This window comes from Inhella proteolytica, from assembly GCF_016093275.1.
GTDB lineage: Bacteria > Pseudomonadota > Gammaproteobacteria > Burkholderiales > Burkholderiaceae_C > Inhella > Inhella proteolytica.
The window spans coordinates 1-54,685 of the sequence record NZ_JAEDAK010000021.1; the positions used below are offsets into that span (position 1 = coordinate 1).

The following is a 54,685-nucleotide window of genomic DNA, read 5'->3' on the forward strand; positions in this document are numbered from 1 at the left end:
GGGCACCAGGGTGGCCAGCGCGGGCAGGCCCTTGGCCACGGGCGCCACCAGCGCGGCGGGGGGGGCGCTGGCGGCCCGGGCCGCGGGGACCGTGAGCGGGCCGCTGCGGCGGGCCGAGAGCGCCGGGCGGGGTCCGGACTCGCTGGGCATCTGCAGGGTGCGCAGTGCCGGCGTCACCGGCTCTGCTTCCGCTTCTGCTTCGGGCTCGGCGCTGGGCGTGGGCAGTTCCACGGCGGCGGGGCGGGCCTGCAGCTCGGCGCTGGGGCTCGGCGCCGGCGCGGCGATCCGTTCGCTCAGCGGTGCGGCGCGGTTGGCACGGGGCGCGGGCAAGGCCTCCTGCGGCAGCGCCAGCACGGGGGCCGGTGCCGGGGCCTCGGGGGGGCTGGGCGTGGGCGGTGCCGGTGCCGCGATGGGCGCGGGTGCCGTGGGCGCAGGGGGTGGCGCGGGCAGGTCGCGGTCGCCATCGCCGCGGGTGCCGGCGCTGTCGGTGTCGGGGCGGCTCGGGTCGGGCGGCAGTTCCTGCGGCTTCCAGGTGCCCAGCTGGGCCGCGCCAGGGCCGTTCGGGGTGCTGGGGTCGGGCGCGCGCAGGCGGCCGCCGTGGCGGGTGGTCTTGGCGTCGCCCGGCGGGCCGGCCTGTGGGGCGGGCGGCGTCGGGGTCGTCTGGCCGGGGCCGGGCTCGCCACGGCCCAGGGTCACCACCTCCAGATCTCCCCAGCCGCCTTGCCCGGTCTCGTTGGGCCCGGGCTGGGTGCCGATGCTCAGCACCAGCCACAGATGCAGCAGCGCCGACAGCACCAGGAAGCGCGGCAGCTTGCCGTCATCCAGCAGGAAGGCAGAGCGATGGGGCAGGGCGGGCGACAGGGGCACGGGCGAAGCGGAGCGGCGAGGGCCCATTGTGCTCACCCCACCGCGGCTGTGCCCGCGCAGGGGCAGGGCCCGGGCGGCCCGCAAGCCCGGCCGTGGTGTGCGGTTTGGCGCAGCCGGCGCGTGCGGCGCCGCGGCGCTGCGGCCGGGCTTGGGGATGATCCGCGCCCCACCACCTCGGCGCCCCGTCGCCCGGCGTTCCACGTCCCGCCATGAAGACTTCCTATCTGCTTGCCGCCATCCTGACCCTCAGCGTCATCGCCGCCCTGATGGCCTCCCGCGCTCTGAAGACCGGCGCCCTGCTGGCGGTGGCCGCGCTGGCGCTGCTGGGCCTGCTGAACCTGCACGGGCTGCTGCGCTGAGGCGTGCGGCCAAGCCATGAAAAAGGGCGCCCGGGGGCGCCCTTCACGGGGTCAAGGCAGGGGGGCTTACTCCACCGCCTTCACCATGTCTTCGACGACCTTCTTCGCGTCGCCGAACACCATCATGGTCTTGTCCATGTAGAACAGCTCGTTGTCCAGGCCGGCGTAGCCGGCCGCCATCGAGCGCTTGTTGACGATGATGGTCTTGGCCTTGTAGGCCTCCAGGATCGGCATGCCGTAGATGGGCGAGCCCTTGACCATGGCGGCGGGGTTCACGACGTCGTTGGCGCCCAGCACGATGGCCACGTCGACCTGGCCAAACTCGCCGTTGATGTCCTCCATCTCGAACACCTGGTCGTAGGGCACCTCGGCCTCGGCCAGCAGCACGTTCATGTGGCCGGGCATGCGGCCGGCCACCGGGTGGATGGCGTACTTCACCGTGATGCCCTTGTGCGTGAGCTTCTCGGCCAGCTCCTTGACCGCATGCTGCGCACGCGCCACCGCCAGGCCGTAGCCGGGCACGATGACGACGGTCTCGGCGTTGCCCAAGATGAAGGCGGCGTCGTCGGCGCTGCCGCTCTTCACATTGCGCTGCTGCTGCGCGCCCTGGGCCGTGGCGGTCTCGCCGCCGAAGCCACCCAGGATGACGCTGAAGAAGCTGCGGTTCATGGCCTTGCACATGATGTAGCTCAGGATCGCGCCCGAACTGCCCACCAGCGAGCCGGCAATGATCAGCATGCTGTTGCCCAGGCTGAAGCCGATGCCCGCTGCGGCCCAGCCGGAGTAGCTGTTCAGCATCGAGACCACCACCGGCATGTCGGCGCCGCCGATGGGGATGATGATCAGCACGCCCAGCACGAAGGCCAGCACGCACACCGCCATGAAGGCGTTCCAGTTCTCGCTGGCCATGAAGTAGCCGATCAGGCCCAACATGGCCAGGCCCAGCACGGCATTGAGCGCGTGCTGGCCGCTGAACTGCACCGGCGCGCCCTGGAACAGGCGGAACTTGTACTTGCCGCTGAGCTTGCCGAAGGCGATCACCGAACCGCTGAAGGTGATGGCACCGATGGCTGCGCCCAGGCAGAGCTCCAGCCGGTTGCCCATCGGGATGGCGGCGCCCTTGGCCAGGCCGGGGATCAGCGCATAGGGCTCGGCCACCGCGGCCACGGCGATGGCCACCGCCGCCAGGCCGATCATGCTGTGCATGAAGGCCACGAGCTCGGGCATCTTGGTCATCTCGACCTTGTTCGCCATGTAGGCGCCCAGGCCGCCGCCAATCAGCAGACCCACCAGCACATAGCTCAGGCCGAACCATTCATTGGCCGCGCCGAGCTGCTTGGCCAGGGTGCCGATCAGCGCCGCCGTGGTGACCGAAGCGATGGCCATGCCGACCATGCCGAACAGATTGCCGCGGATCGAGGTGGTGGGGTGGCTCAGGCCCTTGAGCGCCTGGATGAAGCAGACCGAGGCGACGAGGTAGAGCAGGGTGACGAGGTTCATCGACATCTCAATGACCCTCCTTCGCGGCCGCGGGCTTCTTGTCCTTCTTCTTGAACATCTCCAGCATCCGGCGCGTCACCAGAAAGCCGCCGAACACGTTCACCGCGGCCAGCGCCACGGCCAGGGTGCCCATGAACTTGCCGAGGTTCGTCTCGGTCAGCGCCGCGGCCAGCATGGCGCCGACGATGACGATGGCCGAGATCGCGTTCGTCACCGCCATCAGCGGCGTGTGCAGCGCGGGCGTGACGTTCCAGACCACGTGGTAGCCCACGTAGATGGCGAGCACGAAGATGATCAGGTTGATCAGGGTGGGGGATACGGCGTCCATGGCCTCTCTCCTTACTTGCGCTTCACTTCACCGCCCTGGGCCATCAGGCAGGCGGTGACGATGTCGTCGTCCGTGGGCAGGGTGAACTTGGCTTCCTTGTCGATGACGAGCTTGAGGAAGTCCAGCACGTTGCGGGCGTAGAGCGCCGAGCTGTCGGCGGCCACGGTGGCGGGGATGTTGGTTTCGCCAATGATCGTGACGCCATGCACCTGCACGGTCTGGTTGGCGACCGTGAGCGGACAGTTGCCGCCCACGCCACCGGGGCCGCGGCCGGCGGCGATGTCGACGATCACCGAGCCAGGCTTCATGCTCTTGACCATCTCCTCGCTCACCAGCGTGGGTGCCGGGCGGCCGGGGATCAGCGCGGTGCTGATCACCACATCGGCCGCGGCCACGCGCTTGGCCACCTCCACCGCCTGGCGCGCCAGCCAGCTCGGCGGCATGGGCTTGGCGTAGCCGCCCACACCCTCGGCGGCTTCCTTCTCTTCCGCCGTCTCGTAGGGCACCTCGATGAACTTGGCGCCGAGTGATTCGACCTGCTCCTTCACCGAAGGACGCACGTCCGAAGCCTCGATCACCGCGCCCAGGCGCTTGGCGGTGGCGATGGCCTGCAGGCCGGCCACGCCCACGCCCAGGATGACGACGCGTGCGGCCTTGATGGTGCCGGCCGCCGTCATGAGCATCGGGAACAGCTTGGGGTAATGGTTGGCCGCCATCAGCACGGCCTTGTAGCCGGCCAGGTTGGCCTGAGAGCTCAGCACGTCCATGCTCTGCGCGCGCGTGGTGCGCGGCGCGGCTTCGAGCGCGAAGGCGGTCAGGCCGGCCTGGGCCATGGCCTGCAGGCCCTCGGCGTCGAAGGGGTTGAGCATGCCCACCAGCACGCTGCCGCTCTTCATCAGCGCCAGCTCAGCCGCGTTCGGGCGCTGCACCTTCAGCACCAGCTCGGCCGCAAAAGCGCCAGCGGCATCGGTGAGCTCGCAGCCCACGGCCTCGTAGGCGGCATCGGTGCAGGCGGCGGCCAGGCCGGCGCCGCGCTCCACCCGCACCGTATGACCTTGGGCCTTGTACTTCTTGGCGGTTTCCGGGGTCACAGCCACCCGGGTCTCTCCCGCCGCGCTTTCACGCGGGACTCCAATCAGCATGCGCTTCTCCTCGCAAGGGGCGCCGCAGCTTACACGCGCCGTTTGACGAGTCTTCGTGGGGATTCCAGCCTGCTGTCGCGTCGGCGTGCCAGGGGCCCGCCCTCTGGCGCGGCTGGGTGCGGAGCGCTAGGCTGGCGCGGCGGCTCGCCGCCGCAGGGGAGACCAAAATGAACCTGAACCGCATGCGCGTGGGCCAGCGTCTGGGCCTGGGCTTTGGTTTGATGGCGCTGCTGCTGGCGCTCAGCCTCGGGGTGGCGATCCAGCGCCTGAACCGCATGGAGGCCGCCAAGGTCGAGGTGCTGGAGCTGGAGCGCCGGGCCGCCCTGGCCGAGGCCTGGATGAAGAACACCGAGCTGAACGCCAACCGCGCGCTGGCGATCGCCAAATCGGGCTACCACGAGGCGGTGGTCAAGCACTTCGATCCGCTGGTCAAGGCCACCACGGCCACCATCAGCGAGATCCAGAAGCGCATCGAAGCCGCGGTGAGCAGCGAGCGCGGCAAGGCCCTGATGGGCGAGATCGCCGAGCGCCGCAAGGACTACATCGCCAAGCGCAACCAGATCTTCGACCAGCTCAAGGGCGGCGACCTGGAGGGTGGGCAGCAGAAGGTCGACACCGACATGCTGCCCGCCGTGCAGGCCTATGTGAAGGCGCTGGAGAACTTCGTCGGCTTCCAGCGCGAGCTGGCCCAGGCGGCCACCGCACGCGCCGCCGCCGACAAGGCCTTTGCCCAGACCGTGCTGGTGCTGATGCTGGTGGTCTGCCTGGCCGTGGCTTTCGGTGCGGGCTGGCTCATCACCCGCTCCGTCACCGGCCCGCTGCAGGCTGCGCGACGCCGCACCGAGGCGATCGCCAACGGCGATCTCACCGTGGACGTGGTGGCCGAAGGCGCCGACGAACTGGCCGAGATGCTGCGCAGCCTGGAACAGATGCAGCAGCGCCTGCGCAGCCTGGTGGGCGAGATCCGCTCCGGCACCGAGGGCATCAACACCGCCTCGCACGAGATCGCCAGCGGCAGCCAGGACCTTTCCCAGCGCACCGAGCAGGCCGCCAGCAATCTGCAGCAGACCGCCAGCTCGCTCGAACAGATCACCACCACCGCCCGCCACGCGGCCGATTCCGCCGCCCAGGCCAACCAGCTGGCCGGCAGCGCCGCCCAGGTGGCGCGCCGCGGCGGCGCGGTGGTGCACCAGGTGGTCGAGACCATGGGCGCCATCAACGACAGCTCACGCCGCATTGCCGACATCATCGGCACCATCGACGGCATCGCCTTCCAGACCAACATCCTGGCGCTGAACGCCGCCGTGGAGGCCGCGCGCGCCGGCGAGCAGGGCCGCGGCTTCGCGGTGGTCGCCGGCGAAGTCCGCCTGCTGGCCCAGCGCAGCGCCGAGGCCGCCAAGGAGATCAAGACCCTGATCGGCAACAGCGTCGAGCGCGTGGAGGCCGGCAGCAAGCTCGTCGGCGAGGCCGGCGCCACCATGCAGGAGATCGTCGACAGCGTGCAGCGCGTCACCGACATCATTGGCGAAATCAGCGCCGCCACGCAGGAGCAAAGCTCGGGCATCGGCCATGTGAACGAGGCGGTGACGCAGCTCGATCAGGTGACGCAGCAGAATGCCGCGCTGGTCGAGCAGTCGGCCGCTGCGGCCGAAAGCCTCAGCGAGCAGGCCACTCGGGTCGCCGCCTCCGTCGCCGTCTTCAGAACTTGATATGTCCGCACGCTGGAAGCCCAATGTCACTGTCGCCGCCTACATCGAACACGAGGGCAAGCTGCTCTGGGTGCGCGAGCTGACCTCGCGCGACGGCATCCGCATCAACAACGCCGCCGGCCATCTGGAAGCCGATGAAGACCCGCTGCAGGCGGTCTGCCGCGAGGTGCTCGAAGAGACCGGTCGGCCCTTCCGGCCCGAAGCCATCCTGGGCTTCTACCTGAGCGACACCCGCTTCACCGACGGCGAACCGGTGCGCTTCCTGCGCATCGCCTTCGTCGGCACCGTGGGCGCGGTGGAACGCGAGCAGCTCGATGAGCCCATCATCGAAACCCTGCTGCTCAGCGCCGCCGAGATCCGCGCGCGCCCGCACGAGCTGCGCTCGCCGCTGATGCTGCGCGGGCTCGATGACTACGAAGCGGGGCGGCGCTTTCCGCTCGATCTGATCCGCGTGCAACCCGAACCCGGCCGCCCATGAGCTACGCCCTCGTCATCCTCGAAGCACATGGCCAGCGCGCCGAACGCGGCCTGGAGGGCGGCCAGGCCGCCTATGCGGCCATGCTGGCCTTTGCCGAACAACTGAAGGCGCGCGGCCAGCTCGTCATGACCCAGGCGCTCAGCACCGAGCAGACGCGGGTGCGCCGCAGCGCTGGCGGTGTGGAGGTGCTGGACGGCCCCTTCATCGAGGCCAAGGAACTGGTGGGCGGCATCTTCCTGCTGCAGAACGTCAGCCGCGAGCAGGCGCTGCAGATCGCCGCCGAATGCCCGGCCGCCGCTTGGGCCACCGTGGAAGTGCGCGCCCTCGGCCCCTGTTTCACCTGAGTGTGTCGAAACCGGCGGGCCTGCTTCGTCGTACCCGAACCGGAGCCCCGCCATGCACCCCGACATCGCCCAGTACCACGCCCAGCTTCCCGAAGGCCAGCGCGCCCTCTGCGAAGGCCTGGCCCAGGCCATCGATGCGCAGCTGCACGGCGCCGAGAGCAAGGTCTGGCATGCCCATCCGGTCTGGTTCCTGGCCGGCAACCCCATCGTCGGCTACAGCCTGCAGAAGCCCGGCATCCGCCTGATGTTCTGGAGCGGCGCCGGTTTCGACGAGCCGGCGCTGAACGTTCTGGGCGCCAAGTTCAAGGATGCCTCGGTGTTCTTCAACACCTGGGGCGAGGTGGACCCCGAGGCCTTGCGGCGCTGGCTGGACAAGGCCGCGCGCATCCAGTGGGACTACCAGAACCTGGTGCGCCGCAAGGGCCGGCTGGAACGCCTGCCCACCCCTGCTGAAACCGGACTTTCGCCATGACACAGATCCGCGTCGACTGCTATTCCATTTCCGCCGATGGCTTCGGTGCGGGCCCGGCGCAAAGCCTGGAGCACCCGCTCGGCCGCGGGGGCACGCAGCTGCATGAATGGGTGTTCCCCACGCGCGCCTTTCGCACCCGGGTGCTGGGACTGGCAGGCGGCGAAACCGGCGTGGACGACGGCTTCGCCGCGCGTGGCTTCGAGAACCTGGGTGCCTGGATCCTCGGCCGCAATATGTTCGGCCCGCTGCGCGGACCCTGGCCGGATGAAAGCTGGCGCGGCTGGTGGGGCGACAGCCCGCCCTATGGCGTGCCGGTGTTCGTGCTGACCCACCACGCGCGGCCCAGCCTGGAGATGCAGGGCGGCACCGTCTTCCACTTCGTCACCGCTGGCTTCGAGGCCGCGCTGCAGCAGGCCCGTGCCGCCGCCGCGGGGCGCGACGTGCGCATCGGCGGCGGTGCGGCCACCTTGCGCCAGGCCCTGCAGGCGGGTTCGATCGACCGCCTGCACATCGCCCAGTCCCCCGTGCTGGTGGGGCAGGGCGAGCCGCTGTGGGCCGGGCTGGACCTGCCGGCGCTGGGCTATCGAATGACCGAGGTGGTGCCCGGCGAGCGCGCCACGCATCTGCGCATCGAACGCGGCTGAATCTGGCTGAAAGCGCTTGACCCTCACGCAGCGTGAGGCTCCATGATCCGGGCTCGCTCACCGCCCCGCTCATGGACTACACCGTCGGCGAACTCGCCAAGAAGGCCGGACTGACCGTCCGCACCCTGCACCACTATGAACAGCTCGGCCTGCTCGTGCCCTCGGGGCGCAGCGAGGCCGGCTACCGCCTCTACAGCGCGGCCGACGTGCGCCGCCTGCACCGCGTGCTGGCCTACCGACAGTCCGGCCTGGCGCTGAAGGACATCGCCGCCCTGCTGCAGACCGACAGCCCGCCGCTGCGCGAGCTGCTGGAGCGCCAGATCGCGCAGGTGGAGGGCGAGATCGAGCGCCGCCAGCGCCTGCTGCGCGCGCTGCGCCATGTGGCCAAGCAGGCGCATGAAGGCGAGGAGGGCCTGAGCGAGCACCTGCTCAGCGCCATGAGCCTGATGCGCCTGATGGAGCAGCACTTCAGCCCGGCGGAGCTGACCGTGCTGGCGCGCCGCCGGGCCCAGTTGGGCGAGCAGAAGATCGAGGCGCTGGAGGCCGAATGGCCGGCGCTGATCCGCCGCGCGCAGGCGCTGCTGGACGGCGGCACGCCGCCCAGCGACCCCGAGGTGGCCGGCATCGCCAGGCGCTGGCGCGAACTGGCCCAGCTCTTCATCGGCGACCAGCCGCAATTCCGAGCCAAGGTCCAGGCCATGTACGCCCAGGACGGCGACCTGCAGCGCAAGACCGGCGTGACCCCGCAGCTGATTGCCTACCTCCGGCAGTCCCTTCCCCAAGAGAAACCGACGCCATGAACCCCGAAGTCCTGTTATCCGGCCCCGCGCCGGAGGCCCCGCCACGTCTGCTTGCGAACCGCAACTTCCGCTGGCTGCTCGGCGGCGGCCTGCTCTCCATGCTGGGCGACCAGTTCACGCTGATCGCCTTGCCCTGGCTGGTGCTGCGGCTGACCGGCGACCCCGTCACCCTGGGCCTGGTGCTGGCCGTGATGGGCCTGCCGCGCGCCGCCTTCATCCTGGTGGGCGGCGCGCTGGTGGACCGCCATTCGCCGCAGCACGTGCTGCTGCTCACCAAGCTGCTCAATGCCCTGTGGGTGGGCCTGCTGGCGGTGCTGGTGCTCAGCGGGGCGCTGCAGCTGGGGGTGGTCTACGCGCTGGCGCTGGCCATCGGCCTCACCACCGCCTTCAGCTACCCCGCAGGCAGCTCCATCCTGCCGCTGAGCCTGCCGGCGCCGCTGCTGCGCGCCGCCAATTGCAGCTTCATGGCGCTGCGCCAGTTCAGTGTGCTCATCGGCCCGCTGCTGGCCGGCGGGCTGATTGCGCTGCTGGCCGAGCCCGGCGCCCGCGGCCTGCAGGACGCGCGCGGCCTGGGCCTGGCCTTCGGCTTCGATGCACTGAGCTTTCTGGTCTCCAGCTGGACCCTGAAGCAGGTGCGCCTGCTGCAACGCCCCGCGCCGGCCCACGCCCCGGTGGGGGCGGCCATTGCCGAGGCCCTGCGCCACTGCTGGCAGGACGTCGAGCTGCGCACCCTCTGCCTCTACTTCGCCGCCATCGGCTTCTTCGTCGGCGGGCCCATCCAGGTGGCGCTGCCGGTGCTGGCGCAGCAGCAGCTACCGGGCGGCGCCGCGGCCCTGGGCCTGCTGCTGGCCGGGCATGGCGGCGGCGTGCTGGTGGGCATGGCGCTCTCGGGCCTGCGGCGCCGGTTCGGCCTCGGCAATCTGGGGGCCACCGTGCTGCTGATTGACGCCATCGCTGGCTGTGTGTTCCTGCCCTTCGGCCATATCCACGCGGCCTGGCAGGGCGTATTGCTGCTGGCGCCGCTGGGGGCCATGGCCGGCTTCGTGCAGGTGGCCGTCTACACCTGGATGCAGCAGCGCGTGCCGCCGGCCATGCTGGGCCGCGCCATGGGCCTGTTCATGTTCCTGTTCATGGGCGTCGCGCCGCTGGCCGCCGCCGCCGCGGGGGCCGGCCTGGCGCTGTGGGGGCCGCAGGTGCTGTTCACCTTCAGCGGCCTGGCCCTGCTCGGGCTGGTGGCACTGGGGCTGCTGTTCACGCCGCTGCGGCGGCTGCGGGACGCGCCGGCCTGAGCCGGGGCGGCGCGCTCATTGCCGTTCCCCTCCGCGCGGTGATCCGAAGCGCGCCGCCGAGCGCTCCCGCGCCTTGGCGGCCTCTTCCTCGCGGTTCTTCGGCGTGGCCGTGGTGTGCAGGGCCGCAATCAACTCCCGCGTGCTTGCCGCCACCTGCTCCACCGCGCGCTCGAACGCAGCCTCATTGGCCTTGCTGGGCACGTTGAAGCCGCTGAGCTTGCGCACGAACTGCAGCGCCGCGTCGCGGATCTCCAGCTCGGTGGCCGGGGGCTCGAAGTTGAAGAGGGTGCGGATGTTGCGGCACATGGGGGCGGTCTTGCGAAGGGGTTTGGGCATTCTGCGCAGAACGGCGGCGTCGCCGCGGAGCGAGAACTGGACAGCGTAGGACTTTCCAGAGCGGCAGTTCGAAGCGCCTTCTGACTCTGAGCCTGCGGTACAACACGTCAGCGGCGGTTCGGCCAATTGGGCTGCAACGTCAAATCCAGAACTACGGGAGAGAACGATGGGAATGGTGGGTTGTTTTGCTGCCCTGCCAGCCGCGCAATTGGCGCAGCTGCAATCTGGTGAGCGATCGATTGAAGACTTCCTGTATCCAGATGACGGCGATGGGGAACCCGAGCACAGCATCGATGTGGATAAGGCATGGCACGGCCTGCACTACCTACTGACCGGCACCGCCTGGGGGGGCGACGCGCCTCTGTGTTTGGCCGTGCTGGGAGGCGAGGAGTTCGGTCCTGATGTGGGCTATGGCCCAGCTCGCGCGCTCACGGCTACGCAGGTGGCCAGCGTGGCTGCCGCACTGGCCGGATTGCCGGCCGACAAGCTGGCGAGTCGCTACCAGCCTGCCGATATGGCAAAGCTGGAGATTTATCCCGACGTCATCTGGGTGCGCGACGGAGCCGAGGCGTTGGACTACCTGCTGGAGAACTACCAGCAGTTGGTTGAGTTCTATCGTGACGCGGCGGCGCGGGGGGATGCGGTCATTCAATGGCTGAGCTGAACGCGTGCTGTTCGACACTGTCCTCAGAGCACTGCAGCAGTCAACAAAGATTTGCCGGTGATTGAACATGCAGCAGCCCATTCAAGAGGCTTCTTCACCTGATTCAAAGGTGTGGGCCGGCGACTTGTTTCAACGTCAGGACTTCGCAGATTTCCTGACGGGATACCTTGTGGCGAAGTCATGCCCGCCTGATGAAAAAGGGCATCGGCCGTTCTCTTTGGCCCTGAATGCAGGCTGGGGCAGGGGAAAGACCTTCTTTGTGAGTCGGTGGGCTGAACACCTATCGATCCAGTCTCCCCGCCACCCGGTGATGCACTTCAATGCTTGGGCCTCCGACGTAGCTGCCGACCCACTTGTTGCCTTCATGGCGGCCTTCAAGGTCGCGCTCGACCGGGAAGTCGACAAACTTGAATCGACGGCAGAAGCCAAGTTCGCGATTCAGGCGGGTGTGGAGAAGGTTGTTTCTGGTGTTCGACGAGCCTACCTGCCGGCCGCAAAAGTGGCCTTGAAGGGGGTTGTGAAGAAGCTAAGCGGCGTCGCACTTGATGAAGTCAGCGAGGCCTTGACCACAGGCGATGTGAACGTCGACGCTGGGCGGATTGAAGAGCTAAAGGCCGAAGGGCGCGATGCGGCCGAGAAGGGATTGGACGAGTTTTTCAAGAAGGCCTTGGCCGAGCAAAGTGATTTGCCACAGGTCATTTCAAGCCTCCGCATCGCGATTGAATCGACCCTTGCCCGCCTCGCTCAGGAAGGCAATCTGAAGCTCCCGATGTTCGTGTTTGTCGACGAGCTGGATCGCTGTCGGCCACCTTTCGCCATCGCACTGCTTGAAGGCATCAAGCATCTATTTGGGGTCAGAGGTGTTTGCTACGTCATTTCGACAAACCTCGATCAACTTGCGAAGGCAACCGGGGCGGTTTACGGATCGGGGTTCGACGGCGGCGGATACCTGAAGCGGTTCTTTGACGTGCAGTGCGAGTTGCCAACGCCGTCATCCTTGAGGTTCGCGCAGTTCCTGTTTTCCACCAGCCCAGTGATTGCTGCCGCAAGTGCAAACCTCGGCCATGGGCTGCCTGAAGGCGGGTTCACAGATTGCGACTGGGGTTCAGCTGAGCACTCGGCCCTTTGCTGGGTGGCCGATGAGTTCGGGCTCGATCTGCGTTCTCAAGAGCAAGTTTTTGGAGCTATTGAGGCGAGTGTCAGCACGCTCCGCGATGGCCGCATCCATTTGATTTGGTTGGCCACGTTGTGTGCGATTCGGCACAAGCACCCAGCGGTATTCGACGACATCACACGTCCGAACGGGTCGAACCTTACAAATGCGTGGGGTGTGATGGGTATTGCTGGCAGGCCACATTCCTACATGTCGTACGACTCACAAGCTGGGCGCCACGTACAGCGCACTGTGACCTTGCTAGAAGTGGCAGAGAGGTACTACAGGAATGCATTTAAGTGCGAGAAGCTAGAGAAGCGCACCCCTGCGCATGGGCTGGACTATCCGAATCACTGGCTTCAGCATCTTTCGTCGCTTGGTAGTCACTCCGAATTGTTCCGCTACTTCGCTGCCGTAAGTAGCGCAGGCTACCTGTCCAGGAGCGGAGCAGGCTAGCAGTTGGGTATTCGAGGTCTGGCCAATGCAGACAGCTTCTAGCGCGGGAGTGCCCCCAGTACGGGCTACTTTTTCTCAAGGGCCTCGCCGCGGTGTGTGCTGGTCTGACTTGTCGAAACGCGCCCGCCCCATCCGTCGTACCCCACACACCCTCACGACAGGAGCCCCCCATGCCCCGCTACATGATCCAAGTCCGCGCCACCCCCAGCAGCGAGGCCGGCGAGTTTCCCGATGACCCGACGCTGGTCACGCGCATGCTGGCCTTCCATGACGAGATGGCCAAGGCCGGGGTGCTGCTGGATGGTGCCGGCCTGCAGCCCTCCAGCCAGGGTTTCCGGGTGCGCTACACGGCGCAGGGCGAACCCGCGGTGATCGATGGCCCCTTTGCCGAGGCCAAGGAGCTGATCGCGGGCTACACGCTCATCGAAGTGCGCTCGCGCGAGGAGGCGCTGGCCTGGGCGCGGCGCTTCCCCTCGCCCTTTCCGGGCCAGGAATGCGCGATCGAGGTGCGGCCGCTGTTCTGCGAGACGCTGGACTGCCCGCCCGAGGAGGCCGAGCGCCAGCTGCGTGAGCAACTGGCCCAGATCCGCCAGGGCGGATGAGTGCTGCAGAGACGGTCCAGGCGGTCTGGCGGCTCGAAGCCGCCAAGATCGTCGGCGCGCTGACGCGCCTGACGCACGACCTGGCCCTGGCCGAGGACTGCGCGCAGGACGCCTTGCTGGCGGCGCTGGAGCATTGGCCGCGTGACGGCCTGCCACGCAACCCGGCCGCCTGGCTGATGACCACCGCCAAGCACCGCGCGCTCGACCGCCTGCGCCATGGCCAGATGGCCGCGCGTGAGCAGGGCGCGCTCGGGCAGGACCTGGATGCGAGGCGCGACATGATGGCCCCCGACACGCTCGAAATCATGCTGGCCGACGAGGCCGATCCGCTCGGTGATGACGTGCTCAAGCTGCTCTTCATCGCCTGCCACCCGGGCCTGGCGCGCGAGGCGCAATGGGCGTTGACGCTGCGCCTGGTCTGCGGCCTCACCACGGCAGAGATCGGCCGCGCGCTGCGTGCCAAGGAGGCCACGGTGGCGCAGCGCATCAGCCGCGCCAAGGCGCAGCTGGAGAAGCTCGATGCCCGCTTCGAGCTGCCGGATGCGGCCGAGCGCCAGGCCCGCCTGGCCCAGGTGCTGACCGTGCTCTACCTGATGTTCAACGAGGGCTACACGGCCACCGCCGGGCCGGACTGGATGCGCCCCGAGCTGTGCCTGGAAGCGCTGCGCCTGACGCGCATGCTGGCCGCACTCTGCCCGGGCGAGGCCGAGGCCTGCGGGCTGCAGGCGCTGATGGAGATCCAGGCCTCGCGCCTGCCGGCGCGCCTGGACGCGGCCGGCAAGCCCGTGCTGCTGCTGGACCAGGATCGCCGCCGCTGGGACCCGCTGCTGATCCGCCGCGGCCTGGCCGCACTGGCGCGCGCCCAGGGCCTGACGGCGCCGGGTTCGTTCACGCTGCAGGCCGCCATTGCCGCCTGCCATGCACGCGCCGCGCGGGCGGTGGACACGGACTGGGCCGCCATCGTGGCCGGCTACGACGAGCTGTTGGCCCTGCAGCCCGGCAACCCGGTGGTGGCGCTGAACCGCGCCGTGGCCGTGGGCATGGCCTTCGGGCCCGGCGCGGCGCTGCCCCTGGTGGAAGACTTGAGCGCCCAGGCCGCGCTGCAGGGCTACCCCTGGCTGCCCAGCGTGCACGCCGACCTGCTGATCAAGCTGGAGCGCCCGGCCGAGGCGGCCGCCGCGCTGCGGCAGGCGATTGCCTGGACCGACAACGAGGCCGAGCGCCAGCTGCTGGCCGAACGCCTGCAATCCCTGGAAGGGCGGCCCTGAATGCAACTCGACCACCTGACCGTGCCCGCCGCCGATGCGCGCACCGCCGCCACCCGCCTGGCCGAGCTGCTGGGCCTGCCCCATGGGCCAGCGGCGGTCGGGCCCTTCCATGCCGTCTATGTCAGCGACAGCCTGACGCTGGACTTCGACACCTGGCCCGAGCCCGTGCCGGCGCTGCATTACGCGCTGCGCGTCTCCGAGGCGGAGTTCGATGCCCTGGTGGCGCGCCTGCGTGCCGCCGGCGTGGGCTTGCGCAGCCGCCCGCATGGCCCCGAGGATGGGCAGGTCGGCGAACACGGCGGCGGCCGGCTGGTGTACTGGAACGATCCGGCTCCGCATGTCTGGGAGCTGCTAACCGTTTCTTACGCACGGGCGCCCGCGTCCGATTGATGCGGCTGTCGAAACCGGGCAGGCTCGAACGTCGTCCCACACCACCACCCCTCAGGAGAGAGCCATGTCCCGCGTCAGCACCTATCTGAACTACCCCGGCACCACCGAGGCCGCCTTCGCGCTCTACAAGCAGGTGTTCGGCACCGACTACGAGGTGCCCCCGGTGCGCTTCGGCAGCATGCCGGCCCAGCCGGGCCAGCCCGAGATGTCGGCCGCCGACCAGCAGAAGATCCTGCATGTGGCGCTGCCCATCCTGGGTGGCCACGTCATCATGGGCACCGATGTCATCGAAGGCCCGGGCTGCGGCAAGTACGAGCCGGGCAACCACATCACCCTGAACCTGGAACCCGACAGCCGCGCCGAGGCCGACCGCCTGTATGCCGCGCTGAGCGAAGGCGGCAGCGCCGACGCCCCGATGGCCGACATGTTCTGGGGCGCCTACTGGGGCGTGCTGGTGGACCGCTTCGGCCTGCGCTGGATGATCAACGTCGATCACGCCAAGGATCCGGCGAAGTAATCCGCATCAGGAGACCGTCATGGCCATCAAGCTGGACTATGTGATCGAGATCCGCGCGCCGCGCGCGCGGGTGTGGACGCAGATGCTGGGTGACGCCGGCTACCGCGACTGGACCGCCGCCTTCTGCGAGGGCTCGTACTACGAGGGCCGCTGGGAGACCGGTGCCGACATGCGCTTTCTCGGCCCCTCGGGCGACGGCATGCGCGCGCGCATCGAGGTCGCGCGGGAGCCCGAGTACGTCAGCATCGAGCACCTGGGCGAACTGGTGGGCGGCGCGCCCAAGGAATGTGCCGACTGGCAGGGCGTGTTCGAGCGCTACTGGCTCAAGGACCAGGGCGGCGCCACGCGCATCGAGGTCGAGCTGAACCAGGTGCCGGAGGCCTACGTCGAGATGATGAACACGATGTGGCCGGCCGCGCTGCAGCGGCTCAAGAAGGCGTGTGAGACATGACGATGGAACTGTTCGCCCACCCCTTCTCGTCCTACTGCCAGAAGGTGCTGATCGCGCTGCGCGAGAAAGGCCTGGACTTCGAGCTGCGCCTGCTCGAACCCGACCAGACCGTCACCCAGGCCGAGTTCGCGCGCCTGTGGCCGCTGCAGCGCATGCCGCTGCTGCGCGCGGGCGAGACGGTGCTGATGGAGTCCACCCTCATCATCGAATGGCTGGACCTGCAGCATCCGGATGCGCCGCGCCTGCTGCCGGCCGACCCGCAGGCCGCACTGCAGGTGCGTCTGTTCGATCGCCTGTTCGACCAGTACGTGATGACGCCGATGCAGAAGCTGGTGTTCGACTGCATCCGCCCGGCCGAGAAGCGCGACCCCCACGGCGTGGCCGAGGCCCATGCGCTGCTGGAAAAGGCCTATGCCTGGCTGGACGGCCAACTGCCCGCGGCCGGCTGGGCGGTGGGCCAGTGCTTCAGCCTGGCCGACTGCGCCGCCGCGCCTTCACTGTTCTACGCCGACTGGGTGCACGAGATCCCGCCCGAGCTGCACCGCCTGCGCGCCTACCGCCAGCGCCTGCTGGCCCACCCTTCGGTCGCCCGCGCGGTGGACGAAGGCCGCCCCTACCGCAGCTGGTTTCCACCGGGTGCCCCTGACCGAGACTGACCATGCCCAACACCCTGCAGATGCAACGCGTGCTGCGCGCCCCGCCCGAGCGCGTCTACAAGGCCTTCATCACGCCAAAAGCGATGGAGAAATTCCTGCCGCCCTATGGCTTCACGGCCGAGGTGCACGAACTCGACGCCCGCGTGGGCGGTCGCCACCGCGCCAGCTTCACGAACTTCGGCACCGGCAGCAGCCACTCCTTCGGCGGCGAGTTCCTGGAGCTGGTGCCGGGCGAGCGTCTGCGCTATACGGACCGCTTCGACGACCCGAACCTGCCCGGCGAGATGCAGGTGACGCTGGAGTTCCGCAAGGTGCTCTGCGGCACCGAGCTGCGTGTGACCCAGGCCGGCATCCCCGACAGCATCCCGCTCGAGTTCTGCCACCTGGGCTGGCAGGAGACGCTGGACCAGCTGGCCCGGCTGGTGGAGCCGGAAATCCCGGACGGCGCCTGAGCGCGCCTTGCCGCCGCAGCGCGCGTGCCAAGCGCGCCGCCGCGGCGCAGAATCGATCGGGCCATGGTGTCCGACCCCGCGCTTCCCACGGCTCCGGCCGAACTGCCTGCCTGGCTGGCCGCGCAGCGCAGCGCCTACCGCCAGGCGCCGGAGCGGGCCGCCGAGCTGCTGACGCAGGCGTTGGCCCTGGCCCAGGGCGCGCTGGCCGGCCCTGCGCTGGCGGTTTGGGCCGGCACCCTGGCTCTGGAACTGCGCAGCCCGCTGCGCGCTGAAGCCCTGCTGGGGGCGGCCCTGGCGCAACCCGGGCTGGCAGATCAGGAACGGGCTTCGCTCGAATCCCTGGCCGCGCGCGCCGACATCCAGGCGCAGCGCCTGGATGCCGCACGCGAGCGCCTGCAGCGCGCCCTGCTGGCCGCTGAGCCGGGCAGCCTGGCCCAGGGCCTGGCGCTGGGTGGCAGTGCCCAGCTGGCCTACCGCGAAGGCGCGGCGGCGGCGGCCGTGGTGCAGGCGCGCCAGGCCCTGGCCCTGCTGGCCGGCCTGGAATGGGAAGGGCCCTGGGTGCAGCTGCATGCCTTGCTGGCCCTGGCGCAGCGCGAGCTGGGCGATGCCGAGGGCCGGCAGGCCAGCCTGCAGCGTGGCTGCGCACTGGCCCTGGCGCAGCAGCGCTGGGGCGAGGCGGCGCTGCTCACCACCGGTCTCTTCGATCTGGCGCTCGAACAAGGCCAGCCGCAGCAGGCCGAGCAGGCCCTGCAGCAGGCCAGCGCCTACGCGGCCCGCGAGCCCGGCGGCGCCGAGGCCCCGGGGCATGCGATGGTGGTGTTCAGCCGCGCGCGCTGGCTGGCGGCCCAAGGCGATTACGCCGCCGCCTGCGCGGGCCTGCGCGAGGCCCTGAGCCAGCAGCGCCACCGGCTCGCCGCCCATGATCTGGCGGACCGGCTCAACCAGCTGGCCGATTGGCTGGTGCTGGCGGAACAGCCGACCGAGGCCCTGGCGGCGGCACGCGAGGCCCAGCAGCTCCAGCTCCTGCACGACGCACGCGCCGGGCGCCGCCATCTGGACCTGCTGCGCCAGCAATCGGACATCGAGCGCGCCGAGCAGGAGCGCGCCGCCAGCGAAACCCGCGTGCTGGCCCTGGAGCGCCACCACGCCGAGCTGGCCGCCACCCTGGCGCGCCAGCGCGCGCTGCACGACGAGCTGGTGGAGGCGCGCAAGCTGGCCGGCCTGGGGCAGCTGCTGATCAGCCTGGCGGGCCGGCTGGAGGCCCCCCTGCAGCGCGCCCGCCAGCAGCTTGAAGCCGGGCAGGCCAGCGACGAGGCGCTGCTGGAATCGGTGCGCCTGGGCGCGGGCGTCAGCCGCCGTGCGCTGCAGCAGGGCCTGCAGCAGACCCTGGCCGGTTGCCAGCACGCGCAGCGCGAGCTTGAGCAGGCGCTGGCCGAGGTGTCCAACTACCAGAGCCTGCGCGATGAGGTCTGACGCAGCGGGCGCGTCACCCGGCTCGGCGGGCTGGCTGGACGCGCAGCGGGAGCGCTACCACCAGGCCCCCGAGCACGCGGGCGTGCTGTGGCACGAGCTGCTGCCCACCTTCCTGGCCCTGCCCGAGGACCCGCCGGCGGAATGGCCGGTGGTGGACTTCGCCCTGCTGCTCTGCCAGCTGGGCTACGAGCGCCGCCAGCTGCCCCTGCTTGAACCCGTGCTGGTGCGCGCCCTGGCCTGGTGCGAGGCCGGGCGCGAGGCCGAGCTGCTGCCGCGCCTGCTCTGCGTGGCGGCCCGGCTGCAGGTGGTGGCGCAGGAATTCGAGCGCGCGGCCGAGCTGCTGCAGCGTGCCGGCAGCCTGCTGGCCGCGCAGAGCGTGCCCGACCCGCTGAGCCAGGGCCTGCTGCTCGGCGCCCTGGGCCAGCTGACCCTGCTGCAGGGCGAACCCGAGCGCGCACTGGGCTATGCCCGCCAGGCCCTGCCCCTGTACCGCGCCATGGGCTACCGCGGGCCCTGGGTGCAGGTGTATGCGGCCCAGGCCATCGCGCTGCGCAGCCTGGGTCGGCAGGCCGAGCGGCGTGCGGTGCTGCTCGAAGGCATCACGGAATCCTGCGCGCAGCGGCGTTGGAGCGAGGCCGCCAATCTGGCCACGGGCCTGATCGACATGGCGCTCGAGCAGGGCGATCTGCCGGCCGCCTGGGCCGCGCTGGAGCAGGGCGAGGCGTTGGCGGCCCAGGCCGACCGGGACCCGGCCACGCCCTGCCACCGCATCCTGCGCTTCAGCCGGGCGCGCTGCCTGGCGCAGGCCGGCCAGGCCGAGGCCGCCTGTGCGCTGGTCGAGCCGGTGCTGGACGACGCGCTGCGCTTCGGCGGCCCGACCGAGCTGCTGCGCCGCCTGGACGATCTGGCCGATTGGCAGGCGCAAGCGGGCCGCGCCGCCGCCGCCCTGGCCCACAGCCGGCGCGCGCACGCGATGCGCCTGCACATGGCGCGCGAGGCGCAGGAGCGCAGCGGCTTGGCCCTGCGCCAGCAAGTGGAGCTGGAGCACACCGAGCGCGAGCGCCACTGGCACCGCCAGCGCGCCGACGAGGCCGCGCGCCAGAGCACCGCCCTGCAGGAAGCGCTGGACCAGCTGCAGGCGTTGCAGGAGGAGCTGGCCCGCTACAGCCGTGCTGCCAGCCTGGGCCCGCTGCTGGCCGGCGTGGCCCATGAGCTCAACACGCCGCTGGGCACGGCGCTCACCGCCCTTTCGCACGCCGGCATGCTGGCGCAGGAGCTGATGGCCTGGATCGAGGCCGAGCGCCTGCAGCGGCCGCGCCTGCTGGCGCGCCTGGGCGAGCTGGCCGAGGCCCAGGCCCTGGCCCGGCGCGGCCTGGAGCGCGCGTTGGCCCTGACGGCCAGCTACCGGCCGGCCCGCCACGACGGCGCCGCCGGCGCGCCCCTGGCCGCGCTGGTGGAGCGGGCCTGGGCGCGCGCGCTTTCACCCACCAGCTGCCTGCGCCTGCAGCTGCAGGACGGCGTGGGCGCGCCGCTGTGGCCCGGCCAGGCGCTGGAGGAGGTGCTGGTGCAGCTGTTCCAGAACGTCGAGCGCCATGCCTATGCGCCCGGTGAGCCCGGCCTGGTGCGCGTGCAGGCCGCGGCCCAGCCCACCGCCCATGCCTTGCTGGCGGTCGAGGACCTGGGCTGCGGCATCGCCCCCGATCTGTTGCCCCATGTGTTCGAGCCCTACGTCAGCACCCAGTTCGGGCGCGGCCGCAGCGGTCTGGGCCTCTTCATCGCCGAGGCCGCCGTGCGCCAGCAGCTGGGTGGGCGCTTGCGCGTGCACAGCCGGCCGGGGCAGGGCACGCGCTTCGAGATCGAGTGCCCGCTCGGCCCGGCGTTCGACGGCTGATCAGGCGCTCGCCAAGGCCTTGTGCAGCGCCGCCTGGTTCAGCCAGGCGCGCAGGCGCAGGCGGATGCCTTCCTGCTCGGCCGCCAGCGCCGCGTTGCGGGCCTGCAGCCAGTCGGCACGGGCAATCGCGCCCACCTCGAAGCGCAGCTGGGCCAGCTGGGCGGTGCGGCGCGCTTCCTGCAGGCGTGCGGCATTGGCTTGTTCCTGCGCCTGCAGCTCGCGCTCCTCGGCGGCCAGGCCTTCCACCTCCACCAGGGCCTGGTGCAGACTGTCGCGCAGGGCCAGGGCGCTGCTCTCCACCTCGGTCAGTGCGCCCTGGCGCTGCAGCTCCAGGCGGCGCCAGTCCACCAGCGGCACCACCAGGTTCGCGGCCAGGCTGCCCAGCGGGTTGCGCAGCCAGTCGCCGGCGTCGCGGCCGCCGGTGCCCAGGCCCAGGGTGAAGCTCAGGCGCGGGTAGCGCGCGGCTTCGCTGCTGCGCTGGCGGGCCAGTGCGGCGTCCACGGCCAGGCGGGCGCGCTGCACGTCCGGGCGGCGGGCCAGGGCCTGTTCGGGGGCTGGCGGCAGCCAGTGCGGGGGCGCGGCGTCGGGCAGGCGGGCGGTGGCGGGCAGGGCGGGCTCGGTCTGGTCGAGCAGCAGGCCCAGGGCCAGGCGGTGCTGGCTGCGTTCGCGCTCCAGCTGAGCCAGGCGCGAGCGCAGGCCCTGCAGGGTGGCGGCGTTCTTGTCCACCTCGATGGGCAGCAGCTTGCCTTCGCGCACGCGCTGGCGCGTCAGCTCCACCACCTGCTCGGCGCCCTGCAGCTGCTCTGCAATCAGGGGCTCTTCGAGTGCCAGCGCGGCCAGGCTCCAGTAGCGCTCGGCCACCTGGGCGCGGATCAGCAGCTTGGCGGCGGCGATGTCGGTGCGCGCGGCTTCCGCATCGGCCAGCTGGGCCAGCTCGGCCTGGGCCAGGCGTTGCCAGAGGTCCAGCTCGTAGCCCAGGCCGGCACTCAGGCCGTGGCTGCGCGTGGTGGGGCCTTGCTCGACGAGGCGCGAGCGCGAGGCGTCCAGGCTCAGGCTGGGCGTGGGCTGGCGGTCCAGGCCTGCTACTTGCGTCTGCAGCTCGGCGCGGCGCCAGCGCAGCACGGCCTGGGCGATGTCGCGGTTGGCGGCCAGGGCCTGCTGCTGCAGCTGGGCCAGCGCGGGGTCGATCAGGCCGGCCCAGTCCGCCGGCGCGGCCTGGCCCTCGAACTGCTGCCATGCCGCCGGCATCGCGGTGCTGGCCTGCGGGGCGGCGGGCGGGGTGATGCTGCAGGCGCTGAGAGCCAGCGCCGCAGCCACTGCGATCAAGTGCTTGTTCATGTTCTTACTCCCGGGCCAGGGCGTCGACGGGGGACAGGGCGGCGGCGCGGCGCGCCGGCAAGGTGCCAAAGATCAGGCCGACCAGGCTGGAGACCGCGAAGGCCACGCCCAGCGCCGCCCAGCTCACCTCCACCTTCAGGTCGCTCTGCGCGGCGTTGATGCCCTGCGCGCCCAGCCAGCTCAAGAGCACGCCCACCAGGCCGCCCAGGCAGCACAGCAGCACGGCCTCGACGAGGAACTGCAGGCGCACGTCGCGCTGGCGTGCACCCACCGCCATGCGGATGCCGATCTCGCGGGTGCGCTCGCTCACCGACACCAGCATGATGTTCATCACGCCCACGCCGCCCACCAGCAGGGAGATGGCGCCCACGCCGGCAAACAGCAGCGCCATCGCGCCGGTGACCTGCTGGAACTTCTGGAACTCTTCTTCCGCGCTCCAGGTGCCGAAGTCCTGCGCGCCGTGCAGGGCCCGCATGCGGTACTCGATATGGCGCAGCACCTCGGCCGGCGGCACCGTGAAGTCGAGCAACACATTGAACTGGTCGGCATCGGTGCGCAGGTCCAGCTTGCGGGCGAAGGCGGTGTGCGGCACGAACACCTGGCCCAGCCAGGAGCCGAAGTTCACCAGGCCGCCGGTGTCGGGCTTGACGACGCCGATGATGGTGACGGGCAGGGCCACGCCCACCGCGGGCGGCGCCATCGGCCCGCCCTGGGCCACGCTGGCCATCGGGTCGCCGCCCATGCCGGCCATGGGGTTGATGAGCAGGGTGCGGCCCACCGGGTTCTCGCCCGGCTTGAAGAGGTTGTTGCGCGCCTTCTCGTCGATCAGCGCCACCTGGGCGGCGCTGTTGAAGTCGTGCGGCTGGAAGACGCGGCCGGCGTCGAGCTTGAGCTTGCGCATCGCCAGGGTGTCGGCCTCGGCGCCGAGCACGGTGACCATGCTGTCGCGCGCGCCGTGGCGGGCCGTCATCTGCGCCTCGCGCTCGGTGGTGACGGCCTTGACGCCGGCCAGCGCGCGGATGGAGGCCATGTCCGACGCCGTGAAGGCCTTGGCCTGCTGGCCCGGCGGCAGATTGGGGTTGCCGCGCCAGACCATGATGCGGCCGGACATGAAGCCGCTGACGTCCTTCTCGATGCTGCCGCGCGCGGCGGTGGTGAGCGCCAGGATGGACACCACGGCGGCGATGCCGATGCTGATGCCCAGCATGGAGAGCGCGGTGCGCAGGCGGTTGCCCTTGAGCGACTGCACGCCCGAGGCAAAGGCCTCGCGCCACTGCGCCTGCAGGCGCCGCCACCAGCTGGCCGGCGGCAGCGGCTGGCTGTCCTCGGTCTGCGGCGGCTGGTGCGTGGCGGGGGTGCCGTTGTCGCGGATGACCTTGCCGTCCTTCAGCTCGATGACGCGGCGCGCATGCGCGGCGACCTGGTGGTCGTGCGTGACGAGGATGATGGTGTGGCCGCGCTCGTTGAGCTCGCGCAGCAGCTTCAGCATCTCGGCGCCGGAGGCGGAGTCGAGCGCGCCGGTGGGCTCGTCGGCCAGGATGATCTGGCCGCCGTTCATCAGCGAGCGGGCGATGGAGACGCGCTGCTGCTGGCCACCGCTGAGCTCGTTGGGCTTGTGGTGCAGGCGCTCGCCCAGGCCCAGGCGCTCCAGCAGGGCCTGCGCGCGGCTGCTGCGCTCGGCCTGGCTGGCGCCGGCATACACGGCGGGCAGCGCGGCGTTGGCGCGCGCATCCAGGTGCGGCAGCAAGTGGTAGCGCTGGAAGATGAAGCCGAAGCGCTCGCGCCGCAGCGCGGCCAGCTCATCCGGGCCGAAGTGGCTGGCGTCCTGGCCGTCGATGAGGAACTGGCCCTCGGTCGGGTTGTCCAGGCAGCCCAGCACGTTCATCAGCGTGCTCTTGCCCGAACCGGACTGGCCGATCACGGCGACGAACTCGCCGGCTTCGATGGCCAGGCTCACGCCGTCGAGCGCGCGCACCTCGATGTCGCCCAGCTTGTAGTGGCGGCCGATGGCGCGCAGCTCGATCAGCGGCGGGGCCGTGCGGCGGCTGTGCTCCGGCGCGTGCGCGGCGGAAGGCACCAGGAGATCGCGTGCCATATCAGCTCTTGGCAGCGGCCGAGGCGGCGGCGGAAGCGGCCGATTCCGGCGGCGGCGGGGCCAGCAGCACCTTCTCGCCCAGCTTCAGGCCGTCAAGCACCTGCACGCGGCCGCCATCCTGCAGGCCGGTGCGGATCTTGCGCTCCTTGTGCGGGGGGGCTTTCTTGGCGTCCTTGCCCTCCTTCGCCGGGGCTTCCAGCACCTGCACGGCAAAGCGGCCCTCGTCGTCACGCGCGCCGAGAGCCACCACGGGAATGGCCAGCACCTGCTTGGCGCTGCCGGTCTCGATGTTGACCTGCACCGTCATGTCCGACAGCAGCTTGCGCTCCTTGTTCGGCACTTCGAACAGCACGTTGTAGAAGACGGCGTTGCCGGCGCGCTCGGGCACCGGCTGGATGACGCGCACCGTGCCTTCGAAGCGCTGGGCCTCGCCGGAGAGGGTGACGAAGCGCGCTTTCTGGCCCACCTTGACGCTGCCGATGTCGGCCTCCGGCACGCGGGTGCGCACGGTGATCTCGTCCATGTTCGCCAGCGTCACCATCACCGGGGTGATCTGGATGGCGATGACGGTCTGACCTTCCTGCACCGGCAGGTTCACCACCGTGCCGTCCATCGGCGCGGTGATGGAGGTGTGGCCCAGCGAGAGGCGGCGCTTGTCCAGTTCCGCCTGCAAGCGCTTGAGGCTGGCGGTCTGGCCGCGCAGGTCGGCCTCCAGCTTGGTCAGCTCCACTTCTGCGCGCTCGGCCTCGGTGGCGGCGGTGGCCTCGCCCTTGAGCAGGCGGCGCTGGCGCTCCACCTCGGCGCGCGTGAGCTTCAGATCGGCCTGGCGCGCCTCGATCAGCGCGGCCTGCTGGGCCACGGCGGCTTCGGCCTGCGCCACCTCGCTGCGCGCCAGCTCGGGGTCCAGGCTGACGAGCAGATCGCCCTTCTTCACTTGCTGGCCGAGCTGCACATGGATCTTCTGCACCTGGCCGCTGACCTGCGCGCCCACATCCACCTTCACGCGCGGCTGCAGCACGCCGGCCGCCTGCACGGTCTGGGTGATGTCGGCCAGCGCGGCGGCGCCGCTGGGCGGCGGCTCGGGCGGTGCGGGCGGGTTGAGCGTGCGGTAGCCGGCATAGGCCCCGCCGGCCATCAGCACCAGGGCGATGCGCACCGGCCAGGTCTTGAGGGAGAGGCGCTGGCGCCAGGTCTTGGTCTGAGTGGCCATGGGGTGAGAGCAGAAGGGTGATGGACAGCGGGGGCGGAATGTAGTGAGGCCGCCGCCGCTCTTCGCAGGGAAACGGACAGGATGCAGCAAGGCCGGCACGGACTGCGCCCATGCTCGACCAAGCGTGGCAGGGCTCAGCTCAACAGATCGCCAAAGCCGGCCTTGCGGATCTCAGCCTCGATGGTGGCGCGCAGGCCACGGGCCATGGCCAAGGCGGCCTGCGCTGCGGCCTCGTTGCCCAGGCGGCGCAGTGCGACGGCGCGGCCGTAATGGGACCAGGGGTGCTTGTCGTTGTGCTCGATGGCCTTGTCAAAGGCCTTCAGCGCCTGGGCTGCGTCCTGGCGGCGTAGCTGCAGCCAGCCCAGACTGTCCCAGTAGGAGGCGCTCTTGCGGTCCTGTGCAACTGCGGCCTGGCAGTCCTTCAGGGCCAGCTCCAGCTCCTGGTTCAGGCGGGTGCGCAGCCAGCAGCGGTTGTTCAGCACCCGCAGCCGGGCCAGGTCGCTGTCGCGGCTGGCCAGCCATAGCGTCCACTGCCGCAGCGCATCGGGCAGTTGGTCGAAGTCCGCGTACAGATCGGCCATTCCCAGGCGTTCCTGGGCCTCTGCCGGGAGCGCTTGGTCGAGGGCGAGCAGATCGGCCAGTGCGGCTTCGCGCGCTCCCATCGCTCTGTGCAATTGGGCGCGCAGCAATCGCGCATCGTGCAAGCCGGGCTGCAGCGTGAGCGCCTGGTCCAGATCCAGCTGAGCAGCCTGTGCCGCGCGCTGGCGCACCAGCACGCGCGCACGTGCCAGCCGGTGCTCGGGATTCGTGGGTGCCAACTCGACGGCGCGGTTGAGAAGTTGTAGGGCGCGCTGTGCATCGCCACGGGTGCCCAGCGCCGCAGCCTGGCGGGCCAGCGCGTCGGCATCGTCGTCCGGAGCTGCGGATACATGGGCGGCACCCTCGCTGTCCTGTGCCGTCGGGCCGGTGCCGAACACCGCCCCGCCGTTCCAGGTTGCGAACAGCTTTTCCTGTTCGCGCGACACATAGATGCGGTGCGCCAGGAAGTAGTCCAGGCCGAGCAGCAGGTCGATGTCGCGCAGGCGCGTGGCGTCCACCTGGAGTCGCAGGTGTGAAATCTTCTGTCCGCCGATCTCAAAGCTCTCGACTGGCGCCCGCCAGCTGCTGACCAGGCCAGCGCCTGCTCCGCCCGTGCGCTCCTGCTCCACCATGTCACTGCGGGCAATTCCAGCGCGGTTGGCTGCGCGTAGGCTCAGCGCGGTGGTCGGTGCTCCGGTGTCCATCAGCACCGTAACGCGGCTGCCATTCACGCGTGCGCGGGTACGCAAGGGTTTGTCGCTGCGCCCCCATTCAAGATCGGCCTCGATCACCGGCACGTCCTGGGCCCAGTACACCGGGTGCAACTTGCGGCAGTCGCCCTGCAGGAAGTGCAGCCGCATCAGGCCCTTGCCGAGGTCGTACTCGACATCGGTGGCGCCCAGAAAGTTCCGCCCCAAGATGCCCATGATGCCGGCGCCCAGTTCGTTGCCGCCGACGATGAACTCCATGTTCTTCAAGGCCAAGCCGTGGAAGTCCACTTCCTTCACGCGGGTGAGCTGGGCCTCGATCTCGCCGGTGTAGCCCTGCAAGCGAAGCCCTGCCGGCAGCGGGCCCAGCGGCAGCTTCAGCTGAGCCGCCGTGGCGGGCAGCAGCATGCTGAAGAAGGCACCGGTGTCCAGCAGCATCGGCAGCTCGCGGCCCTCGATGCTCAGGGTCACGATGGGGCGGTGGTGCACCAACTTGACCGGGATGTCGAGCGCTTGGCGCTGGCATTGCGCCGAGCTCAGAGCCGGCAGTGCCAGCAAGGCACAGGCCAGCATATGGAGGACGAGGCGCCTGGCATGGGGCAGGCAGGAGCGAGCATCGGCTCCGCGGTTGGACAGCATGAAACTCCCTATGTTCTTGTTCACCCCGGGGCGAGCGGGGGCGCCACTTTAGGCGCCACCCGCTTGCGCCGGACTCAGCAACTCCACCAGCCTTTGCCCCGCCCGCCCCAGCGGCTTGTCGAGCCGCTGCACCAGCCAGGGCGTGAAGCGGTAGCGCGAGCCGCCCTCATACGCCAGCTCGGCCAGCTCACCACGCGCCAACTGCTCGTCGACCAGGTAGCGCGGCATCCAGCCAAAGCCCATGCCCATCAGCAGCGCCTGGCGCTTGGCCACGAAGCCGGAGAGAAAGAACACGCGTTCGCCGCCGAACATCTGGCGGTCCTCTCCGCCGGCGCCGGAATCGCGGACGGTCAGCTCGACATGGGCGTGCAAATCAGCCAGTCGGGCCGGGCGCCCCAGCTGCAGCAGCGGGTGCTGCGGCGCCACGCAGAGCAGGCATTCGAGCTCGGGCAAGGCCAGCGCGCGACATTGGGCGTGGGGGCGGTAGTCCTTGGCGATCATCAGATCGGCCCCTTCCTGCTCGAAGCAGCGCTGCACGCCGCCCAGGAACTCGATCTTCAGCTGTACGCGTGTCGGCACGCCTTCATCGGCCAGGGTCTTCAGTGCTTGCAGGCTGTCCGCCAGCGGCAGGATGCCGTCCACCACCAGCAGCAGGCGTGCCTCCCAGCCACTGGCCAGCTGCTGCGCCAGCGCGTCAAGCTGATGCGCCTGTTGCAGCAGGCGGCGGCCCTCCGCCAGCACGGCCTCGCCCTCGGGCGTCAGGCGCAGGCGGTAGCCACTGCGGTCGATCAGGCTCAGCCCCAACTGCTCCTCCAGGCGCTTGACCTGGTAGCTGACCGCCGAGCTGACCTTGTGCAGGGCCTGCGCCGCGCCGGCCACGCTGCCGGTGCGCACCAGGGCGTCCAGCGCCGCCAAACCCTCCAGATCCCAGCGCATGTTCTAGGAACTTGTCCGCAAACAAGCGGGGTCGGCGCGGCGGGCGCTTTGGGCGCCGGCCTGCGTTGCAAATCCTCGCAATGCCTCCGGGCATTGCTGCGGTGTTGCGCCTTGTCCTGCATCCCAAATCGTCACGCCAGCCTCCACCCGCCCGTCTGCGGACAAGTTCCAAATCCTAGAAATTGATCTGCAAAGAAATTCGCTTTTTTAGAATTTAAGGCCTTAGAAGAATCAGGGTCATTCGCTTCTTCCCTGGGTCTTGCGATGAGCACCTTCAACCCCTGCGGCCTGCGCGGCATCGAGTTCACCGAGTTCTGCGGTCCGGATCTGGACCACCTCGAATCCCTGTTCTGGGCCTTCGGCTTTTCCAAGCTGCGTCGCCACCCGGAAAAGGCGATCCACTACTTCCGCCAGAACGACATCCACTTCCTGCTCAATGGCGAGCGCGGCGGCCACTCGGCCGAGTTCGCCAAGCGCCACGGCCCGTCCATCAGCGCCATGGGCTGGCGCTGTGACGACGCCCAAGCCGCGCTGCAGGCGGCGGTGGCGCGCGGCGCCGTCGCCGTGCCTGCCGAGATGAAGGACCACCCCTGGCCGGCCGTCTGGGGCATCGGCGAGAGCCTGATCTATTTCGTCGAGACGCCGCGCGCCGGCCAGCCCTCGGTCTACGAGCGCGAGTTCGTGGCCCTCGAACGCCCGCTGATCCAGGCCGACAAGGGTTTCAAGGTGGTGGACCACCTGACCAACAACGTGCCCCCGGGCGAGCAGCAGAAGTGGGCCGAGTTCTACAAGGGCATCTTCGGCTTCACCGAGGTGCGCTACTTCGACATCCAGGGCGTCAAGACCGGCCTGACCAGCTACGCGCTGCGCTCGCCGGACGGCAGCTTCTGCATCCCCATCAACCAGCCCAAGGACGACAAGGACCAGATCGCCGAGTACCTGCGCGAATACAAGGGCCCGGGCGTGCAGCACCTGGCCTTCCTGACGGACGACATCCTGGCCTCGCTGGATGCTTTGGAGGGCAGCCCGATCGAAACGCTCGACATCGACCCCGACTACTACCGCGAGGTGTTCGAGCGCGTGCCCGGCGTGCGCGAGGACCCCGCCCGCATCCAGCGGCACCAAGTGCTGGTGGACGGCGACGAGGGCGGCTACCTGCTGCAGATCTTCACCAAGAACCTGATCGGGCCGATCTTCATCGAGATCATTCAGCGCGCCGACCACCTGGGCTTTGGCGAGGGCAACTTCGGCGCGCTGTTCCGATCCTTGGAGAAGGATCAAGAGAAGCGGGGGGTGCTGTGATGTTGCAAGGCATTCACCACGCCGCCTACCGCTGCAAGGACGCGCAGGAAACCGCCACCTTCTACAAGCAGGCGCTGGGCATGGATCTGCTGCTGGCGATCTCCGAAGACCGCGTGCCCAGCACCAAGGCGCCCGACCCCTACATGCACATCTTCCTGGATGCCGGCCGCGGCAATGTGCTGGCCTTCTTTGAGATCCCCAACAGCCCGCCGATGGGCCGCGACGAGAACACGCCGGCCTGGGTGCAGCACATCGCCTTCCAGGTCGAGGACCTCGACACCCTGGCCCAGGCCAAGGCCAAGCTGGAGGCCCTGGGCCTGGACGTGGTGGGCCCGACCAACCATGCGATCTTCCAGTCCATCTACTTCCGCGACCCCAATGGCCACCGCATCGAGCTGGCGGCCAACACCGTCAAGCCCGGGGACCTGGAGCGCCTGCGCGAGGTGGCGCCAGCCATGATGGAGGAGTGGGGGCGAACCAAGCGCACGGTGAAGCAGGCGGCCTGGCTGCATGAGGCGGAGTTTGCCGGCTGAGGCTTCAGGCGATCAGTCGGCGCAAGCCTTCGCGCAGTTCGCCGAAGCTCGGCGACTTGTTGCGCTCGACATCCATCCGCGGTCCGATTGCGGCTGCCCAATCATGTTTGAGTTGGCCTGGAAGCGGCCAGCCAGCCTTCTTGACTGCAGCAGCACCGCCTGGGTAGACGGCATCTGCCAATAACTCCCAGGTGCCGCAGACACTGTCCTGCCGGTACCCGGCAAGTACCTTCTTCTTGGCCCGAGGGTAGGCCGCGAGCAAGGCGGCCTGATCGCCGAAGTACCAGGCTTCAACTTCTTCGACCGCCAGGCGGATCAAGACCGTCGGTGGGGCCGGGCTGCAAGCGCCCGATAGTGCTTCCAACTCGGCCCGAAACTCGAGCGCGGGGCGTTGGTCGCTGTCGAGCACGACGAGCACTGCGTCAATGCCTGGCGTCTTGCCATACGCGCGCAATAGCGCAGGGAGCTTGTCCAGTAGGCAGGACTTGCTGGGATCGGGCTTGGCCTGGAGGTTGCTGGGAAGCCGGCCAATGCCGCGATGGTCATGCACTCGCCAACTGTGCTCCAGGCCTTGTTCACCGATGAGCTTGGGCAGCAGGATCTCAATAAGCCGTGCCCCGGAACTGTCCTCAACCAACACCTCAAGATGCATGGCTCAGTTGGTTTCGAGGTAGTTGCTGTACCAGAGGCTACCGAGTGGCAGTCCTTCATCGACCAGGTTTTGCACCAGGGCCAAATCGGAGGCTCGGCGAATGGTCGAGAAGCCGTCCTTGCCCTTGCCTAGGATCCAAACTTCCTTGGGCGACAGCGCGTCGACAAAGTAGGGCTGGTGAGTTGTGACGAAAATTTGGGGAGTGTGGACCTGGCCAGTGGCATGCCCACGCAACTCACGCGCTAGAGAGTCGAGCAGGCCGTGGTAAAGCCCGTTCTCGGGTTCTTCGATGCAGATGAAGGGCGGCGGCTCCGGGTCTTCCATCAGCAGCAGATAGGCAAACATCTTCAGAGTGCCGTCCGACATCTGCCCTGCGTAGAAAGGGTCGGCGAAGGCGCCGTCATTGAACTGCAGCAGGACACGTTTGTCCGGGCTCTCGATGTGTCGAATGCTGTGCACGCCCGGGATCTTTTCGGCAATCCGCTTCAAGATTGCATCGAAGCGTGCGCGGTGCTCGCGCTCCATGTACTGCACCACATTGCCTATGTTGTCGCCATGGCTGTTGAGGTGGCGCTGCGCGCCAGCCGAAGGGATCACCCGCGCCATGTCGGGGTTGAAGTACGAGAGGTACCAGCCCTTAAGAAAGTCACGGAAGCGCCGGATGCGAGGGTGCTCTTTCAGTGTCCCCAGTGTGGCAATGCCCAGACGGCGCAGATCGGTGAGGTCAACATCCTCCTGGGCGCGGTCTTCCTCACCCGTCGCGCCTTCCACCGCTTCCTCGCCGGCCCATACAGTGCCGCGGCCGTGATCGAGTCGAAGGAATGGGAAGGGGCGCCCATGCTTCTGGTTCTTGCGTCGCTGCTTCAGAACTTCGGACTGCACATACGGGCGTCCGCTGCTGTCGACATTGATCGCCAATTCGTAGGTGATCGGCCGCTCGCCCTTGGCCTCGCGGTAGTAGATCTCGAACTGGATCGGCTCGTCCGTGCCGAGCGAGCGCATGCGGTCAAAGCCGCCGCGCTGCTTCATGTCGCAGGCTGCCTCCACATCATGCGTCAGACAGTCGGAGACGAAGCCGAAGGCGTCGAACAGCGTGCTCTTGCCGGCGCCGTTCTTGCCAATCACCACGGTGAACGGGGTCAGGGGCTCGCTGTTCTGCTGGGTCGAGAGCTTGCCCAGCGTGACGTCGCGCAGAGCGCGGTAATTGCGAACGCGAAAACCTTCGATCAGAGCCATGGTGTCCTGTCGGGAAGGAGGGGCTGCCGGATTAGACGTTGAACAGGAAGTTCATCACGTCGCCGTCCTTGACCACGTACTCCTTGCCTTCGGCGCGCATCTTGCCGGCGTCCTTGGCGCCTTGCTCACCCTTGTAGGTGATGAAGTCTTCGAAGGCGATGGTCTGGGCGCGGATGAAGCCGCGTTCGAAATCGGTGTGGATCACGCCGGCCGCCTGCGGGGCGGTGTCGCCCTTGTGGATGGTCCAGGCGCGCACTTCCTTCACGCCGGCGGTGAAGTAGGTCTGCAGGCCCAGCAGGCTGAAGGCCGCGCGGATCAGGCGATTCAGGCCCGGCTCGGTCTGGCCCATCTCGGACAGGAACATCGCCTTGTCCTCGTCGCTCATCTCCGAAAGCTCGCTCTCGGTCTTGGCGCAGATCGCCACCACCGGGCCCTTCTGCGCCGCGGCGTATTCCTTCAGGCGCTCCAGGAAGGGGTTGTTCTCGAAGCCGTCCTCGGCCACGTTGCCGACGAACATGGCCGGCTTGGCGGTGATCAGGCAAAGCGGCTTCAGGATCGCCAGCTCTTCCTTGCTGAAGTCGATGGAGCGCACCGGCTTGGCCTGGTCCAGCGCGGCCTGGCACTTTTCCAGCACCTTCACGAGTGCGATCGCTTCCTTGTCGCCGGCGCGCGCCACCTTGTTGTAGCGGTGCAGGCTCTTTTCCACGGTGCCGAGGTCGGCCAGGCAGAGCTCGGTCTGGATGACCTCGATGTCGGAGATCGGGTCGACCTTGCCGTTCACGTGGATGACGTTCTCGTCCTCGAAGCAGCGCACCACGTTGACGATGGCGTCGGTCTCGCGGATGTGGCTGAGGAACTGGTTGCCCAGGCCTTCACCCTTGCTGGCACCGGCCACCAGGCCGGCGATGTCGACGAACTCGACGATGGCCGGCACCACGCGTTCGGGCTTGACGATCTCGGACAGCGCATCCAGGCGCGGGTCCGGCAGCTCGACGATGCCGACGTTGGGCTCGATGGTGCAGAAGGGGTAGTTCTCGGCAGCGATGCCGGCCTTGGTCAGGGCGTTGAAGAGGGTCGATTTGCCGACGTTCGGCAAACCCACGATGCCGCACTTGAGGCTCATCGGACAGTCCTTGAATAGCTGGGGCGCCCGGGCGTCGCTCGGCAGGGACCGGCGATCGGGAAATCTGGGCAAAGGGGCGGGATTTTAGGCGGGCGTGACCCTGTGCGCAGCCGGGCTTGGGGCGGCTTCCTAGAATCCCCGGCTATGCACAGGGCTCCAGTCGATGTATTGATCCGCGGCGATGGCTGCGTCGGGCGGGCGTTGGCGCTGGCCTTGTCGCGCCAGGGCCTGCGCGTGGCCTTGCGCGGCCGCCCCCCAGCGGCGGGCGGCCCGGACCTGCGCGCCTACGCGCTGAATCCGGCCTCGCGCCGCTTGCTGCAGGAGCTCAGGGTCTGGGACAGCCTGCCCGCCGAGGCCCGCACCCCCGTGCACGACATGAAGGTGCATGGCGACGCGCAAGGCGCACACATCGAGTTCTCGGCCTGGCAGGCCCAGGTGGAGGAACTGGCCTGGATCGTCGACGCCGGCGAGCTGGAAGCCCAGTTGGACGCCGCCCTGCGCTACGCCCCGCATGTGGAGCGTGTGCAGGAGGACGTGCCGCACGCCCTGCTGGCCCTGTGCGAGGGCCGCGAGGCCGACAGCCGCGCCGCCCTGGGCGTGGAGGTGGAGTTGCACCGCTACGGCCACCACGCGCTGGCCGCCCGCCTGGTGGCCAGCCAGCCGCACCAGGGCATTGCCTGGCAGTGGTTCCGCCAGGGCGAGCACGGCCCCGAGATCTTGGCCCTGCTGCCGCTGGACCGCCCCGAACCCGGCTGCAGCTATGCCTTGGTGTGGTCGCAGCCGGCCGCGGCCGCGCAGCAATGGGCCGTGGCCGAGCCTGCGGAATTCGAAGCCGAGCTGAACCGCCTGTGCGCCGCCTCGTCCGGCAGCCTGAAGCTGGCTAGCGAGCGCAAGACCTGGCCGCTGCAATGGCTGCGCGCCCGGGAGGTCTGCGGCCCCGGCTTCGTGCTGCTGGGCGATTGTGCGCACCAGGTGCACCCGCTGTCCGGCCAGGGCCTGAACCTGGGCCTGGGCGACGTGGCCGCCCTGGCCCAGGTGCTGCGCCAGCGCGAGGCCTGGCGACCGCTGGGCGACGAGCGCCTGCTGCGCCGCTATGCGCGCGAGCGCGCCCTGCCCACCCTGCTGATGGGCGGCGGCGCCGATGCGCTCTGGACCGGTTTTGCCCATCCCTCGCCCCTGCTGCGCAGCCTGCGCAACCAGGGTCTGAGCCTTGTCAATCAACTGCCCCCCTTGAAGCGCTGGCTGGCCCAGCGCGCGATGGGCTGACCCCCCGGCCGAGGTGCCCTTGTCCATGAAGACCCTTCCCATCCTGACCCTGGCCCTGGCCGCCATGCTGGGCTGTTCCGCCGAAGCCAACGAGGCCACCATCCGCAAGGCCCTGGCGCAGCGCCTGCCCGCCAACTTCCCGCCCGTGGACGAGGTGCGCAAATCGCCGGTCGCTGGCCTGTTCGAGGTGCGCTTCGGCACCGAGATCAAGTACACCGATGCCAAGGGCGAGTTTCTGTTCGATGGCGACTTGATCGACCTGAAGACCCGCAAGAGCCTGACCCAGGAGCGTGTGGACAAGCTCACCGCGGTGGATTTCGACAGCCTGCCGTTCAAGGACGCCATCGTCTGGAAGCGCGGCAATGGCAAGCAGCGTGTGGCCGTGTTCGCCGACCCGAACTGCGGTTACTGCAAGCGCTTCGAGCGCACACTGCAGGAACTCAAGGACGTGACGGTCTACACCTTCGTGATCCCCATCCTGGGCAGCGACTCGCGTGACAAGAGCCGTGACATCTGGTGCGCCAAGGACAGCAGCGATGCCTGGCTGAGCTGGATGCTGAAGAACCGCCTGCCCGAGAAGGTCGCCGGCAGCTGCGACGAGGCCCCGCTGGAGCGCAACCTGGCCTTTGCCCGCAAGTACGCGATCCACGGTACCCCGGCGGTGCTGTTCGAGGACGGCACCCGGGCGCCGGGGGCCATCCCGCTGGAGGCGCTGATGGAGCGCCTGGCCAAAGCCGAGAAGCGCTCTTGAACACCACCCCGCTACCCCCGCCGCCCGCCGTGGCGGTGCGCCTGGCCTACGCCGGGCTGCTTCCCTTTGTGCTGGGTGCTGCCCTGGCCTGGCTGCTGCCGCCGCCCGATGGCGCCAGCCCCGGCCTGGACGAGCACACCTACGCGTTGCTGGGCCTGTCGGCTTACGCCGCCGTGGTGCTGGCCTTCCTGGGTGCGGTGCACTGGGGCCGGGCCCTGCAGGCGGGTGAGCGCGCCACCTTTCCCTATGTCTGGGCGGTGGCGCCAGCCCTGCTGGGCACCATGGGTGCGCTGATGCCGGCCTATGCCGGCCTGGTGCTGCAGGGCGTGGCGCTGATCGCCTGCTACGCGGTGGACCGGCAGCAGTACGCCCATTGGGGCGCCCAGAGCTGGCTGACCCTGCGATTCCGCTGCACCGTGCTGGCCAGCCTGTGCTGCTTCCTGGCAGCCGCCGCCACTTAAATCGCGCGACTGCCTTTGCGCTGCTCTTGGCCCTGGTGGTCGGCGCGCATTGGCAGCTGGCGCAGTATTGGCCGGGTGCGCTGAACCTGGGCGTGGCGCCGCCAGCGCGCATGGCGGTTGAGCTGCGCCAGCCCATGGCGCTGAAGGCCCCCCCCACGCCGCCCAAGTCCTTGGCGGAAGCTCCACGTGCGCGGCGCCAGCTTGCGGCCGCACCGGTGCCAGCTGCGGCCGCGTCGGCCGTTGAGCCGCCCAAGCCCCTGCCAGAGCTGCCCGCGCTGGCCGAGCTCAGCCCGCCGCCCGCGCTGCCCGATCCGTCCGAAGGCGAGCCCGGGCCGGAATGGCCGCTCTCGACCCGGCTGCGCTACAGCCTGGTCGGCCACTACCGCGGCGCGGTGCATGGCGATGCCGAGGTCGAGTGGTTGCGCCAGGGGCGGCGCTACCAGGTGCGGCTGACGGTGGCGGTCGGCCCCAGCCTGGCGCCCTTCATCACGCGGCGCATGCTCAGTGAGGGCGAGCTCACGCCGCAGGGCATCAGCCCGCGCCGCTACGACGAAGAGACCCGGGTGCTGGTGGCCAGCCCACGCCGCCTGCAGGTGCTGATCGACCCCCTGCGCATCCAGTTCCCGAACGGCCGCATGGAGCCCACGCCGCCCGGCGTGCAGGATTCCGCCAGCCAGTTCGTGCAGCTGACCTGGCTGCTGCTCACCGGCCGCGAACCGGCCCGTGCCGGCCATGCGATTGCCCTGCCGCTGGCGCTGCCGCGCCGGCTCTACGCCTGGCGCTACGACATCGTCGGCCTGGAGACCCTGGATACCCCCCTCGGGCCCTTGCCCGCCTGGCAGCTGCGCCCGGTGGTGACCGACAGCCGCGGCACCCTGCAGGCCACCGTCTGGCTCTCCCCGCAGCTGCAATACCTGCCGGTGCGCATCCGCATCGTGCAGGACGACGAAACCTGGGTCGATCTGCTGCTGGCCGAGCCGCCGCTGCAGGAAGCCGCGCCCGAAAATGCCCACCCCACCGAACGAGGCAACGCCCCATGAACTACGAAAACATCTTGGTTGAAACCCGTGGCGACGGCGCGCGCAAGACCGGCGTCATCCGCCTGAACCGCCCCAAGGCCCTGAACGCCCTGAGCGACCCGCTGATGGACGAACTGGGTCACGCGCTCAAGGCCTTCGATGCCGACCCCGGCATCGGCTGCATCGTGCTCACCGGCAGCGAGAAGGCCTTCGCTGCCGGCGCCGACATCCCCACCCTGCTGCAGCACGACTTCCTCTCGGCCTTCAACAGCCAGCTGATCAGCAAGAACTGGGAGCACATCCTCGATGTGCGCAAGCCCGTGATCGGCGCCGTGCACGGCTTCTGCCTGGGCGGCGGCTGCGAGCTGGCCATGATGTGCGACATCCTCTACGCCGCCGACAACGCCAAGTTCGGCCAGCCGGAGATCAAGCTGGGCGTGATCCCCGGCGGCGGCGGCACCCAGCGCCTGCCGCGCTGGGTCGGCAAGTCCAAGGCCATGGACATGCTGCTGACCGGCCGCTTCATGGACGCGGCGGAAGCCGAGCGCGCCGGCCTGGTGGCCCGCGTGATTCCCGCCGAGCAACTGCTCGAAGAAGCCTTCAAGGCCGCCGAGACCATCAACGGCTACTCGGCCCCGGTGGTGGCGTTGATGAAGCAGCTCACCAACCAGGCCTTCGAGGTGCCGCTGACCGAAGGCGTGAAGATTGAGCGCGGCATGTTCCACGCCGTGTTCGGCACGCATGACCAGCGCGAGGGCATGAATGCCTTCCTGGAGAAGCGGCCGGCGAATTGGAAGCACGGCAACTGAGGACTTCCGTGTTGATGGATGGGTGCGCCACGCCGGGGCGCTGAGTTCATTGCGAGACCCCGCCGAGTCTCGCCCCGGCAGGCGAGTTCCTTTTGGCTTGACCCAAAAGGAACCAAAAGGTCAAGCCGAGGAGCACAGAAGAGCGGGCCCGCGCGCGTGAGCGCGCTTCGTGTTCTGACTTGGCCCAACTGTCTGAGCGGAGCGAACGCAGTGAGCGCAGTGAGTTTTGGGCCTGGGCCCGCTCTTCGAGTACCACAGGGCACCCCAGCCGGAGGCTGGGGCGCAGGCATCGGGGTCGCCTTTCTTGGCCTACCTTCTTTGGCGAAGCAAAGAAGGTAGGTCGGGTGCAGGGGTGAAGCCCCTGCGGGCTCTGGGCAAGCGTTCAGCCCCAAGAAGGATCAAAGCTGTTTGAACCGATGGGCATAGGCCGCGCTGACCTCCAGGGTCTCCGGCCGGTGCTTGAGCGCGATGCTGAGCTTGCCGCTCAGCGAGCGGCTCACTGAGCGGATGGCGCCCACGTTGACGATGGTGCTGCGGTGCACCTGCCAGAAGCGTTCGCCGTCCAGGCGCGCCACCAGCTCTTTGAGCGGTAGCGAGATCAGGGCCTCGCTGTCGGCCGTCACCACCGCGACGTATTTGTTGTCGGCGCGAAAGTACTGCACGTCGTCCACGGTGATCAGCTGCAGTTCGCGGCCGCGCTGCACGGTCAGCCAGCGCAGCGGTTCGCTGTCCGTGGCGGCGGGGGCGCCCAGGCCGCTGAGGTCGGCCGGCGGCTGGTGCAGGCGCTCCTTCACGCGTGCCAGGGTGCGCGCCATCTTCACCACGTCCAGGGGCTTGAGCAGGTAGCCCACGGCGCCTTCGTCGAAGGCCTGCAGCGCGTACTGCTCATAGGCGGTGATGAAGACCACATGGGCGCGATTGCCGATCAGGCGCGCCACCTCCAGGCCGGAGAGCCCCGGCATCTGCACATCCAGCAGGCAGACCTCGGGCTGCAGGGTTTCGAGCGCCTGCAGCGCGGCGTGGCCGTCGTGCACCACGGCGCAGACCTCGGCCTGCGGCCAGAGCTTGAGCAGCTCCTCGCGGATCTCGGCGGCGAGCCGGGGTTCGTCTTCGGCGATCAGGATGCGGGCCATGGCGGCAGGTCCAGGGTCAGGCGGGGCAGGGGGGTGGTGTCGAGCTGCAGCCGGGCGGCCGGGCCGTGCACGGCGCGCAGGCGGTCGGCCAACGCCGGCAGTTCCAGGGCCTGGGCGGCCTGCAGGGTGGAAGCTTCGTCGGGCCCGAGCGCGTCCACCTGGATGCGCGTGCCGCCATCGCTGCGGCCGCGCAGGTCCAGGCTCCAGATCGTGCCGGCGCCCTGCAGCAGGCCGCGCACCAGGGGCAGCAGCACGAAGGGGGTCAGGGGACGCTCGGACAGCCCTTCATCCAGATGCACATGCAGGCGCTCGGTGTGCTGGGCGTCCTGGCTGATCAGCCGGGCATAGGCCTGCACGGCCTGCAGCTCGCGCGCCAGCGTGGAGACGCGCGCTTCGGCATGTGGCTGCAGCGCGCGCAGCAGGGCGATCAGGGCATCCAGCCGGGCCTGGGCGCGCAGGGGCTCGTGGTCCAGCTCGGTGCTGACGCGCTGCAGGCGCTCGAACAGCAGGTCGGGGTCCACGCGCGCCTGCAGGGCCAGCAGCCGGGCCGCGGCCAGCTCGCGCAGGCGCTCGGCATGGGCCAGCTCGGCGGCCTGCAGCTGGGCCTGCACGCGGCGGCGCTGGCGCAGCCGCGCGTACACGGCCACGCCCAAGCCCAGCCAGACGGAACTGGTGGCGGCCAGGCCGATGTCGGCCCGCCAGCTCCACCAGGAGACGACGCCCAGAAAGGGCGTCAGTGCCTTGCCCACCACCCACACGCCCAGCAGCACCGTGCCGAGCACGGCGGCGCCATAGGCCAGTGGGGCGGACAAGCGCCGGGCGTCCACCGCACGGTCGGCCAAATGAAGCGCGGCCAGCAGCGGGAAGCCGAACTGCAGCACGTTGTAGACCAAGGCGCTGGGCACGTTGACCTCAATCATGCTGTTCGCAAACGGTGTGCCGTTGGAGAACAGATTGGCCGCGCCGATGAAGAGCGCCCAGCGCCAGTGCCGCAGCGCGTGCTGGATAGCCTGCCCGATGAGCTGCTGCGGGCTCGGGCTCATAGCGGCAGGCTGAGCCGGGCGATCAGGCCGCGCGGCTGGTTCATCAGCAGGCTCAGGCTGGCGGCCTCGCCGTACATCGCCTTCAGCCGGGCGCGCAGGGTGGCCAGGCCGGTTCCATGGCCGCTGGCGGCGCTCATGCCGCGGCCGGTGTCGGCCAGTTCCAGCAGCACCTGCTCCCCTTCGCGCCAGGCGCGCACGCTGATCTCGCCGCCGCCCACCTGGGGCGCGATGCCGTGCTTGATGGCGTTCTCCGCCAGGCTCAGCAGGCTGGTGGAGGGCAGCGGGGTGGCGTGCAGGGCCGCTGGCACGTCGAAGTGCAGGCGCAGGCGTTCGGGGCCCATGCGCAGCTGGTGCAGGGCCAGGTAGGCACGCACCAGGCCGAGCTCGCGGCCCAAGGTCGATTCGCTGTCGCGCAGGCTGGGCAGGGCCTCGCCCAGGTAGTGCAGCAGATCGGCCAGCATGGCGCGCGCACCCTGGGGGTCGGTTTGCGCCAGCCGGCGCAGGTGCGCCAGGGTGTTGAAGAGAAAGTGCGGCTCCACCTGGGCCTGCAAGAGCTGCAGCCGGGCGGTGGCCAGGTCGCGCTCCTGCTGCTGTGCCTGCTGGTTCAGCGCCCGCGCCCGCGCCCCCTCGGCACGCGCACGCTGGGTGGCCTCATGGGCGGTGACGAGGCAGGCGGCCAGGGTCAGCATCACCTGGATGAGGTAGGGGCCGGGCCCGGGTGCGAGCTTGGGGTCCACATGGTGCGCCAGCCAGGCCAGCCCCATGCCGACCGCAGCGGCCGCCAGCACCAGCAGCGCCAGGCCGAAGCCGCGGCCCCGGCCCGGCGGCAGCCAGGGGTGCAGCAGGGCGGTGCAGGCCATCATGCTCAGCAGCATCAAGAAGTTGCCGAGGCCGCCGCCGCTGACCAGGTGCAGGCACTCGCTGGGCTCGGGGGCATCGACCGCGCAGTGCACGAAGCCGGGCACGGCCATCGCCAGGGCCAGGCCGGCGGCCAGGCCCAGGGCGATGCGGAGTTCGTGCCGGCGGGTGGGGTTCATCGGGGAGTGGAGGCGGCGGCGAGGCGCGTGTGCGGCGCTTCAGCGCGCGGTTCCTGGAAGCGGATGGTAAGAAGCTGGCGCTGCGGCGTGGCGCTGCGGCAGTCCTGACCCTGCAGCGCGGTGCGCACGCGGCTCAGGTAACGGCGCGGGCCGCTCACGGCCTCGACCTGCTGCACGCCCTGGCCATCCAGATGCAGAAGCACCTTGACCTCGGCCTCGGTGCCCAGTTCTTGTTTGGCCGTGGCCAGGAGCTCGGGAATCTGCTCGGCCAGTGCCGGGCATTGGGCCAGCAGGTCCTGGCGCGGGGCGGGCTCGGCGTGGGCGGCCAGGCTCAGCAGGGTGGCGATCAGCAGGGCGGGGGTGCGGAAGGTCATGATGCGCTCCGAAGGGGTTGTCGATGGAGCGGATGGTTCCGCGTTCGCCCGGCGGCTTCAGTAGAAACCCGATGAAACCGGCGCGGCGGCGACGAACTGGGTCGCCGGCCCGACGAAGCCGCCGGATAGAGTGCCAACCATGTTTGCTTACCGACACGCCTTTCATGCCGGCAACCACGCCGACGTGCTGAAACACCTGGTGCTGGTGCAGCTGCTGCAGCATCTGAACCAGAAAGAGAAGGGCTACCGGGTCATCGACACCCATGCCGGCGCCGGCGCCTACTCGCTGCGCAGCGAGCAGGCCAACAAGAAGCTGGAATGGCTGGACGGCATCGGCCGCCTGTGGGAGCGCAAGGACCTGCCCAAGGGCGTGGCCGCCTATCTGGACGAGGTGGAGCGCTTCAACGGCCCCGGGGTGCTGAAGAACGTGCCGGGCTCGCCGACGCTGATCCGCCAGCTGCTGCGCCCACAAGACGAGCTGCACGCCTTCGAGGTCCACCCCACGGACCTGCGCGCGCTCGAAAAGCTGATGGCCGAGGTCAAGGGCGTGAAGGTGCACCTGGCCGATGGCTTCACCTCGCTCAAGGCCCTGCTGCCGCCGCCGACGCGGCGCGGGCTGGTGTTGATCGACCCGCCCTACGAGATCAAGACCGATTACGCGCGCACCCTGGCGGCGGTGCGCGAGGCGCTGACGCGCTTCCCGGAGGCCGTGGTGGCGGTCTGGATTCCGCAGTTGCAGACCGTTGAGGCCCAGCAGCTGCCGCAGCGCCTGCGTAATGCCGTCAAGGGCGTGGCCAAGAAGGGCTGGCTGGATGCTCAGCTGAGCGTGGCGGCGCCACAGGACGGCGGCTTCGGTCTGCTGGGCAGCCATATGTTCGTGGCCAACCCGCCGCACACCCTGGGGGCGCTGCTGGCCCAGGAACTGCCGTGGCTGGCCGAGGTGCTGGGCCAGTACGAAGGCGCCAAGGGCGTGTTGCAGGCCGGCGCCTGAGGGCCGGCGGCCGGCCCGCGCTACAGATGGGCGCGGATGATGGAGGCGAGCCGGCCGTTGGCCTGCAGCCGGGCCAGCGCGCTGCGCAGACGTTCGATCAGTTCGCGCGGCAGCTGCGGCCGGGCATAGAGCGCATAGGCGCCACCGCCGGCATCAAAGGGCGGGGCGAACTGCACCCCTTCCAGCCGGGCCTGCTTGAGCGCCTGGGCGAGCAGGAAATCGGTCGACACCACCGCGTCCACCCGTTGCAGGGCCAGCATGCGCAGGCCTTGGAAGGGTTCGGTGATGGGGACGAACTGCACCTCGGGGTTGTCGTTGATCGCGGCGTTGTAGAACGCGCCCCGCGCCATGCCTAGGCGCTTGCCGCGCAGCGCGGCGAGTGACTGAATCGGGCTGCTCTGCAGGCTGATGACCAGGTAGCGCACCGGATGCAGCGGGTGCACCAGCGTGCCCTGGCGGTCCAGATCCGGACCGGTCAGGGCCACCACCGCGTCGACGGCTTCGTCCAGCAGCGCGCGCTTGACGCGCGCGTAGGGCGCCGAGCTCAAGCGCAGGCGCAGGCCTTCGAGCTGCGCCATCTCCTGCAGCATGTCCGGGTGCATGCCTAGGACCTGCTGGCCCTCCCGGTAAGAGTAGGGCCGCACGTCATTGACCATGACGCGCAATTCTTCCGCCTGCGCCAGGGCGCGCAGGGGCAGGGCGGGCGCAGCCAGCAGCAGGTCACGACGGGAGAGGCGCAGGGGCATCCCCACAGTGTCGCAAGCCTGCCCCCTCCTTCCTTTTCAGGAGCCGGGCGCGGGCCGCGCTGCCGCGCTCAGGGCTGGGGTTCCGAGGCGCTGCGGGCCGCTTCGGGCGGCACCGGCGGCAGGGCGCGTGTCACCCGCGCGCTGCGGCCCTGGCTGACCACCATCACCTTGTCGCCCGCGGCGAAACGCTCCTCGCCCTGGGACTGCACGATCGCGACGCGCTCGCCATTACGCAGCTGGATGATGAGTTCCAGCGCCTCCTCGCGGCCGGATTCGCGCTCGATCGCGTGGCCGATCACCCCGCCCAGGATGGCCCCCAGGGTCGAGAAGATCACCGATTCGCGGCGGCCACCCACCGTGCCACCGGCGACGCCGCCGGCCACCGCGCCGGCGGTGGCGCCCAGGCCGCTCTGGTGGCCGTCCAGGCGCACGGTGCGCACGGCCACCACGGTGCCGTCCTGCACCTGGGCCATGCGCATCACCTCATGGCGGGGGCGCAGATCGGGGTTGGTGCTGGCGCAGGCACTGAGCAGCAGGGCGGCCAGCAGGGGCAGGGCAATGGGTTTCATTCGGGTCTCCGCTTCGCGGCCGGTGGAACGCGAACAAGGGGTGGGCCGTTGACGCAAGTTGTTGACGACTTCGCCATGGCCTATAAACAGCACCACGAAAGGGGTGGCCAATGAGAGCGTACTGGTTGTGTGGCACGGTGGCAGGTCTGGGTCTGGTGGCATGTGCCAACCAGCCGCAATCGGGTGGCACGGCCGCCCCGCCGGCTGCGCCGCCGGCCGTGGTGGTGCAGGCCCCGCCGCCGCCGCCCCCACCCGCGCCCCCGCCGCCGCCGCCCACGCTGCCGCATGGCGAGGCGGTGCTGACGGCGGCCAACGCGCTCTTTTCCAAGGTTGACCTGGACGGCGTGGCCCCCGCGGCCAACAAGCGCTACACGGTGGTGGTGGACCCGCTGATCGATGGCGTCTCGCGCATGCAGACACGCGCCACGCAGCAGATCGAGCAGCGCATCGGTCAGCTGGTCAAGGCCAGCTACCCGCAGTTCGACATCAAACCGCTCAGCAAGGCCGTGCTCGATCAGCAGCCGCTGGTGGTGATCGGTACCTTCACGCCCATCAACCAGCAGGGCAAGACCGAGGGCTTGCGCGACCAGTATCGTTTCTGCCTTGCGATGGTGGATCTGAAGTCCGGCAAGCTCGTCAGCAAGACGGTGGCGCGCTCGCGCATGGAGCTGGTGGACGCCGCGCCGCTGCGCTTCTTTGCCGATGCGCCGGCCTGGACCCAGGACGCCCCGGCCGAGGGCTATGTGAAGACCTGCCAGGCCTCGAAGGCGGGCGACCCGATCCAATCCGCCTACTTGGCTGGCCTGGTGGCCACCAGCAGCGTGGAAGAGGGCATCCGTCACTACAACAACGCGCGCTGGAAGGAGGCCGAGGCGGCCTTCGCGCGCGCCCAGGCCACCGCCGCCGGCAAGCAGCTGCGCGTGCTCAGCGGCCTCTACCTGAGCCAATGGCGCCAGGGCAAGCGCGACGCCAGCGTCAAGAGCCTGGGCCAGCTGCTGGACTACGGCATCGAGCAGGGCAAGCTGGCCATGATGTTTGCCTTCGCGCGCGGCTCCACCGTGCTGCCGGCCGACGCCAAGCCCGGCAATCTGCGCCCCGACCTGGCCGAAGAACTGGCCAAGCAGGCGCCGCCGCTGCCCAACCAGCCCGGCCAGACGCGCGGCTTCAAGGCCGTGCCGGCCGAAGAACAGAAGGCCGATGCCCAGCGCGCCGAGAGCGCACCGCCCACGCGCGGCTTCAAGGCCGTGCCGGCGGATCCGGTTGTCACGCCGCCGCAGCAGCTGTGGGTCGAAGTGCTGGCGCGCCGGTTGGCGGCCGACAAGCGCTGTGCCGAGGTGCAGGGGCATGTCAGCCGCAACGGGCCGGAAGAGGTGAACGAGCGCATCTCCGCGCTGCGCGCCGAGCATGTGCGGCGCCGCCTCGTGAGCTTGCAACCCGAGTTGGACCAGCGCCTGATCGCCATCGGCCTGGGTTCGCGCGACAACCTGGTGGGCACCGGCAAGGACGACGCCAGCGACCAGCTCGACCGCCGCGTCGACTTCAAGCTCCTCCCCTGTAGCGGCTGAGCATGCGCACCCTGCTGCTGCTGTTGCTGGCGCTGCTGGGCGCAGCAGCGGCAGCGCAGGAACAGCCGCTCTTGCGCGTGGCCGGGGCCGGCCACCACGCGGCCATCCGCGGGCTGGCGCATGACGCGCGCGGCGGGCTGTGGCTGACGGTGTCAGAGGACAAGACCGCGCGGCTCTGGCGCGGCCGCCAGCTGCAGGCGGTGCTGCGGCCGCCCATCGGCGCCGGGCAGGAAGGCAAGCTCTTTGCCGGCGCGCTCAGCCCGGACGGCCGCCTGGCCGCAGTGGCCGGCTGGAGTGCCGGCAACGACATCTATCTGTTCCGCAGCGCCGATGGCCAGCTGCTGGCGCGCATCCAGGGCCAGCCCAATGTGGTCAACCAGCTGGCCTTCAGCCCGGATGGCCGCCTGCTCGCTGTTGCGCTCTGGGGCCCGCATGGCGTGCAGCTCTGGCGCGGCGAAGCGGACTGGCAGCGCCCGCAGTTCGCCGGCGCCGACAACGACTACGCCGACAGCAGCTACGGCCTGGCCTTCAGCCCCGATGGGCGCTGGCTGGCCAGCAGCGCGCACGATGGCCGCGTGCGCCTCTATGCGCTGGGCGCGGACGGCCTGCGCCACCAGGCCGAGCAGAAGCTGGGCGGGCCCTTGCATGGCCTGCAGTTCGCGCCCGACGGCCAGCGCCTCGCCGTGGGCCATGCCGAGCTGCCGCAGGTGCAGATCCTGCGCACCGAGGGGCTGCAGCCCGAGCGCCTGCTGCGGGGCACCGGCAGTGGTGGCCTGAGCCAGGTGGTCTGGAGCCCGGACGGCGCCGAGCTGCGCGCCGCCGGCAGCTGGCGCCACGGGGCCGGCCGCCATGGCCTGATGCGCTGGAATCGGCAGGGCCAGGCGCAGGGCGGGCCGCAGCTGGCCAGCGACTCGATCACAGAGCTCAGCCAGTTGCCCGACGGCCGCCTGGCCTTCGCCGCCGCCGACGCCAGCTGGGGCTGGCTGGGGCCGGACGGCCAGCTGCAGACCCAGGGCAGCGCGCGCACCGACTACCGCGCCCTCGCCGGCGCCAGCCTGCGCGTCTCGGCCGACGCGCGCCAGCTGCACTGGAGCGGCTGGGGCGCGCAGGCCTTCGAATTTCCGGCCTTTGCCTGGCGGCCCCCCGCGGGCGAGCTGCGCGCGGCCGTGCAGGGGCGCCCCGGGGCCCAGTTGCGCGACTGGCGCGACAGCGCCAAGCCCAGCCTGAACGGCAAGCCGCTGGCGCTGGAGCCCGGTGAAATGGCGCTGAGCGCCGCCGTGGACCCGCAGCGCCCCCGCCTGGCCCTGGGCACGGGCTGGAAGCTGCGCTGGTTCGACCTGCAGGGCCGCGAGCTCTGGCAGCAGGACCTCAGCGCGCCCTGCTTCGCGCTGGCCTTGAGCGCCGATGGCCGCTTCATCGTTGCCGGCCTGGGGGACGGCACGCTGCGCTGGTTCCGTGCCCGTGACGGCGAACCCCAGCTGGCCTTCTACAACGAGGGCCGCGCCTGGGTGGCCTGGACGCCCGACGGCCGCTACAGCGCGGGCGAGGGGGGCGAGGCCCTGGTGGGCTGGCACCTCAACCGCGGAGCGGACCAGGCGGCCGAGTTCCTGCCCCTGGCGCGCTTTGCCGAGCGCCACGACGACCCGCAGGCCGTGTTCGCCGCCCTGGGTGGCGAGGCCAGCGCGCGCCCCGTGACGGACCTGCGCGAGGGCCTGCGCCTGCCACCCAGCGTGCAACTGCTGGGCCCCGAGCCCGACAGCCGCCTGCGCGAACCCGGCCTGGCGCTGAAGCTGCAGGCGCAGGACCGCGGCGGCGGCGTGGACGAGCTGCGCCTGTACCTGAACGACAAGCTGGTGGAACGCCTGCCGGCGCGCGGCCTGCGCCGCGTAGGCAGCGCGCTGGAAGCGCAGTGGCAAGTGCGCCTGCAGCCGGGCGAGAACCGCCTGCGCGCGCTGGCGCTGGGTTTGGACCGTACCGAGTCCCAGGCTGCCGAGCTGCGCCTGGTCTACGACGCCCCACCGCCGCGCCCCAGCCTGCATGTGCTGACGGTGGGTGTGAACCGCTACCGCAATGCCGCGCTGAACCTCAGCTTTTCCGTGCCCGATGCGCGCGGCGTGGCCGGCCTGCTGCGCCAGACCGGTGCCAAGCTGTTCGAGCGCGTGCAGGTGGAGGAGCTGCACGACGAGCAGGCCACCAAGGCCGGCGTGCTGGCGCGCCTGCAGGCCCTGCGCCAGACGCGCGAAGACGATGTGGTGCTGGTCTACCTGGCCGGCCATGGCGACACGCTGAAGGACGACTGGTACTTCGTGCCGCACGAGCTCACCGCGCCCGAGCAGCCCGAGCGCCTGGCCGAGGGCGGGCTTTCGTCGCGCGAGCTGGCCGAGGCGCTGCGCCAGATGCCGGCGCGCAAGGTGGTGGTGCTGATCGACGCCTGCAAATCCGGCGCCGCCGCCGTCGGCTTCCGCGGCCTCGAGGAGCGCCGCGTGCTGGCCCAGCTCTCGCGCGCCAGCGGCACCCACCTGATTGCCGCCACCACCAAGGAGCAGCTGGCCAGCGAGCTGGGCCAGCTGGGCCACGGCGTGTTCACCTACGCCCTGCTGGAAGGCCTGCGCGGCAAGGCTGCGGCCGGCGGGCCGGAGGTGACGGCGCGCAAGCTGATGGTCTATGTGGAGCAGGCCCTGCCCGAGCTCTCCAAGCGCTACCGCGCCGAGGAGCAGTTCCCGGTGGTGAACAGCACCGGCATGGACTTCCCCATCAGCTTGAAGTAATTGAAACAAGGCTGCCGGCAGCGGATACCCGCCTGAAACCACGCCTCGCCACAGTGCGCTCCATACCCCAGGAGCGTCACCATGAGTCTTCCCCTCGTCGTTGCCTTGCACAGCAGTGCCGCCAGTGGCCGCCAATGGCAGGCCTATCGTGAGGCCAGCGCCGGCCGCCTGAACTGGATCACGCCCGACCTGATCGGCTACGGGCGTGATGAGACCTGGAGCAGCAGCGTGGGTGTCACGCTCGACCAGGAGGTCGACCGCCTGGCCCCGCACCTGCTGCTGCCAGGCCAGAGCTTCCATCTGGTGGGGCATTCCTACGGCGGCGCGGTGGCCTTGCAGTTCGCGCTGCGCCACCCGCGTGCGGTGCGCTCGCTCACGCTCTACGAACCGGTGCGCTTTGCTGCACTGCGCCAGGCCGGCCTGCAATCCGAATGGCGCGAGATCCGCAGCCTGGCCGCCCGGGTGCGCCAGCGCAGCCTGGCGGGTGACTGGCAGGGCGCGGCACGTGCCTTCCTGGGTTTCTGGAGCGGCCGCCCCGAGGGCGAACTGGATGCCCGCACCGTGATGTCCGTCGGCGCCCGCTGCCCCAAGGTCTGCGCGGACTTCGACGCCCTCTTCAACGACACCGTGCCACTGCGCCTGCTGGGCGCGCTGCAGATGCCGGTGCGCCTGCTGGTGGGCAGTGAGTCGCCCGCCCCGGCGCGGGCGGTGGCCCAGGTGCTGGAGCTGGCCATGCCGCAGGCCGATCTGCAGGAATTGCAGGGCCTGGACCATCTGGCGCCGCTGCGCGCTTCCGCTGGGCTACAAAGCCTGCTCACCGCTTTTGCCCAGCAAGAGCATCTGCTGGCCGCCTGACGGCCCCAAACGCTGGAGACGAAACCCATGCGCGCACTTGTGCTGACCCTGCTGATGAGCTTTTCCGCCATGAGCCACGCCAATGAATCCATCGAGGCCGTGCTGGCCGCCATGCAGGGCGAGAAGAAGGGCGTGACCCTCTACGTCCAGGGCCAGCAGATCGGCGGCGCCGTCGTCAAGCTGGAGCCGGGCAAGACGGTCGAGCTGCGCGGCCCGGGCGGCCAGCGCGTCGTCGTGCGCCTGGACCGCGTGGACGCGGTGGCGCTCTACCCATAAATCGGCGCGGTCAGTAGCCTCAAATCAGATCAAGTGCCACCGCGGAACCGGCTTTGCCGGGCCGCAGGTGGCGCCCCCTGGGGGGAGGCGGCCCATTGGGCCGCTTCGGGGGGGCTCAACCATGCAGCCGGCTGCTGGCCGGCACGCTCGCGAGCAGGAACTCCATCTGGTCCGTCAGGATGCGCCGGCCGCGCAGGATCATGTCCTCGTGCAGGCTCGGCACATAAGGCAGGTAGAGCAGGCTCATGCCGGCTTCCTCGCACAGGCGGTTGCCCTTGCGGTGGTTGCAGCTGCGGCAGGCGGTGATGCAGTTCATCCAATGGTCGCGCCCACCCCGGCTGGTGGGCTGGATGTGCTCGCGCGTCAGCTCGCTCTCGGGAAAGTGGGCGCCGCAGTAGGCGCACAGGAAGCGGTCGCGGGCGAACAGCTTCGGGTTGGAGAGCGCCGGTTCGTGCCGCCAGGCTCGGCTAGGGATGGCGCCGCGCGCGGCCAGGATGGGCGGCACCTCGATGCGCGACTGCCGCCCGGTGACCCGGTTCCAGCCGCCGCGCAGCACCGCACAGGGCTCGCCCAGGGTCCAGGCGATGGCATCGCAGGCCACCATCACGGCGGCTTCCCGCACACTGATCCAGGCCTGCGGGCGGCCGGAAATATCGAGCTGCAGAACGTCCAAGGCTGCACCACCTCCTTGGACAGCCAGCCTACTCCTGTCAGATGACAGAAAGAAATCCGGCCCGACCCGTGGAGAAATGCCTGGGACACCGGGAGAACCTGGGGTGGATTTAGAGCGCGGCCTCCAGCTTCCGTGACTTGCTGGGCTTGCGGGCGGGGTGCAATGCGCCAAAAATAGAACGATCGTTCGTTTTATTTCAGGCCCAAGACAAGCCCCCGAGACCCACCCATGAGCCAGCGCCCCAACCCCAGCAACCCCGCCGCCCCCCGCGGTGGGCGTGCGCCTGCGGTTCGGGTGCCGCTGCCCAAGGGCCAGCAGACCCGCGCCGCCATCCTTGAGGCCGCGCTGGCCCAGGCCTCGCACATGGGGCTCGAAGGCCTGTCCATCGGCGCGCTGGCGGACCAGACCGGCATGAGCAAGTCCGGCGTGTTCGCCCACTTCGGCTCGCGTGAAGAGCTGCAGATCGCCGTGGTGGCCGAATACCACCGCCGTTTCGAGGAAGAGGTGTTCTTCCCGGCCATCCGCGAGCCGCGCGGCCTGCAGCGCCTGCGCGCGCTCTACCAGCGCTGGGTGCGCCAGGTGGCGGTGGAGCTGGAGAGCGGCTGCATCTACATCAGCGGCGCGGTCGAGTTCGACGACCGCCCCGGCCCGGTGCGCGACGCCCTGGTGACCATGGTCAAGGCCTGGCACGCGGCGCTGCACAAGGCCATCGTGCTGGCACGCGACGAGGGCCATCTAAGCCCTGACTGCGACGTCGACCAAATCCTGTTCGAGCTGCATGGGCTGATCCTGTCCCTGCATCACGACGCCCGTTTCCTGCGCAGCGAAGGCGCGCTGGAACGGGCGGCGCGCGGCTTTGACCGCGTCATCCACGCCTGCATCACCCCGGCCGGAGTGGCCACTGAACCCGTGGCGCCGCGCCGCCGCAAGACCCGATAACCCCCGAAGGAGACCCGCCATGCCCAGCTATACCCCACCTCTGCGCGACATGCAGTTTGTGTTGCACGAAGTGCTGAACGTGGTGGACGAGCTCAAGATGCTGCCGCCCTATGCGGACATCGACGCCGACACCATCAACGCCGTGCTGGAAGAAGGCGGCAAGTTCTGCGCCGAAGTCATCGCCCCGATCAATCTGAGCGGCGACAAGGAAGGCTGCCAGCTCGACAAGACCACCCACGAAGTCACCACGCCCAAGGGCTTCAAGGAGGCCTACCAGACCTACATCGACGGCGGCTGGGCCGCGCTGGCCTGCGACCCCGCCTATGGCGGCCAGGGCCTGCCCCTGCTGGTGAATCAGTGCTTCTACGAGATGCTGAACAGCGCCAACCAGGCCTGGACCATGTACCCCGGCCTGAGCCACGGCGCCTACGAGTGCCTGCACGCCCATGGCACCGACGAGCAGAAGAAGCTCTACCTGCCCAAGCTCACCAACGGCCAGTGGACCGGCACCATGTGCCTGACCGAGCCGCATTGCGGCACCGATCTGGGCCTGCTGCGCACCAAGGCCGAACCGCAGGCCGATGGCACCTACAAGATCACCGGCCAGAAGATCTTCATCAGCGCCGGCGAACACCAGCTGGCCGAGAACATCGTGCACCTGGTGCTGGCGCGCCTGCCGGATGCCCCGGCCGGCAGCAAGGGCATCTCGCTCTTCATCGTGCCCAAGTTCAATGTGAACGCCGACGGCTCCCTGGGTGAGCGCAACGGCATCTTCTGCTCGGGCCTGGAGCACAAGATGGGCATCCACGCCAACTCCACCTGCCAGATGACGCTGGACGGCGCCATCGGCACGATGGTGGGCCAGCCCAACAAGGGCCTGGCGGCGATGTTCGTGATGATGAACACCGCCCGCCTGGGTGTGGGCAACCAGAGCCTGGGCCTGACCGAAGTGGCCTACCAGAACGCCGTGGCCTACGCCAAGGATCGTCTGCAGATGCGCTCGCTCAGCGGCCCCAAGGCGCCGGACAAGCCGGCCGATCCGATCATCGTGCACCCCGATGTGCGCAAGATGCTGCTGACCGCCCGCGCTTACGCCGAAGGCGCGCGCGCCCTGCAGGCCTACACCGTGCTGCAGGCCGACAAGTCGATCAGCAGCGACGACGAGGACGAGCGCAAGGAAGCCGAGGCCGAGCTGGCCCTGCTGACGCCCATCATCAAGGCCTTCATCACCGACAACGGCTGGATCGCCACCAGCCACTGCATGCAGGTGTACGGCGGCCACGGCTTCATCCACGAGTGGGGCATGGAGCAGTTCGTGCGCGATGCGCGCATCAACATGATCTATGAGGGCACCAACACCATCCAGTCGCTCGACCTGCTGGGCCGCAAGGTGCTGGGCAACAACGGCGCCACCCTGAAGAAGTTCGGCAAGAAGATCGCCGCCTTCATCGAGGAAGAGGGCACCAACGAGGCGATGCAGGAGTTCATCAACCCGCTGGCCGACCTGGGCGACAAGGTCAACAAGCTGACGCAGGAGCTCGGCATGAAGGCCTTCGGCAACCCCGACGAGGTGGGCGCCGCGGCGGTGGACTACCTGCGTGTCGTGGGCCACATGACATTCGCTTACTTCTTCGCCCGCATGGCCAAGGTGGCGCTCGAAAAAGAGGGTTCCGGTGACCCCTTCTACCGTGCAAAACTCGCCACGGCCCGCTTCTATTTCGCCAAGCTGCTGCCGGAGACCGCGAGCCTGATCCGCACCGCTCGCGCCGGCCTGAAGCCGCTGATGGAAATGGACGAGGCCCTGTTCTAAACCTCAATGCCCCGGCGCCGCCGGGGCCCCCTCAGGAGAAGCCATGAAGTCCTTGATCGCCGCTGCAGTTCTCGGTCTGTTTGCTCTGGGCGCGCATGCGCAGATGAGCCCGGTGGGTGTGTGGAAGACGATCGACGACGAGACCAAGCAGCCCAAGGCGCTGGTGCGCATCACCGAGGCCAACGGCGTGGTGAGCGGCCGGATCGACAAGCTGCTGGCCGCCGATGCCAAGCCCGATGCCAAGTGTGACAAGTGCGAGGACGACCGCAAGGACAAGCCCATCGTCGGCCTGGAAATCATCCGCGACGTCAAGAAGGACGACGACGTCTGGGCCCACGGCACCATCCTTGATTCCGCCAAGGGCAAGGTCTACAAGACCCGCCTCAAGCCCGTGGATGGCGGCAAGCGCATGGAAGTGCGCGGCTACATCGGCTTCTTCTACCGTACCCAAGTCTGGGAGCGGGTTGAGTAAACCCCTCCTTCAAGGCCCGGCGTCCACAGCCGCCGGGTCCTTCAACCTCCGCTAGGAGCATTCCCGTGAGTCGATTCCAAGTTCGCAAAGTGGCCGTGCTAGGCGCCGGCGTGATGGGGGCGCAGATTGCCGCCCATCTGGTCAACGTCAAGGTGCCGGTGGTGCTGTTCGACCTGCCCGCCAAAGAGGGCCCGAAGAACGGCATCGTCACCAAGGCCGTCGAAGGCCTGAAGAAGCTCAAGCCCGCGCCCCTGGGCGACGCCGCTGAGGCCGCGCTGATCCAGCAGGCGAACTACGAAGAGCACCTGGAACTGCTCAAGGGCTGCGACCTCATCATCGAGGCCATTGCCGAGCGCATGGACTGGAAGCTCGATCTGTACACCAAGATCGCTCCGTACATCGCCCCGCACGCCATCGTGGCCAGCAACACCTCGGGCCTGAGCATCACCAAGCTCAGCGAGGTGCTGCCGGAAGAAATCAAGCCGCGCTTCTGCGGCATCCATTTCTTCAACCCGCCGCGCTACATGTACCTGGTGGAGCTGATCAACACGCCCACCACCCGCCCCGAGATCCTCGACCAGCTCGAGGCCTTTGTGACCACCAGCGTCGGCAAGGGCGTGGTGCGTGCGCATGACACGCCCAACTTCGTGGCCAACCGCGTCGGCATCGCCGGCATGATGGCCACCATGATCGAGGCCGAGAAGTTCGGCCTGACCGTGGACGTGGTCGACGACCTGACCGGCAAGAAGCTCGGTCGCGCCAGCTCCGGCACCTTCCGCACTGCCGACGTGGTGGGTCTGGACACCATGGCCCACGTCGTCAAGACCATGCAGGACAACCTGAAGGACGACCCCTTCTACTCGACCTACGCCACGCCGAAAGTCCTGGCCGGTCTGATCGAGAAGGGCGCGCTGGGCCAGAAGGCTGGCGGCGGCTTCTACAAGAAGGTCGGCAAGGACATCCTGCGCCTCGATTTCGCCACCGGCGAGTACGTGGCCGGCGGCAAGAAGGCCGACGAGATCGTCGCCCGCATGCTCAAGAAGGCCCCGGCCGACCGCATCAAGCTGCTGCGTGAATCCACCAACCCGCAGGCCCAGTTCCTCTGGTCCATCCTGCGCGACAGCTTCCACTACTGCGCCGTGCATCTGGCCACCGTGGCCGACACCGCACGCGAGATCGACTTTGCGATGCGCTGGGGCTTCGGCTCCAGCCAAGGCCCGTTCGAGCTGTGGCAAGCCGCCGGCTGGACGCAGGTGGCGCAGTGGATCGCCGCCGACATCGCCGACGGCAAGACCCTCAGCAGCGCCCCGCTGCCCGCCTGGGTGACCGAAGGCCCGGTGGCCGCCGCCGGTGGCGTGCACACCGCCGAAGGCTCCTGGAGCGCCGCCGAGGGCAAGTTCAAGCCGCGCGCCGCGCTGCCGGTCTATGCCCGCCAGCCCTTCCCCGAGACCCTGGTCGGCGAAGCCGCCAAGGACGCGCTGAAGAGTGGCACCGAGCTGTTCAAGAACGAAGAGATCCGTGTCTGGACGCTGGACGGCGAAGTGGTCATCGCCTCCATCACCGCCAAGCTGCACCTGATCAGCCCGGCCGTGACCGAGGGCCTGATCAAGGCCGTGGAGATCGCCGAGGAAAGCTACAAGGGCCTGGTGATCTGGAGCCCGGACGACGTGTTCAGCGCCGGCGCCAACCTGGAAAGCCTGATGCCGGTGTTCATGAAGCTCGGCTCCAAGGGCATCGCGCCCGAAGAGAAGAAGCTGCAGGACGCGATGCTGCGCATCCGCTACGCCAATGTGCCGGTGGTGGCCGCCATGCGTGGCCTGGCGCTGGGCGGCGGCTGCGAGCTGGCCGTGCACTGCGCACGCCGGGTGGCGCACGTCGAGAGCTATGTCGGCCTGGTGGAAGTGGGCGTGGGCCTGGTGCCGGGTGCCGGCGGCCTGACCTACATCGCCCGCCGCGCGGCCGAGATGGCCGCGGCCGGCAACTCCGGCGCCGATGTCTTCGCCTTCCTGAAGGACGGCTTCCTGAGCGCCGCCACGGCCAAGGTGGCCACCAGCGCGCATGAGGCCAAGAAGATCGGCTACCTGCTCGACAGCGATGTCATCGTGCCGAACAAGGACGAGCTGCTGCACGTCGCCACCGCCCAGGTCAAGGGCATGGCCGAGAGCGGCTACCGCCCGCCGCACAAGGCCGTCTTCCCGGTGGCCGGCCGCAGCGGCATCGCCTCCATCAAGGGCCAGGTGGCCAATATGCGCGACGGCGGCTTCGTCAGCGCCCACGACTACCACCTGGCCAGCCTGATCGCCGACGTGGTGTGCGGCGGCGAAGTGGAAGCCGGCTCGCTGGTGACCGAGGAATACCTGATGGCGCTGGAGCGCAAGCACTTCTGCGCGCTGCTGGACAACCCCAAGACCCAAGAGCGGATCATGGGGATGCTGCAGACCGGCAAGCCCGTGCGCAACTGAGGACGCCCGGTGACTTCCCCCAACCGCCTGCAACGCGCGCTGGCCAAGCTGGACGGCCTGCCCGGCCCGCTGCGC

55 protein-coding genes and 1 pseudogene (1 of these 56 cut by a window edge) are annotated in these 54,685 nt (G+C 69.6%); 36 read left to right on the forward strand and 20 right to left on the reverse strand.

The features are described from left to right. A pseudogene (locus tag I7X39_RS20630) lies at positions 1–867 on the reverse strand (hypothetical protein); the annotation flags it as partial. Between the two features lie 209 nt (positions 868–1,076). On the opposite strand from I7X39_RS20630, the gene I7X39_RS20635 reads away from it, so the two are divergent. Further along, positions 1,077–1,226, forward strand: coding sequence for a hypothetical protein (locus tag I7X39_RS20635; protein ID WP_198113138.1), 150 nt, complete (start codon positions 1,077–1,079; stop codon positions 1,224–1,226). A gap of 66 nt (positions 1,227–1,292) precedes the next feature. On the opposite strand, the gene I7X39_RS20640 is transcribed toward I7X39_RS20635, so the two are convergent. From I7X39_RS20640 to I7X39_RS20650, 3 genes are read right to left on the reverse strand one after another with little or no spacing between them, the layout of a single operon-like run. After that, a complete protein-coding gene (locus I7X39_RS20640; RefSeq protein ID WP_198113140.1) occupies positions 1,293–2,732 on the reverse strand; it encodes an NAD(P)(+) transhydrogenase (Re/Si-specific) subunit beta in 1,440 nt (479 codons plus the stop codon). 1 nt (position 2,733) lies between these two features. Then, complete coding sequence (locus I7X39_RS20645; RefSeq protein WP_198113141.1) at positions 2,734–3,054, reverse strand: NAD(P) transhydrogenase subunit alpha part 2; 321 nt, start codon at positions 3,052–3,054, stop codon at positions 2,734–2,736. Between the two features lie 11 nt (positions 3,055–3,065). Then, a complete protein-coding gene (locus tag I7X39_RS20650) occupies positions 3,066–4,196 on the reverse strand; it encodes a Re/Si-specific NAD(P)(+) transhydrogenase subunit alpha (protein WP_198113143.1) in 1,131 nt (376 codons plus the stop codon). Positions 4,197–4,363: 167 nt separating this feature from the next. Here I7X39_RS20650 and I7X39_RS20655 point away from each other — a divergent pair, with 167 nt between their 5' ends. From I7X39_RS20655 to I7X39_RS20685, 7 genes are all read left to right on the forward strand, one after another. After that, positions 4,364–5,905, forward strand: coding sequence for a methyl-accepting chemotaxis protein (locus I7X39_RS20655; RefSeq protein ID WP_198113145.1), 1,542 nt, complete (start codon positions 4,364–4,366; stop codon positions 5,903–5,905). 1 nt (position 5,906) lies between these two features. After that, positions 5,907–6,383, forward strand: coding sequence for an NUDIX domain-containing protein (locus tag I7X39_RS20660; protein ID WP_198113147.1), 477 nt, complete (start codon positions 5,907–5,909; stop codon positions 6,381–6,383). After that, entirely contained in the window at positions 6,380–6,727 is a 348-nt protein-coding gene (locus tag I7X39_RS20665) for a YciI family protein (RefSeq protein ID WP_198113148.1), read from the forward strand. The genes I7X39_RS20660 and I7X39_RS20665 overlap by 4 nt, the downstream gene beginning before the upstream one ends. Before the next feature lie 52 nt (positions 6,728–6,779). After that, a complete protein-coding gene (locus I7X39_RS20670) occupies positions 6,780–7,199 on the forward strand; it encodes a DUF1801 domain-containing protein (RefSeq protein ID WP_198113149.1) in 420 nt (139 codons plus the stop codon). Beyond that, positions 7,196–7,843 carry a dihydrofolate reductase family protein gene (locus I7X39_RS20675; protein WP_198113150.1) on the forward strand — a complete coding sequence of 216 codons (648 nt, stop codon included), beginning with the start codon at positions 7,196–7,198 and terminating at the stop codon, positions 7,841–7,843. Before I7X39_RS20670 ends, I7X39_RS20675 begins: the two co-directional genes overlap by 4 nt. Before the next feature lie 71 nt (positions 7,844–7,914). Beyond that, positions 7,915–8,643, forward strand: a complete 729-nt coding sequence (locus tag I7X39_RS20680; RefSeq protein ID WP_198113151.1) for a MerR family transcriptional regulator — start codon at positions 7,915–7,917, stop codon at positions 8,641–8,643. Next, positions 8,640–9,932, forward strand: a complete 1,293-nt coding sequence (locus tag I7X39_RS20685) for an MFS transporter (RefSeq protein WP_198113152.1) — start codon at positions 8,640–8,642, stop codon at positions 9,930–9,932. The genes I7X39_RS20680 and I7X39_RS20685 overlap by 4 nt, the downstream gene beginning before the upstream one ends. Before the next feature lie 15 nt (positions 9,933–9,947). Here the strand turns inward: I7X39_RS20685 and I7X39_RS20690 are convergent, their stop codons facing one another. After that, positions 9,948–10,238, reverse strand: a complete 291-nt coding sequence (locus tag I7X39_RS20690) for a DUF2277 domain-containing protein (RefSeq protein ID WP_198113153.1) — start codon at positions 10,236–10,238, stop codon at positions 9,948–9,950. Between the two features lie 196 nt (positions 10,239–10,434). Between I7X39_RS20690 and I7X39_RS20695 the strand changes: the two genes are divergently transcribed. From I7X39_RS20695 to I7X39_RS23740, 11 genes are all read left to right on the forward strand, one after another. Next, complete coding sequence (locus tag I7X39_RS20695) at positions 10,435–10,932, forward strand: YfbM family protein (RefSeq protein WP_198113154.1); 498 nt, start codon at positions 10,435–10,437, stop codon at positions 10,930–10,932. 67 nt (positions 10,933–10,999) lie between these two features. Beyond that, positions 11,000–12,541 carry a KAP family P-loop NTPase fold protein gene (locus I7X39_RS20700; protein ID WP_198113155.1) on the forward strand — a complete coding sequence of 514 codons (1,542 nt, stop codon included), beginning with the start codon at positions 11,000–11,002 and terminating at the stop codon, positions 12,539–12,541. Positions 12,542–12,711: 170 nt separating this feature from the next. Next, the gene (locus I7X39_RS20705; protein WP_198113156.1) at positions 12,712–13,143 is read left to right on the forward strand and encodes a YciI family protein; all 432 of its coding nucleotides are present in this window, start codon (positions 12,712–12,714) and stop codon (positions 13,141–13,143) included. Beyond that, a complete protein-coding gene (locus I7X39_RS20710) occupies positions 13,140–14,411 on the forward strand; it encodes an RNA polymerase sigma factor (RefSeq protein WP_198113157.1) in 1,272 nt (423 codons plus the stop codon). The genes I7X39_RS20705 and I7X39_RS20710 overlap by 4 nt, the downstream gene beginning before the upstream one ends. After that, complete coding sequence (locus tag I7X39_RS20715; RefSeq protein WP_198113158.1) at positions 14,412–14,801, forward strand: VOC family protein; 390 nt, start codon at positions 14,412–14,414, stop codon at positions 14,799–14,801. A 64-nt stretch (positions 14,802–14,865) separates the two neighbouring features. Further along, the gene (locus I7X39_RS20720) at positions 14,866–15,318 is read left to right on the forward strand and encodes a VOC family protein (protein ID WP_198113159.1); all 453 of its coding nucleotides are present in this window, start codon (positions 14,866–14,868) and stop codon (positions 15,316–15,318) included. Between the two features lie 19 nt (positions 15,319–15,337). Continuing rightward, positions 15,338–15,769: an SRPBCC family protein gene (locus I7X39_RS20725; RefSeq protein ID WP_198113160.1), complete on the forward strand. Its 432-nt coding sequence runs from the start codon at positions 15,338–15,340 to the stop codon at positions 15,767–15,769. Next, positions 15,766–16,425, forward strand: a complete 660-nt coding sequence (locus I7X39_RS20730; RefSeq protein ID WP_198113161.1) for a glutathione S-transferase family protein — start codon at positions 15,766–15,768, stop codon at positions 16,423–16,425. Before I7X39_RS20725 ends, I7X39_RS20730 begins: the two co-directional genes overlap by 4 nt. Positions 16,426–16,427: 2 nt before the next feature. Next, the gene (locus tag I7X39_RS20735) at positions 16,428–16,877 is read left to right on the forward strand and encodes an SRPBCC family protein (protein WP_198113162.1); all 450 of its coding nucleotides are present in this window, start codon (positions 16,428–16,430) and stop codon (positions 16,875–16,877) included. Positions 16,878–16,940: 63 nt separating this feature from the next. Beyond that, positions 16,941–18,350: a hypothetical protein gene (locus I7X39_RS20740; protein WP_198113163.1), complete on the forward strand. Its 1,410-nt coding sequence runs from the start codon at positions 16,941–16,943 to the stop codon at positions 18,348–18,350. Next, positions 18,340–20,241: a sensor histidine kinase gene (locus I7X39_RS23740; protein ID WP_198113164.1), complete on the forward strand. Its 1,902-nt coding sequence runs from the start codon at positions 18,340–18,342 to the stop codon at positions 20,239–20,241. The genes I7X39_RS20740 and I7X39_RS23740 overlap by 11 nt, the downstream gene beginning before the upstream one ends. Here I7X39_RS23740 and I7X39_RS20750 read toward each other — a convergent pair whose 3' ends face one another. The 5 genes from I7X39_RS20750 to I7X39_RS20770 all read right to left on the reverse strand — a co-directional run bounded on the left by I7X39_RS20750 (position 20,242) and on the right by I7X39_RS20770 (position 27,745). Continuing rightward, positions 20,242–21,579 carry a TolC family protein gene (locus I7X39_RS20750; protein ID WP_198113165.1) on the reverse strand — a complete coding sequence of 446 codons (1,338 nt, stop codon included), beginning with the start codon at positions 21,577–21,579 and terminating at the stop codon, positions 20,242–20,244. A 4-nt stretch (positions 21,580–21,583) separates the two neighbouring features. Further along, on the reverse strand, positions 21,584–23,674 hold the full coding sequence (locus tag I7X39_RS20755) for an ATP-binding cassette domain-containing protein (RefSeq protein ID WP_198113166.1): 2,091 nt from the start codon (positions 23,672–23,674) through the stop codon (positions 21,584–21,586). Between the two features lies 1 nt (position 23,675). Then, the gene (locus I7X39_RS20760) at positions 23,676–24,884 is read right to left on the reverse strand and encodes an efflux RND transporter periplasmic adaptor subunit (RefSeq protein ID WP_198113167.1); all 1,209 of its coding nucleotides are present in this window, start codon (positions 24,882–24,884) and stop codon (positions 23,676–23,678) included. A 134-nt stretch (positions 24,885–25,018) separates the two neighbouring features. Then, positions 25,019–26,743: an aspartyl protease family protein gene (locus tag I7X39_RS20765; protein ID WP_198113168.1), complete on the reverse strand. Its 1,725-nt coding sequence runs from the start codon at positions 26,741–26,743 to the stop codon at positions 25,019–25,021. 114 nt (positions 26,744–26,857) lie between these two features. Continuing rightward, on the reverse strand, positions 26,858–27,745 hold the full coding sequence (locus I7X39_RS20770; RefSeq protein ID WP_198113169.1) for a LysR family transcriptional regulator: 888 nt from the start codon (positions 27,743–27,745) through the stop codon (positions 26,858–26,860). 264 nt (positions 27,746–28,009) lie between these two features. Here I7X39_RS20770 and hppD point away from each other — a divergent pair, with 264 nt between their 5' ends. Continuing rightward, a complete protein-coding gene (gene hppD, locus I7X39_RS20775) occupies positions 28,010–29,047 on the forward strand; it encodes a 4-hydroxyphenylpyruvate dioxygenase (protein ID WP_198113170.1) in 1,038 nt (345 codons plus the stop codon). Next, complete coding sequence (locus I7X39_RS20780; RefSeq protein ID WP_198113171.1) at positions 29,044–29,580, forward strand: VOC family protein; 537 nt, start codon at positions 29,044–29,046, stop codon at positions 29,578–29,580. The genes hppD and I7X39_RS20780 overlap by 4 nt, the downstream gene beginning before the upstream one ends. Positions 29,581–29,584: 4 nt before the next feature. Here the strand turns inward: I7X39_RS20780 and I7X39_RS20785 are convergent, their stop codons facing one another. The 3 genes from I7X39_RS20785 to ychF are packed head-to-tail and all read right to left on the reverse strand — an operon-like array spanning position 29,585 to position 32,591. Further along, complete coding sequence (locus I7X39_RS20785) at positions 29,585–30,232, reverse strand: DUF4276 family protein (protein ID WP_198113172.1); 648 nt, start codon at positions 30,230–30,232, stop codon at positions 29,585–29,587. A 3-nt stretch (positions 30,233–30,235) separates the two neighbouring features. Next, positions 30,236–31,468 (reverse strand): AAA family ATPase, encoded by a 1,233-nt coding sequence (locus I7X39_RS20790; RefSeq protein WP_198113173.1) that lies wholly within the window; start codon positions 31,466–31,468, stop codon positions 30,236–30,238. 31 nt (positions 31,469–31,499) lie between these two features. Further along, the gene (gene ychF, locus I7X39_RS20795; RefSeq protein WP_198113174.1) at positions 31,500–32,591 is read right to left on the reverse strand and encodes a redox-regulated ATPase YchF; all 1,092 of its coding nucleotides are present in this window, start codon (positions 32,589–32,591) and stop codon (positions 31,500–31,502) included. Between the two features lie 144 nt (positions 32,592–32,735). Here ychF and I7X39_RS20800 point away from each other — a divergent pair, with 144 nt between their 5' ends. From I7X39_RS20800 to I7X39_RS20820, 5 genes are read left to right on the forward strand one after another with little or no spacing between them, the layout of a single operon-like run. Then, positions 32,736–33,857 (forward strand): FAD-dependent monooxygenase, encoded by a 1,122-nt coding sequence (locus I7X39_RS20800; protein WP_198113175.1) that lies wholly within the window; start codon positions 32,736–32,738, stop codon positions 33,855–33,857. Positions 33,858–33,882: 25 nt separating this feature from the next. Continuing rightward, on the forward strand, positions 33,883–34,608 hold the full coding sequence (locus tag I7X39_RS20805; protein ID WP_198113176.1) for a DsbC family protein: 726 nt from the start codon (positions 33,883–33,885) through the stop codon (positions 34,606–34,608). Then, on the forward strand, positions 34,605–35,069 hold the full coding sequence (locus I7X39_RS20810) for a DUF3429 domain-containing protein (RefSeq protein ID WP_232352099.1): 465 nt from the start codon (positions 34,605–34,607) through the stop codon (positions 35,067–35,069). The genes I7X39_RS20805 and I7X39_RS20810 overlap by 4 nt, the downstream gene beginning before the upstream one ends. 35 nt (positions 35,070–35,104) lie before the next feature. Beyond that, a complete protein-coding gene (locus tag I7X39_RS20815) occupies positions 35,105–36,109 on the forward strand; it encodes a DUF3108 domain-containing protein (protein ID WP_310739953.1) in 1,005 nt (334 codons plus the stop codon). After that, a complete protein-coding gene (locus I7X39_RS20820) occupies positions 36,106–36,897 on the forward strand; it encodes an enoyl-CoA hydratase (RefSeq protein ID WP_198113179.1) in 792 nt (263 codons plus the stop codon). The genes I7X39_RS20815 and I7X39_RS20820 overlap by 4 nt, the downstream gene beginning before the upstream one ends. Before the next feature lie 398 nt (positions 36,898–37,295). On the opposite strand, the gene I7X39_RS20825 is transcribed toward I7X39_RS20820, so the two are convergent. From I7X39_RS20825 to I7X39_RS20840, 4 genes are read right to left on the reverse strand one after another with little or no spacing between them, the layout of a single operon-like run. Then, entirely contained in the window at positions 37,296–38,030 is a 735-nt protein-coding gene (locus I7X39_RS20825) for a LytR/AlgR family response regulator transcription factor (RefSeq protein WP_198113181.1), read from the reverse strand. Beyond that, on the reverse strand, positions 38,015–39,073 hold the full coding sequence (locus tag I7X39_RS20830) for a histidine kinase (protein ID WP_198113183.1): 1,059 nt from the start codon (positions 39,071–39,073) through the stop codon (positions 38,015–38,017). Before I7X39_RS20830 ends, I7X39_RS20825 begins: the two co-directional genes overlap by 16 nt. Then, positions 39,070–40,110 carry a sensor histidine kinase gene (locus tag I7X39_RS20835; protein ID WP_198113185.1) on the reverse strand — a complete coding sequence of 347 codons (1,041 nt, stop codon included), beginning with the start codon at positions 40,108–40,110 and terminating at the stop codon, positions 39,070–39,072. The genes I7X39_RS20830 and I7X39_RS20835 overlap by 4 nt, the downstream gene beginning before the upstream one ends. After that, positions 40,107–40,484, reverse strand: a complete 378-nt coding sequence (locus I7X39_RS20840; RefSeq protein ID WP_198113187.1) for a hypothetical protein — start codon at positions 40,482–40,484, stop codon at positions 40,107–40,109. Before I7X39_RS20840 ends, I7X39_RS20835 begins: the two co-directional genes overlap by 4 nt. Positions 40,485–40,623: 139 nt before the next feature. Here I7X39_RS20840 and I7X39_RS20845 point away from each other — a divergent pair, with 139 nt between their 5' ends. Beyond that, positions 40,624–41,475, forward strand: a complete 852-nt coding sequence (locus I7X39_RS20845) for a 23S rRNA (adenine(2030)-N(6))-methyltransferase RlmJ (protein ID WP_198113188.1) — start codon at positions 40,624–40,626, stop codon at positions 41,473–41,475. A 20-nt stretch (positions 41,476–41,495) separates the two neighbouring features. Here I7X39_RS20845 and I7X39_RS20850 read toward each other — a convergent pair whose 3' ends face one another. After that, complete coding sequence (locus tag I7X39_RS20850; RefSeq protein ID WP_198113190.1) at positions 41,496–42,221, reverse strand: substrate-binding periplasmic protein; 726 nt, start codon at positions 42,219–42,221, stop codon at positions 41,496–41,498. 68 nt (positions 42,222–42,289) lie between these two features. Then, positions 42,290–42,790: an outer membrane lipoprotein gene (locus I7X39_RS20855; protein ID WP_198113191.1), complete on the reverse strand. Its 501-nt coding sequence runs from the start codon at positions 42,788–42,790 to the stop codon at positions 42,290–42,292. A gap of 110 nt (positions 42,791–42,900) precedes the next feature. Between I7X39_RS20855 and I7X39_RS20860 the strand changes: the two genes are divergently transcribed. From I7X39_RS20860 to I7X39_RS20875, 4 genes are all read left to right on the forward strand, one after another. After that, the gene (locus I7X39_RS20860; protein WP_198113193.1) at positions 42,901–44,355 is read left to right on the forward strand and encodes an OmpA family protein; all 1,455 of its coding nucleotides are present in this window, start codon (positions 42,901–42,903) and stop codon (positions 44,353–44,355) included. 2 nt (positions 44,356–44,357) lie between these two features. Then, positions 44,358–47,123, forward strand: a complete 2,766-nt coding sequence (locus tag I7X39_RS20865) for a caspase family protein (RefSeq protein ID WP_198113195.1) — start codon at positions 44,358–44,360, stop codon at positions 47,121–47,123. A gap of 81 nt (positions 47,124–47,204) precedes the next feature. Beyond that, positions 47,205–47,978: an alpha/beta fold hydrolase gene (locus I7X39_RS20870; protein ID WP_198113197.1), complete on the forward strand. Its 774-nt coding sequence runs from the start codon at positions 47,205–47,207 to the stop codon at positions 47,976–47,978. Between the two features lie 27 nt (positions 47,979–48,005). After that, the gene (locus I7X39_RS20875) at positions 48,006–48,254 is read left to right on the forward strand and encodes a hypothetical protein (RefSeq protein WP_198113199.1); all 249 of its coding nucleotides are present in this window, start codon (positions 48,006–48,008) and stop codon (positions 48,252–48,254) included. A 115-nt stretch (positions 48,255–48,369) separates the two neighbouring features. Here the strand turns inward: I7X39_RS20875 and I7X39_RS20880 are convergent, their stop codons facing one another. Continuing rightward, complete coding sequence (locus tag I7X39_RS20880) at positions 48,370–48,927, reverse strand: HNH endonuclease (protein ID WP_198113200.1); 558 nt, start codon at positions 48,925–48,927, stop codon at positions 48,370–48,372. A 228-nt stretch (positions 48,928–49,155) separates the two neighbouring features. Between I7X39_RS20880 and I7X39_RS20885 the strand changes: the two genes are divergently transcribed. The 5 genes from I7X39_RS20885 to I7X39_RS20905 all read left to right on the forward strand — a co-directional run. Continuing rightward, complete coding sequence (locus tag I7X39_RS20885; RefSeq protein ID WP_198113202.1) at positions 49,156–49,866, forward strand: TetR/AcrR family transcriptional regulator; 711 nt, start codon at positions 49,156–49,158, stop codon at positions 49,864–49,866. Positions 49,867–49,885: 19 nt separating this feature from the next. Further along, positions 49,886–51,676: an acyl-CoA dehydrogenase C-terminal domain-containing protein gene (locus tag I7X39_RS20890; RefSeq protein ID WP_198113204.1), complete on the forward strand. Its 1,791-nt coding sequence runs from the start codon at positions 49,886–49,888 to the stop codon at positions 51,674–51,676. 43 nt (positions 51,677–51,719) lie between these two features. Then, positions 51,720–52,148, forward strand: a complete 429-nt coding sequence (locus tag I7X39_RS20895) for a DUF2147 domain-containing protein (RefSeq protein WP_198113206.1) — start codon at positions 51,720–51,722, stop codon at positions 52,146–52,148. Between the two features lie 65 nt (positions 52,149–52,213). Continuing rightward, the gene (locus tag I7X39_RS20900; protein ID WP_198113208.1) at positions 52,214–54,610 is read left to right on the forward strand and encodes a 3-hydroxyacyl-CoA dehydrogenase NAD-binding domain-containing protein; all 2,397 of its coding nucleotides are present in this window, start codon (positions 52,214–52,216) and stop codon (positions 54,608–54,610) included. A 9-nt stretch (positions 54,611–54,619) separates the two neighbouring features. Continuing rightward, positions 54,620–54,685, forward strand: partial view of a DUF4442 domain-containing protein gene (locus tag I7X39_RS20905; protein WP_198113210.1) — the beginning only. It continues 432 nt past the right edge of the window; the window shows 66 of its 498 coding nt (coding positions 1–66); its start codon is at positions 54,620–54,622; the stop codon falls past the right edge of the window.

Coding starts and splice junctions, on each gene's coding strand:
- I7X39_RS20635 (WP_198113138.1), top strand. CDS start 1,077: ATGAAGACTTCCTATCTGCTTGCCGCCATCCTGACCCTCAGCGTCATC.
- I7X39_RS20640 (WP_198113140.1), bottom strand. CDS start 2,732: ATGTCGATGAACCTCGTCACCCTGCTCTACCTCGTCGCCTCGGTCTGC.
- I7X39_RS20645 (WP_198113141.1), bottom strand. CDS start 3,054: ATGGACGCCGTATCCCCCACCCTGATCAACCTGATCATCTTCGTGCTC.
- I7X39_RS20650 (WP_198113143.1), bottom strand. CDS start 4,196: ATGCTGATTGGAGTCCCGCGTGAAAGCGCGGCGGGAGAGACCCGGGTG.
- I7X39_RS20655 (WP_198113145.1), top strand. CDS start 4,364: ATGAACCTGAACCGCATGCGCGTGGGCCAGCGTCTGGGCCTGGGCTTT.
- I7X39_RS20660 (WP_198113147.1), top strand. CDS start 5,907: ATGTCCGCACGCTGGAAGCCCAATGTCACTGTCGCCGCCTACATCGAA.
- I7X39_RS20665 (WP_198113148.1), top strand. CDS start 6,380: ATGAGCTACGCCCTCGTCATCCTCGAAGCACATGGCCAGCGCGCCGAA.
- I7X39_RS20670 (WP_198113149.1), top strand. CDS start 6,780: ATGCACCCCGACATCGCCCAGTACCACGCCCAGCTTCCCGAAGGCCAG.
- I7X39_RS20675 (WP_198113150.1), top strand. CDS start 7,196: ATGACACAGATCCGCGTCGACTGCTATTCCATTTCCGCCGATGGCTTC.
- I7X39_RS20680 (WP_198113151.1), top strand. CDS start 7,915: ATGGACTACACCGTCGGCGAACTCGCCAAGAAGGCCGGACTGACCGTC.
- I7X39_RS20685 (WP_198113152.1), top strand. CDS start 8,640: ATGAACCCCGAAGTCCTGTTATCCGGCCCCGCGCCGGAGGCCCCGCCA.
- I7X39_RS20690 (WP_198113153.1), bottom strand. CDS start 10,238: ATGTGCCGCAACATCCGCACCCTCTTCAACTTCGAGCCCCCGGCCACC.
- I7X39_RS20695 (WP_198113154.1), top strand. CDS start 10,435: ATGGGAATGGTGGGTTGTTTTGCTGCCCTGCCAGCCGCGCAATTGGCG.
- I7X39_RS20700 (WP_198113155.1), top strand. CDS start 11,000: ATGCAGCAGCCCATTCAAGAGGCTTCTTCACCTGATTCAAAGGTGTGG.
- I7X39_RS20705 (WP_198113156.1), top strand. CDS start 12,712: ATGCCCCGCTACATGATCCAAGTCCGCGCCACCCCCAGCAGCGAGGCC.
- I7X39_RS20710 (WP_198113157.1), top strand. CDS start 13,140: ATGAGTGCTGCAGAGACGGTCCAGGCGGTCTGGCGGCTCGAAGCCGCC.
- I7X39_RS20715 (WP_198113158.1), top strand. CDS start 14,412: ATGCAACTCGACCACCTGACCGTGCCCGCCGCCGATGCGCGCACCGCC.
- I7X39_RS20720 (WP_198113159.1), top strand. CDS start 14,866: ATGTCCCGCGTCAGCACCTATCTGAACTACCCCGGCACCACCGAGGCC.
- I7X39_RS20725 (WP_198113160.1), top strand. CDS start 15,338: ATGGCCATCAAGCTGGACTATGTGATCGAGATCCGCGCGCCGCGCGCG.
- I7X39_RS20730 (WP_198113161.1), top strand. CDS start 15,766: ATGACGATGGAACTGTTCGCCCACCCCTTCTCGTCCTACTGCCAGAAG.
- I7X39_RS20735 (WP_198113162.1), top strand. CDS start 16,428: ATGCCCAACACCCTGCAGATGCAACGCGTGCTGCGCGCCCCGCCCGAG.
- I7X39_RS20740 (WP_198113163.1), top strand. CDS start 16,941: ATGGTGTCCGACCCCGCGCTTCCCACGGCTCCGGCCGAACTGCCTGCC.
- I7X39_RS23740 (WP_198113164.1), top strand. CDS start 18,340: ATGAGGTCTGACGCAGCGGGCGCGTCACCCGGCTCGGCGGGCTGGCTG.
- I7X39_RS20750 (WP_198113165.1), bottom strand. CDS start 21,579: ATGAACAAGCACTTGATCGCAGTGGCTGCGGCGCTGGCTCTCAGCGCC.
- I7X39_RS20755 (WP_198113166.1), bottom strand. CDS start 23,674: ATGGCACGCGATCTCCTGGTGCCTTCCGCCGCGCACGCGCCGGAGCAC.
- I7X39_RS20760 (WP_198113167.1), bottom strand. CDS start 24,884: ATGGCCACTCAGACCAAGACCTGGCGCCAGCGCCTCTCCCTCAAGACC.
- I7X39_RS20765 (WP_198113168.1), bottom strand. CDS start 26,743: ATGCTGGCCTGTGCCTTGCTGGCACTGCCGGCTCTGAGCTCGGCGCAA.
- I7X39_RS20770 (WP_198113169.1), bottom strand. CDS start 27,745: ATGCGCTGGGATCTGGAGGGTTTGGCGGCGCTGGACGCCCTGGTGCGC.
- hppD (WP_198113170.1), top strand. CDS start 28,010: ATGAGCACCTTCAACCCCTGCGGCCTGCGCGGCATCGAGTTCACCGAG.
- I7X39_RS20785 (WP_198113172.1), bottom strand. CDS start 30,232: ATGCATCTTGAGGTGTTGGTTGAGGACAGTTCCGGGGCACGGCTTATT.
- I7X39_RS20790 (WP_198113173.1), bottom strand. CDS start 31,468: ATGGCTCTGATCGAAGGTTTTCGCGTTCGCAATTACCGCGCTCTGCGC.
- ychF (WP_198113174.1), bottom strand. CDS start 32,591: ATGAGCCTCAAGTGCGGCATCGTGGGTTTGCCGAACGTCGGCAAATCG.
- I7X39_RS20800 (WP_198113175.1), top strand. CDS start 32,736: ATGCACAGGGCTCCAGTCGATGTATTGATCCGCGGCGATGGCTGCGTC.
- I7X39_RS20805 (WP_198113176.1), top strand. CDS start 33,883: ATGAAGACCCTTCCCATCCTGACCCTGGCCCTGGCCGCCATGCTGGGC.
- I7X39_RS20820 (WP_198113179.1), top strand. CDS start 36,106: ATGAACTACGAAAACATCTTGGTTGAAACCCGTGGCGACGGCGCGCGC.
- I7X39_RS20825 (WP_198113181.1), bottom strand. CDS start 38,030: ATGGCCCGCATCCTGATCGCCGAAGACGAACCCCGGCTCGCCGCCGAG.
- I7X39_RS20830 (WP_198113183.1), bottom strand. CDS start 39,073: ATGAGCCCGAGCCCGCAGCAGCTCATCGGGCAGGCTATCCAGCACGCG.
- I7X39_RS20835 (WP_198113185.1), bottom strand. CDS start 40,110: ATGAACCCCACCCGCCGGCACGAACTCCGCATCGCCCTGGGCCTGGCC.
- I7X39_RS20840 (WP_198113187.1), bottom strand. CDS start 40,484: ATGACCTTCCGCACCCCCGCCCTGCTGATCGCCACCCTGCTGAGCCTG.
- I7X39_RS20845 (WP_198113188.1), top strand. CDS start 40,624: ATGTTTGCTTACCGACACGCCTTTCATGCCGGCAACCACGCCGACGTG.
- I7X39_RS20850 (WP_198113190.1), bottom strand. CDS start 42,221: ATGCCCCTGCGCCTCTCCCGTCGTGACCTGCTGCTGGCTGCGCCCGCC.
- I7X39_RS20855 (WP_198113191.1), bottom strand. CDS start 42,790: ATGAAACCCATTGCCCTGCCCCTGCTGGCCGCCCTGCTGCTCAGTGCC.
- I7X39_RS20860 (WP_198113193.1), top strand. CDS start 42,901: ATGAGAGCGTACTGGTTGTGTGGCACGGTGGCAGGTCTGGGTCTGGTG.
- I7X39_RS20865 (WP_198113195.1), top strand. CDS start 44,358: ATGCGCACCCTGCTGCTGCTGTTGCTGGCGCTGCTGGGCGCAGCAGCG.
- I7X39_RS20870 (WP_198113197.1), top strand. CDS start 47,205: ATGAGTCTTCCCCTCGTCGTTGCCTTGCACAGCAGTGCCGCCAGTGGC.
- I7X39_RS20875 (WP_198113199.1), top strand. CDS start 48,006: ATGCGCGCACTTGTGCTGACCCTGCTGATGAGCTTTTCCGCCATGAGC.
- I7X39_RS20885 (WP_198113202.1), top strand. CDS start 49,156: ATGAGCCAGCGCCCCAACCCCAGCAACCCCGCCGCCCCCCGCGGTGGG.
- I7X39_RS20890 (WP_198113204.1), top strand. CDS start 49,886: ATGCCCAGCTATACCCCACCTCTGCGCGACATGCAGTTTGTGTTGCAC.
- I7X39_RS20895 (WP_198113206.1), top strand. CDS start 51,720: ATGAAGTCCTTGATCGCCGCTGCAGTTCTCGGTCTGTTTGCTCTGGGC.